Origin of the sequence: Micromonospora sp. C97, from assembly GCF_018070385.1 — a bacterium.
Lineage (GTDB): Bacteria > Actinomycetota > Actinomycetes > Mycobacteriales > Micromonosporaceae > Micromonospora > Micromonospora parva.
This window is the reverse complement of sequence record NZ_JAGPXU010000022.1, coordinates 1-55,822: the sequence shown is the minus strand read 5'-3', so window position 1 is coordinate 55,822 and position 55,822 is coordinate 1. Positions and strand designations below refer to the sequence as shown.

Below are 55,822 nucleotides of genomic sequence, written 5' to 3'. Positions count from 1 at the left end.
GGTGGCACCTGCACGACCCGGCGCAGCCGGCGAGCCCGCCGACGGCGGTGGCGTACCCCCGGGCCGGTGGGCCGAACGCGGAGGTCAGCCTGCACCTGCTGGACCTGGACGACGGCTGGGTCGACGTGCACTGGGACCGGGAGACCTACCCGTACCTGACCGGGGTCAGCTGGGGCGAGGGCAGCCCGTTGATCACCGTGCTGCGCCGCTCGCAGCAGCACGGGCTGGTGCTGGCCGTGGACCCACGAACGGGTGAGACGCAGGTGCACGCCGAACTGGCCGACCCGCGCTGGGTCGAACCGATCGCCGGCACCCCCGCCCACCTGCCCGACGGCCGGGTGCTGGTCGGTGGGGAGCTGGCCCACGACGGGTACGACGCCCGGTGCCTGTTCGCGGACGGCACCCTGCTGACCCCGCCGTCGCTGTACGTGCGGCGGGTGGTGGGTCGGCTGCCGGCCGCCGCCGGCCCGGCCGACCTGCTGGTGGAGGCGAGCGACGGCGAGCCGAGCGAACGGCACCTGTTCCGGGTCCGCACCACCATCGGCGGTGGGGTGGACGCGCGCCGGCTCACCACCGACTCCGGCTGGTACACCGCAGCGGTGGGCGGGGACGTGCTGGCCGTCGGCGTCGCGTCACTGGACCACGCCGGGGTGCGCTGGACGGTCCGCCGCGGCAACGAGGAGATCGCCGAACTGCAGTCGTTCGCCGCCACCCCGCCGTACTCCCCACTGCCGCTGCTGGAACGGGTGACTGATCGACGGCTGCCGGCGGCGGTGCTCTACCCGGACAACCACGTGACGGGCCGACGGCTGCCGGTGCTGCTGGACATCTACGGCGGCCCGGGGCACCAGGAGGTCGTGGCGGCGCGGGCCGCGTGGTTGGAACGGCAGTGGTGGGCCGACGCCGGGTTCGCGGTGGTCACCATCGACAACCGGGGTACGCCGGGCGTCGCCCCGTCGTTCGAGAAGGCGATCCACCGGCGGGTCGCCGACGTGATCCTGACCGACCAGATCGACGCGCTGACCGCGCTCGCCGGCAAGCACCCGGATCTGGACCTGGGTCGGGTGGGGGTGCGCGGTTGGTCGTTCGGCGGGTGGCTGGCCGGGTTGGCGGTGCTGCGCCACCCGGAGCTGTTCCGGTGCGGGATCGCGGGTGCGCCGGTGACCGACTGGGCGCTGTACGACACCGCGTACACCGAGCGTTATCTGGGGTTGCCGGAAGACGGCATGGACATCTACGCGCACCACTCGCTGGTCGAGTTGGCCGGCGAGCCGGTCACCGGCCCGGACCAGGCCCGCCCGTTGCTGCTGGTGCACGGCATGGCGGACGACAACGTGGTGGCAGCGCACACGCTGCGGCTCTCCGCGGCCCTGCTGAGCGCCGGCCGGCCGCACGCCGTGCTGCCGTTGACCGGGGCCACCCACATGGCCTCCAATGGCACCGCCGAGCGGCTACTCCCCCTGGAGCTGGATTTCCTCCGCACCCACCTGCTGTAAAGGGCCGCGATCACCAACGCTCCACGAGGTGTTCCCGGCCCGGCGGCGGGTCGTACGGCTCGGGCCAGTAGTCGATGATCTTGCTGATCAACCAGTGCTCGGACAGCTCCAGCCAGACGCACGCGTCCTGCTGCTCCACGCCGACGCGGACGTCGAGCCACAGGGCAGCGAGGCGGCCATCGACGATCACCCGTCGTGGCCGGAGGTGCCAGTCTCCGGGATACTCGGTGTTGAACCGCACGAACGCGTCCTTGCCGCGAATCCGCTCCCGGGTCTGCGGCATCTCGTAGACCACATCGTCGGTGAGCAGAGCCGCCAACCCAGACCAGTCGCGGCGCTCCAAGAGATCAACGTAGGCGTGGGCGGCCCGCCGGGCCGTCGAGGTGTCATCCACGGCGCGGACCCTAGCCGCCACCCACGACACGACGGCGCGCCCTCGGCGGGCGCAGGCAAGCCGGCGAGCGATACGTCAGGACGGTCCGCGGTGCCTTCAGGGGCGGGCGTCGAACTGGGTCCGGGCTTCGAAGACGCGGTCCATGTGTGTCTCCGCCCAGTTCTTGATCGCGACCATGACCGGGAACAGCTCATGGCCGAGCGGGGTGAGCGCGTAGTCGACGCGGACCGGCACCGAGAGGGTGACCGTACGGGTGACCAGGCCGTCGCGCTCCAGCGTGCGCAGGGTCTGGGTGAGCATCTTCTGGCTGACACCGGCGATGCGGCGGGCGAGTTCGCCGTGCCGCAGCGGGCCGCCGGCGAGCGCCGGAATCACCAGGGCGACCCATTTGTCGGTGAGCCTGCTCAGCAGCTCACGGGTAGGGCAACCCTCCAGGAACGCGTCGTAGTCGCGTTTGGCCTGCTCGCGGCGTTGCGCCGCGGATGTCGTCGCCATCGATTCCCCCTCGGGTGCCCTAGGCACTTTACGGTACCTACTTACTGACAGTGCCTGTGATTCGTACGGTCGTGGTGATCAGAAAAAAAGCCACGAAGGAGACGGCGATGCGCGCGGTCAGTTATGCACAGTTCGGAGGGCCGGAGGTCCTGCAGGTGGTCGACGTGCCGATGCCCGAGCCCGGGCCGGGGCAGGTGCGGGTACGGGTCGCGGCGTCGGTGATACATCCGGTCGATCTGATGATCCGCTCCGGTCGGTTCCCGGCCCCGCTGCCGACCGGCCTGCCCTACACCCCCGGCTGGGACGTCGCCGGCAGCGTCGACGCGGTCGGCCCGTCGGTCGAGGAGTTCACCATCGGCGACGAGGTCATCGGCTTCTCGCCGTGGCTACAGACCACCGTCGGCACCCACGCGGAGTACGTGGTCCTCGACGCCGCCTGGCTGACCTCCGCGCCCACCGGTGTCCCCGCCACCGAGGCGGCGACGCTGCCGACCAATGGCCTCGCCGCCGCCCAGGCCCTCGACCTGCTCGCGCTCCCCGCGGGGTCGACGGTGCTCGTCACCGGCGCCGCCGGGCAGGTTGGCGGGTTCGTGCTGGCGCTGGCCCGGGCGACCGGTCTGCACGCCACGGGACTCGCCGGGGCCGACGACAGAGAGTTCGTCGAGTCGCTGGGCGCGGCGTTCCTGTCGCGCGCCGACGACCCGACCGGGACGTACGACGCGGTCATCGACCTGGCGGTGATCGGCCCCTCGCTGCTGGACCTCGTCCGGGACGGCGGCGGCTACGTGGCCGCGTCACCCCCGCTGCGCCCGGAGCCGGTGCGGGGGATCCGGACCTCCGCGCTGGAGGTGCAACCGGACGGATCCCGGCTGGGCGAGTTGGTCAAACTCGTCGCCATCGGCGACCTCCCGCTCCGGGTCGCTCACGTGCACCACTTCGCCGACGCGGCGACCGCCCACGAGCGGGTGGCCCAGGGCGGCGTGCGCGGCGGAGTGGTGCTCGTCCCCTGATCCGCCGCGCCGCCGCCAGACGGAAGGGTCCCCTCCCGCCAAGAATGTCGAGAAGGGACCCTCCCCTGCCCGCGGTCAAGCTACCGCCTGACGTGCGCGTTCGGGATGTTCACGCGATGCTGGGCGCGGACAGCGGTCAGCCCTTGGGACTGGGGCCAAAGCGGTTCGCTCCGGGGGTGCTGTCCGATACGAAGAACACGATCAGGACGATGGCGCCCACGAGCGGCACCACGCCGATCAGCAACCACCACCCCGTCCGGTCGGTGTCGTGCAGGCGCCGCACCGCGACCGCCAGCGCCGGCAGCAGCAGCGCCAGGGAGGCGACAAGACCGATGAAGCCGGTCGACGAGCCCTCGAAGGTCAATCCCAGCGCGCTGTCCAGGATGGCGGCGGCAATGCTGACAAGGAATGTGAACAGGGTGAACCACCAGTACTCAGATCGGCGGGCCCGACCCGAGAAGCCGACGTACTGGCTGAGGACCGACTTGATCGCGGCACCGAAGGACATGACTATCTCCCGTTGTTTGAGGGGTTCTCAAGGTCATCGCGAAGGCAGCCAAGCAGATCGATATCCTGGGGTCAACGGCCGGGCAGCCGAGGAGCAGTAGCCGCAACGCCCACACTCCGAGAGGCGCAGCCAGCATCACCGGGAGCGCCCGCACCGAAGTACACAGATTCCCCTCAACAGGCCACTGCGTCGCCTCACAATCACATTGGCACGAGGACCTGATTCGTGGCTTCGATGAGCAGGCTGCGGGTGCGGGTTCGAAGCCGCTGTGGCCCGCGCCTGAAGACCGATGCCCGAACGAGCTGAGTCAGTCGCCGACTCTCGGTGCCCCCCACATCGACAGGCAGAACGGGTGCCCGGCCGGGTCTGCGTACACGAAGCAGTGGTCCGCGTTGGGCTGATGCTCGAATCGGGTGGCACCGGCTGCCAGCACACGCGCTCCGGTCGCTTCCAGGTCGTCGACGAAGAACTCGAGGTGCATCTGCATCCCCACCTCGCCATCCGGCCAGGTGGGGGGCCGGTAGTCGTCGACCTGCTGGAAGCCGATGTCACCGTTCGGCCCTTCCACCAGCGCCCAGCACTCGTCACCCTTCGCGACCCCGCCGGTGATCTCTGCGTAGAACCGCGCGAGCGCGATGGCGTCGGGAGCATTTACCGTCGTCAGGCTGAGCCTGATCAGGTTCGACATCAACCGATCCCTATCTTTTGGTATGTCGGCGTGAGTTCTTCCCAGCGCTCCGTCCAGCCGGGCGCTCGGGAATCGGAGCTCCAGCCCTCCGGATGGACCGGTCCGTCGACCTCCAGCGACCGACCGAGATCCTCGAGGTGGACCCGCCAACCAGAGGCGTGGGACGGGAGGTGCCCCGTCGGCAGGCCGCGCTCCTCGACCACCAGCCGAGTCCTGGAGCCCTCCTCGGTCAGCCACGCCTCGATCTGCCCCTCGTCGTCCGCACCCGGCTTCGTCGTCAGCAGCAGGTGGTGAGGCGCATCGCACAACTCGATGCGCGCGGGACCGGTCCAACTGCTCGTGAAGACGGCCTGGATGGTGCCGCCGACCCGCATGTCGCCGTCGACCCGGGCGATCCAGCGGGCCAGCCGCTCGGGCGTCGTACACGCCTCCCAGAGGTCGTCGATGCCCGTGTCGTAAAGGGTCTCGACCCGGACTGCTCCGCGGTTTTCATCGAGCGTCCGCATCGTCGCGATCGTGGTCATCGTCGCGCCTTCTTTCCTCGTGCGATCTCGGTCTGAAGAGCGCCGAGCCGGTTCTCCCAGAGCCGGCGGTACTCCCCCAGCCACTCGTCGACCTCGACGAGCGCCTCCGGGCGGAGGGTGTAGATCCGGCGCTGCGCGTCCTGCCGTACGTCGACCAGCCCGGCTTCCCGCAGTACGCGGAGATGCCGGGAGACGCCCGGACGAGCGATCGGGAGGGCCTCGGCCAGCTCTCCCGCACTCGCCGGGCGGTCGCGGAGAATATCGAGAACCGTGCGCCGACTCTCGTCTGCCAGCGCGTGCAACACGGCGTCCATGGCAGCTAACGTAACCGGATGGGTACGTATCCACAAGGTTACATTCAGCCCTCTCATGGCGCAGGTTGCAGCCGACTCACGCCGGTCTGGCCCTGGGTCTCACGTCACGCCGGCTCGATGGGCAGCCACAGTTCGCAGGTCGCGGTGCTGAAGTCGGCAGCGCGTTCGAGGATGGCAACCATCGATGGGCCCGGCCGCAGCCGCCACGGGTTGGACGGGAACCACTCGGTCGCGGTCGCGGCCCAGGTGTCCTGCAGGGCCTGCGGATGGGGTCCGGCGGTGCGGAAGACCGCCCACTGGCCGGCCGGCACCTCGATGGCGTCCAGGTCGTCGGGGACCGGGGTGTCCCGGGACACCGCGACCCCGTGCAGGTACGTCAGTTCGGTGCCCTCGGTGGCCTCGGCGTCGACGTCGTCGCTGACCTGCAGCAGCCCGGCGGGCTCGGTGTCGCTGAGCGCCTTGAGCCGGACATGCTCCTGCGGTGCCAGCCCGGCGATGTGCTGCTGGATGTGCGGGTTGATGCCCTGGTGGATGAGTGGTACCCGGGCGGCGTGTCCGACGAGCCGGAACGCGGGGCGGTCGGCGATGCGGGTGTCCATGGGGGTGCTCCCTTCTACGGTCAGGCGGAACCTGAGCTGCGGTTGTGTGCGAAGGGGGCCTCCATCGCGGCGTACGTCACCGGGGCTGGCACCGTGGACCGCCCGGAACGCCCGCCCGAACGCCTCGGTCGAGCCGTATCCGTGCCGGACGGCGATGCCCAGCAGATCGTCCTCGCCCCGAACGACGTCGGCGGCGGCGACGGTCATGCGGCGTCGGCGCACGTACTCGGACAGCGGCATGCCGGCCAACGAGGAGAACATCCGGCGCAGGTGGTACTCGGTGGTGCCGAGCGTCCTGGCCACCGCGTTGACGTCGAACTCCTCGGCAAGGTGCTCTTCGAGCAGGTCGACAAGCCTGTTGAGTGCCGCGATCACGAGGCCTCCTTTCGACGTCAAGCCTGACCGAAGGACCCTGCCCCGCACCCGACCGTAGCGGTCCGATCCGATCGGGGGCGCGGCTTCCCGGACGACGACAGGGGTCCCCTCCCGACGGCGTTGTCGGAAGGGGACCCCTGAACTTCTGCGCTGCGCCTTACGGCTTGACGTGCGCGTTCACGAACGACGGGTAGCCGAAGACGCTGGAGATGAAGACTCCGCCGGCCTTGGACCCGTGCACGTTGTACGCCACGTCCACGTAGAGCGGCACCACCGGCGCGTGCTCCTTCATGATCCGCTCGTCGAGCTTGGCCCACTCCGGGCCCTGGTCGGCCGGGGCGAGCGCCAGGATGCGGTCCATCTCGGCGTTGACGGCCGGGTCATTGAAGAAGGACTGGTTGCTGTTGCCCTCGGCCTTGATGGTGCGGCCGTCATAGAGCACCGGCAGGATCGACGCCCCGCTCGGCCAGTCGGCAGCCCAGTTACCGATGTACAGGTCCCAGGGGTTGTTCTTCTTCTTGATCTCGTCGAGCTTGGCGTCGTCGGAGATGTTCCGCAGCGTGATCTTGAAGCCGGCCCGCTCCAGGTTGGCCTTGAGCTGGGCGCCCTGCTGCTGCTCGGTGGAGTTGTCGGCGACGCCGAGGACCAGCTCCGGCGTCTTGCCGCCGAGCAGCTCCTTGGCCTTGTCGACGTTGCCGTTGGGCCCGGCCGGGTACGCCTCGTACGCCTTGTAGCCGATGGTCGACGACGGCATCAGCGTGGTCAGCGGTGCGGCGACGTTCTGGCCGCCGAGCACCTTGATCATGCCTTCGCGGTCGATGGCGTAGTTGAGCGCCTGCCGGACCTTGAGGTCGGTGACCCGCTGGTTGTTGATGACCAACTGGTTGGCGCTCGGGGTCGGCGAGAGGATCGTCCGGGACTTGAGCGCGGCGTCTCCGGCCACCTTGGCGACCAGCGAGGCGGGCACGGTGTTGAACGCCAGTGCGCTCTGGTCAGCGCCGTTGTCGGCGATCACCCGGTTGTTGGCGGCGTCCGCGGTCGGCCCGAAGGTCCAGACGAACCGGTCCGGGTACTGGTGGCGCACCGGGTCGGTGTTGGCGTCCCAGTTCGGGTTGCGCTCCAGGGTGAGCTGGACACCCACCTGGTTCTCGGCGACCCGGTACGGGCCGGACGAGAACGGCTGCTTGTCCACGTTGATGCCGGTGTCCTTGTCGGCGGGCAGCGGCGCGGTGGTCGGCAGCGAGGCGGCGAACGGCAGGTCGCAGCGGGGCTTGGCGAACTCGAAGCGCAGCGTCTTGGCGTCCGGCGTGGAGAGGCCGGGCGGCAGCGACGTCTTGTTCTTCTTGAAGTCCCACTTGGTGTCGAACTGCGCGGTGTCGGCCAGCCACTCCTGGATGTAGGTGGGGCCGCCGGCGAGGTCGGGGTCGAAGGACCGGGCGATGCCGTACGCGATCTCCTTGGCGGTGATCGGCCGGCCGTCCTCGAACTTCACCCCGTCCTTGATGGTGAATTCCCAGACCTTGCAGTCGTTGTTGACGTTCTTGCCCGGGGTCTCGGCCAGGTCACCCACCAGGACCAGGCCACCCTTGCCGTCGTCCTTCCAGGTGGTCAGGTAGCGGGACCAGAGCGGGTTGGCCATGAGACCGGCGAACGAGTACGTCCGCTGCGGGTCGAGGTGGGAGATCGGCGATTCCCGGATGACGGTGAAGGTGCCGCCCTTCGCGGCGCCGCTCACCTCGGCCGCCGGCCCCTGCGAGTCCTTGGGGTCGGTCGCGATGACCCCGGTCTGCTTCCGGTCGGTGTCCACCGTCGTGCCCTCGCCCGTGTTCTTCGAGCACGCACCCAGTGCCACAACCAGAGCAATCGCGCCGCCTGCGGCAACCGCCACGCGTGGTCGCATGAAGTACCTCCTTCAGCCATGTGCCGTGCGGTTTCGTCGGGGCGAGAACCGCCGACGTCCCGAGGATCGTAAGGAAGAAAACCTACGAGTTGTGTAACAGTTGTCGATAAATTTCGCCATCCGTCGGCGTGGCGGGCACCGTGGGGTCAGCGCAGCCGGACCCGGGGGTCGATCACCGCGTAGAGCAGATCCACCAACACGTTCGCCAGGACGACGAAGACGGCCGCGATCAGCACGGTGGCCATGATGGTGGGCAGATCGCCCGAGCGCACCGCGTCCACCGCCGTACGCCCCAACCCCTGGATGCCGAACGTCGTCTCGGTGATCACCGTCCCGCCCAGCGCCCCGCCCACGTCCAACCCGGCGATCGTCACCACCGGAGTGATCGCCGCGCGCAACGCGTGCCGCCCGTACACGGTGGGTTTGGCCAGGCCCTTGGCCCGCGCGGTCCGGACGAAGTCCTCCGACAGCGTCTCCAACATCTGCGCCCGGGACAGCCGGGCGTAGATGGCCGAGAACAGGAACGCCAGCGACACCCAGGCGAGCGCCAACCCACTGGCCCATTTCGCCGGGTTCTCGAACACCGACGTGTAGCTGGGCACCGGCAGCAGCCGCAGGTTGTAGACGAAGACCATCAGCAGCACCGCGCCCACGAAGTACAGCTGCAACGACGCGCCGGTCAACGAGAAGCCGATGGCGGCCCGGTCCAGCCAGGTGCCCCGACGCAGCGCGGAGATCATGCCAAGACCGACACCGAGCAGCAACCACAGGATCGCCGCCGGGATCACGATGCTCAGCGTCACCGGCAGCACCCGGGCGATGGTGTCCGAAACGGCCTCGTTGGTGACGTACGACCAGCCCAGGCAGGGCGCGTCGCATCGACCACCCTGGGCGCTGCCCAAGTCCCGGCCGGTCACGATGCCCTTCATGTAACCGGCGTACTGGCTGATCAGCGGGTCGTTGAGGCCCAGGTCGTCGCGGACCCGTTCCAACCGCTCCGGGTTGCAGTTCTTCGAGCAGATGCTGCTCACCGGGTCACGCGGCAGGGCGAAGAACATCAGGAAGGTCAACACGCTCACCGCGAACAGGGTCAGCGTGGCCGAGAAGAGCCGCTTGAGCAGAAACCGCGCCATGGGGTACCCCCTACCGGGACGACTTCGGGTCGAGCGCGTCCCGCAACGCGTCGCCGAAGAGGTTGAAGGCGAACACCAGGGCGAAGATCATGACGCCCGGGAAGAACACGTACGCCGGGTCGGTCTGGAGGTAGTCCAGACTGTCGTAGATCATTCGGCCGAAGCTCGGCGTCTCATCACTGAGCCCGACGCCGATGAACGACAGCGCCGCCTCGCTGGTGATGAACTGCGGCACCGCCAGCGAGAACGAGACCAGGATCGGCGCCCAGATGTTCGGCAGCAGCTGCCGGAAGAGCATGTGCCCCAACCCGGCGCCACTGGCCTTGGCCGCCTCCACGAACTCCCGCTCCCGCAGCGCGATGACCTGCCCACGGACCAACCGCGCGGTGCTGGTCCAGCCGAAGATGGCGAAGACGGCGATCAGCACACCCACCCCGAACGCGGACGACACCTGCCCCCGCTCGCCGTAGAAGCGCAGCGTGATGGCGGGGGTGAGGGCCAGCGCGATGATCAGGAAGGGCATCGCCAGGGTCAGGTCGGTGATCCAGTTGACCACCGCGTCGAGCCAGCCACCGAGATAGCCGGCGAGCGTGCCGAGCGTGACGCCGATCGTCGCGGTGATCAGCGCGGCGGCGAGCGCGATGAACAGCGACGTGCGCAACCCGTAGATCAGCCGGACGAAGATGTCCCGTCCCAGCCCCGGTTCCAGCCCGAACCAGTGGTCACCGGTGACACCGCCGGCGTACCCCAGCGGCATGCCGTTGCCGTCCAGCAGATTCTGGAACTGCTCCCGCGGCCCGACCCCGTAGACCATCTCGATCAGCGGCGCGGCCAACCCCAACACCATGAAGAACACCAGGAGTACGCCGCTGACCACTGCCGTCCGGTCACCGCGCAGCCGCAGCCAGGCGAGCTGCCCGGGTGAGCGGCCGACGACACCCCTGGCGGCGGTCGTGCTCGCGTCCGGGTCGGACTCGATCTCGGCCAGCGCCACACCCTCCACCGGGGAGAGACTCACGACGACACCTCCTCGTCGACCTGGGTGATCGACCCGGCTGGTTCGGGGGTGGTGCCGGCCGTTTCCCCTTCGGGGCTCGTGCCGGCTGATTCCCCTTCGGGGAAGTGACACGCGGTGGCCTGCCGGCCGCCGTCGCGCGGGACCAGCGCGGGCTCCTCGGTGGCGCAGATGTCCTGCGCCTTCCAGCACCGGGTGCGGAACCGGCAGCCCGACGGCGGGTCGAGCGGGGTGGGCACGTCACCGGTCAGCCGGATCCGGCCCGCCGGGCCGAGCTGGGTGACGTCCGGGATCGCCGAGAGCAGAGCCCGGGTGTACGGGTGCTGCGGGCGCTCGTAGATGTCCTCCCGGTCGCCGATCTCCACGATCCGGCCCAGGTACATCACCGCGACCCGCTGGCAGAAGTGCCTGATCACCGCCAGGTCGTGCGCGATGAAGACGAACGCCAGGCCGAGTTCCCGTTGCAGGTCACGCAGCAGGTTGACGACCTGCGCCTGGATCGACACGTCCAGCGCGGAGACCGGCTCGTCGGCGACGATCAGCTTGGGCCGCAGGGCCAGCGCGCGGGCGATGCCGATGCGCTGGCGCTGGCCGCCGGAGAACTCGTGCGGGTACCTGTTGTAGTGCTCCGGGTTCAACCCGACCAGCTCCAGCAACTCCTGCACCCGCGCCTTGATCCCGCCCGGCGGCTTGATCCCGTTGACCTGCAACGGCATCGCCACGATCCGGCCGACGGTGTGCCGAGGGTTCAGCGACGCGTACGGGTCCTGGAAGATGATCTGGAGTTCCTGTCGCAGCGGACGCAACTCCCGACGGCCGGCGTGCGTGATGTCCCGGCCGGCGAACTCGATGCTGCCGCTGGTCGGCTCCAGCAGCCGCACCAGCATCCGACCGGTGGTGGTCTTGCCGCAGCCCGACTCCCCCACCAGGCCGAGCGTCTCGCCCGGGCGCACGTCGAAGTCGAGCCCGTCCACCGCCCGCACCAGGCCGGTGGCGCGCAGCCCCTGCCGTACCGGGAAATGCTTGGTCAGGCCGCGGACCCGCAGCAGTGGTTCGTCGGTCATCGGGCCACCCCCACGGATGCGATGTCCTCGGCGTAGAACGTGGCACGCTCCTCTTCGCCGAGGTGGCAGGCGACCAGGTGACCGGCCGCGCCGGCCGGGCGCAGCTCCGGCACGTCGGTGCGGGAGCGGCTGCCGGCCCGGTCGGCGTACCGGCAGCGTGGGTGGAACGCGCAGCCCTGCGGCAGGTTGATCAGGCTGGGCGGGTTGCCGGGGATGGGCACCAGGTCCGCGTCCGCGTCGCCGTGCAGCGACGGCACGCTGGAGAGCAACCCCCAGGTGTACGGGTGCTGCGGCGAGCGGAGCACCTGCTCGACGCTGCCCCGCTCGACGGCCCGCCCGCCGTACATGACCAGCACGTCGTCGGCGACCTGGCCGACCACGCCGAGGTCGTGGGTGATCAGGATGATCGCGGAGTGGAACTCGGCCTGCAGGTCGGCGAGCAGGTCCAGGATCTGCGCCTGCACTGTCACGTCCAGCGCCGTGGTCGGCTCGTCGGCGATCAGCAGCGCCGGGTCGTTGACCAGGGACATCGCGATCATCGCCCGCTGTCGCATGCCGCCGGAGAACTCGTGCGGGTACTGGTCGAAGCGACGCGCCGGCTGCGGGATGCCCACCCGGTCCAACATGTCGACAGCCCGCTGGCGGGCCTCCCGCCGGTTGGCCTTCGGGTGGTGCACCCGGTACGCCTCGGCGATCTGCCGGCCCACCGTGTAGTACGGGTGCAGCGCCGACAGCGGATCCTGAAAGATCATCGCCATGTCCCGGCCGCGCAACCGGCGTACCTCCTCGTCGGCGAGACCGACCACCTGCCGGCCGCCCACCGAGATCTCCCCGGTGATGGTGGTCCGTTTCGGGTCGTGCAGGCCGAGGATGGCCAGCGAGGTGACGCTCTTGCCGGAGCCGGACTCACCAACGATGCCGAGGGTGCGACCCCGGTCGACGGAGAACGACACCCCGTCGACGGCGCGCACCACGCCGTCCGAGGTGTCGAACCGGACCCGAAGGTCATCCACCCGCAGGTAGGCGTCCTGGTCGGAGCGTTGTGCCGGCACGGCGGGACGGTCGTCCGGTTCGCCGGACGGCAACGGTTCCGAGCTGTCCACGGCCACCTCCCTCAGTGACGAAGGGAACTTACAGGAAAGTCCCGAGGGTGAAAATAAGCTACAAAGTCGGCACGTGTCAGCGGGCCCGAGCGTAACGAGTCGGCATCGGCGCCGCACCCCCGTCACCTCCCCATCCACACCCGTTCATGCCGCGATCGCACGCTGGATGCGCTGCCGCCCGCGCCCCGCGCCCCGCGCCCCGCGCCCCGCGCCCCGCGCCAAGATCCGAGCAACTTCCCCGAAGTTGCTGTCTCCGACAGGCAGGAGACAGCAACATCCCCGATACTGCGCGGATCTTGACGACGAACACCGCCCCCGACAGACCGGAAGCGGAGTTTGGCGCGCCCCCTGCCGCCAAGGTCACGCTCGAACCAGGATGTAGTGGCATCGCCGACGCGCCGATACCACTACATCCAAAATCGGGCGCGATCTTGTAACTCAGCTGAGTTATCTGCACCATCCCCCGATGCGCCTTGCCCTTCGACAGCAGGGACTGCCGCGACTCAGGGGCGATCAGGTGAGGTGCAGATGGTCGGCGGCGTGGCCCCCCTTCACCGACCGCGCGCATCGAACTCCTCGACGGCGGCCTGCTCATCGGCCCGTCTCCGTCCGTCCGACACCAGGTGATCGTCGGTGGCCTGCTAGTCGCTCTGGAACGAGGTTGCGCCAGGACGAGTCGCACCGTGCTCCCGGTGATCAACCTGCGGCTCAACGCCGTGCGGATCCTCAACCCTGACCTCGTGGTGGTCACGGAGCTGGATTTCGAGGCGTCCTGCGTACCGGCAGACGCGGTCCTCCTGGTCGGTGAGGTCGCCGCGCCACACACCGCCGTCATCGACCGGATGTTGAAGCCGCACCTGTACGCGGCGGCCGGGATCGAGTGGTATCTGCTCGTTGACCAGGAGAGCCTGATTGTGCGTCTCCACCAACGGCAGGGCGGCCACTACCTGGAGAGGGCAACGACCAAGCGCGGCGAGGTTCTGGAACTGACCGAGCCGGTGCGGGCGACCATCCGGCCGGAGGAACTGCTTCCCTGACAGGTGTGGGCGGCTGGCCTAGGGTCGGTCCATGACCGAGTTCGACGCGGCGACCGCCGCCGTACAGGCCGCCCTCGACGCGGGCGCGCGGTACGCCGACGCCCGGGTGATGCACCGCCGCTACGAGTCGATGACCGCGCGCAACGGTGACGTGGAGGAGCTGACCCAGGACGAGAGCATCGGGCTGGGAGTCCGCGCGTTGGTCGGGGCGAGCTGGGGCTTCCACGCCGTACCCGATCTGTCGGACGCCGCCGCCCGCGACGCCGGCCGGCGCGCGACCCGGATCGCGATGGCGAGCGCGCGGGTGCCGGGCCCTCCGGTCGACCTGGTGCCGGTCGAGGCGGTCACCGCGAGCTGGGCCTCCGGCTGCCAGATCGACCCGCTCGGGGTGCCCCTGTCCGACAAGGGCGATCTGCTGGTCGACGCGACCCGCACGATGGCCGAGCACGGCGCGGATCTGGCCGAGGGCCTTTACCAGATCTGGGACACCGCGAAGTGGTTCGTCTCCAGCGAGGGCCACCGGATCGACCAGCGCATCCGCGAGTGCGGTGGTGGCATCTCGGCCACCTCCATCGGCGACGGCGAGACGCAGCGCCGGTCCTGGCCCAGCTACCGCGGCCAGTACGGCACGACCGGGTGGGAGCTGGTCGAGTCGCTGGACCTGGCCGCGCACGCCGCGCAGATCGCCGAGGAGTCCCGGGCGCTGCTCACCGCGCCGCAGTGCCCGGCCGGTGAGACGGATCTGATCCTCGGCGGCGAGCAGTTGGCCCTCCAGATCCACGAGTCGGTGGGGCACGCCATCGAACTGGACCGGATCCTCGGGTGGGAGGCGGCGTTCGCCGGCACGTCCTGGCTGGACCTGGCCCAGCTCGGTTCGCTGCGCTACGGCTCGGAGCTGATGAACATCACCATCGACCCGACGATCCCGGGCGCGTTGGGCAGCTTCGGTTTCGACGACGAGGGCTCCCCGGCGGTCAAGCGGGACGCGGTCCGCGACGGTCGCTGGGTGGGGGTGCTCGCCGGCCGGGACTCCGCAGCGATGGCCAGCCTCGACTACGGCGGCAGCGTACGGGCCGACGGGTGGGCGCGGCTGCCGATGGTGCGGATGACCAACGTCGGCCTGGAACCCGGCCCGCACACCCTGGAGGAGATCATCGCGGCCACCGACGACGGGGTGCTGATGGACCTCAACCGGTCCTGGTCGATCGACGACAAGCGTCTCAACTTCCAGTTCGGCTGCGAGGTCGGCTGGGAGATCAAGAAGGGGCGGCGGGGGCGGATGCTGCGCAACCCCACGTACACCGGGATCGGCCCGCTGTTCTGGCGCTCGATGGACATGCTCTCCGGCGAGACGGTCTCCTGGGGGACGCCCAACTGCGGCAAGGGCCAGCCCGGCCAGATCGGGCACACCGGCCACCCGGCCGCGCCGGCCCGGTTCCGCAACGTCCGGGTGGGGGTTTCAGCGTGAGCGCGAGGAGTGAGCCGGGTTTGCGAGCCCCGCAGTCGCGAACGAAAGGTGGCTCAGCGTGAGCGCGAGGAGCGAGCTGGAGCTGGCGGGGCAGGTTGTGGAGTTGGTGCGGCGGCTCGGCGGGCCGGCCGCGCAGGCGGAGGCGGTGGTGACCCGGGCGGACCTGGCGTTGACCCGGTTCGCCAACTCGGGCATCCATCAGAACGTTTCCGAGTCGACAGTGGGGGTCCGACTGCGGGTGCACGTCGACGGTCGGACGGCTGCCGGCGGCGGCAGCGTGGTCACCGCCGACGGGTTGTCCGCACTGGTGGAGCGCACCCTGACGGCGGCGCGGCTGTGCCCACCTGACCAGGGCTGGCCGGGGTTGACCGCGCTCGTGCCCATGCCGCAGGCGCCGCCCGTCGACGAGGCCACCGCGCAGGCCGAGCCGGATCAGCGGGCCGACCGGGTGGGGGCGTTCGTGGCCGCCGCCGGGGGCCTGAGCACCGCCGGTTACTGCCGTACCGCGCACCGCTCGTCGGCGTTCGCCAACTCGGCCGGGCACTCGGCGTACGGCCGCTCGGTGGAGGCGGCGATGGACGGCATCGCCCGCCGCGACGGCGCGGACGGGGTGGCCCGGCGCAGCGCTGACCGGCTGTCCGACCTCGACGGCGCCGAGTTGGGCGCGCAGGCGGCGGCGAAGGCGCAGGCGGCGGCCGACCCGGTCGAGTTGCCGCCGGGGCACTACGAGGTGGTGTTCGAGCCGGCCGCCGTGGCGGACCTGCTGCAGAATTTGTCGTTCTACGGCTTCAACGGCAAGCGGTACAACGAGCGGCAGTCGTTCGCCGAGCCGGGCGCGGCCCAGTTCGACAGGGCGGTGACAGTGGTGGACGATCCGCTGGGCGGGTCCGGGTTGCCGTTCGACGCGGAGGGCACCGGCCGAGGGGCGTTGACGTTGGTCGAGGCGGGCACCACCAGGGCGGTGGCCCACGATCGCCGGACCGCCGCCGAGGCGGGCACGGAGTCCACCGGGCACGCTGTCGCGGGGGGTGCCACCTGGGGCCCGATGCCCCGCAACCTGCGGCTGAGTGGTGCGGCGGCGGGCCCGGCCAGTGCCGCGGGCCGGAGCACCACCGGCGCGGCGGCCGGCGCTGTCGTCGACGCGGACACCGCCGCGTTGGTGGCTGGGGTACGCCGGGGCCTGCTGGTCACCGACCTCTGGTACACGCGGGTGCTCGACCCGAAGAGCCTCGTCGTCACCGGGCTGACCCGCAATGGTGTCTGGCTGATCGAGGACGGCACTGTGGTCAGGGCGGTCCGTGACCTGCGGTTCACCGAGTCGTACCCGAGGGCGCTGGGGCCGGGGGCGGTGCTCGGGCTGGGTGCGCGGGCGGTGCGTCAACCGGATCGGGTGGACGGTGCCTGGTGGGCGGCGCCCTCGTTGCGGCTGGCGTCCTGGCACTTTACCGGAGGCGCCTCCGGTTGATGGTCAACCGGAGCACGGAAACCGGCTCGCTGGGGGCTTTTCCGCAGGCCAGACACACGGGACACTCCCTTGCGCGGACGGCCCGCAGAGATCGGCGTAACGTGTGTCACTTAGCTGCGTCGGTCGATCCGGCGCGGTCGTTGGTGTGCGCATGACGTGGCAGCGGGTGCGGGTTCGCCGGTCCGCGTGCCGACCGGAGAGAGATCAGCCCGCCCGTACGGGCCCGTCGAGGAGACGACTCGAATGACTTCAACGGCAACGAGGCCGAGGGGGGCGCGGGCGCGCGCCGCCATCGCGGCGAAGACGTTGCGTACCGACCGATGGTGGTTCGCCCCGCTGATCACCGTGATCGGGCTCAGCGCCTGGGTCGTGTACGCGACGGTCCGTGTCTTCATGCACGACTTCTACTGGGTCGCGGATTACCACTACCTGACCCCGTTCTACTCGCCCTGCGTCACGGAGCGGTGTATCGAGGGCGCCTCGCACTTCGGCCGTTTCCTGCCCGGCTGGTGGATCATCCCGGACGCCGCGCTGACGCTGCCGTTCCTGCTGCTGTTCCGGCTCACCTGCTACTACTACCGCAAGGCGTACTACCGGTCGTTCTGGCTGTCGCCGCCGGCCTGCGCCGTCCCGGACGGGCACAAGGAGTACAGCGGTGAGACCCGTTTCCCGCTGCTCGGGCAGAACCTGCACCGCTACTTCTTCTACGCCGCGGCGGTCATCTCGCTGATCAACACCTGGGACGCGATCCTCGCGTTCCACTCGCCGAAGGGCTTCGGCTTCGGGCTGGGCAACATCATCCTGGTGCTCAACGTGGTGATGCTCTGGGCGTACACGATTTCCTGCCACTCCTGCCGGCACATCATCGGCGGCCGGCTCAAGCATTTCTCCAAGCACCCGGTGCGCTACCGGGCCTGGACGTTCGTCTCGGCCCTGAACGTCCGGCACATGCAGCTCGCCTGGATCACCCTCGGCACCCTGGCGCTGGCCGACTTCTACATCATGGCGCTCGCTGCCGGCTGGTTCTCCGACCTGCGGTTCATCAACTAAAGGGCCCCTGACATGACCACAACCACTCGCATCGAACGACACCACTACGACGTCGTCGTCATCGGGGCCGGCGGCGCCGGTCTCCGCGCGGCGATCGAGGCCCGGCTCGCCGGCAAGAAGACCGCGATCATCTCCAAGTCGCTGTTCGGCAAGGCGCACACGGTGATGGCCGAGGGCGGCGCGGCCGCCGCGATGGGCAACGTGAACAGCCGGGACAACTGGCAGGTGCACTTCCGCGACACCATGCGCGGCGGGAAGTTCCTCAACAACTTCCGGATGGCCGAGCTGCACGCGAAGGAGTCGCCGCAGCGGATCTGGGAGCTGGAGACGTACGGTGCGCTCTTCGACCGCACCAAGGACGGCAAGATCTCGCAGCGCAACTTCGGCGGCCACGAGTACCCGCGTCTGGCGCATGTGGGCGACCGGACCGGCCTGGAGCTGATCCGCACCCTCCAGCAGAAGATCGTCTCCCTCCAGCAGGAGGACCAGCGCGAGTTCGGCTCGTACGACGCCCGCATCCGGGTGTTCTCCGAAACGACCATCACCGAGCTGCTGCTCGACGGTGACCGGGTGGCCGGCGCGTTCGGCTACTACCGGGAGTCGGGCGAGTTCATCCTCTTCGAGGCGCCGGCGGTCGTGTTGGCCACCGGCGGTGTCGGACGCTCCTACAAGGTCACCTCGAACTCGTGGGAGTACACCGGGGACGGGCACGCGCTGGCGCTGCGCGCCGGGGCGACGCTGATCAACATGGAGTTCCTCCAGTTCCACCCCACCGGCATGGTCTGGCCGCCCTCGGTGAAGGGCATCCTGGTCACCGAGTCGGTGCGCGGTGACGGCGGTGTCCTGAAGAACTCCGAAGGCAAGCGGTTCATGTTCGACTACGTCCCCGACGTCTTCCGCAAGCAGTACGCGGAGACCGAGGAGGAGGCGGACCGCTGGTACACCGACCCGGACAACAACCGGCGTCCGCCGGAGCTGCTCCCCCGCGACGAGGTGGCCCGCGCCATCAACAGCGAGGTCAAGGCCGGTCGGGGCTCCCCCGCCGGTGGTGTCTTCCTGGACATCGCGAGCCGACGCTCCGCCGACGAGATCCGCCGGCGGCTGCCGTCGATGTACCACCAGTTCAAGGAGCTGGCCGACGTCGACATCACGGCCGAGCCGATGGAGGTGGGGCCGACCTGTCACTACGTGATGGGCGGCGTCGAGGTGGACCCGGATTCGGGTGCCGCCTTCGGCCACGTACGCGGGCTGTTCGCCGCCGGTGAGGTCTCCGGCGGCATGCACGGTTCCAACCGACTCGGTGGCAACTCCCTGTCCGACCTGCTGGTCTTCGGCAAGCGGGCGGGCGGGCACGCCGCCAGCTACGCCGACGGGCTGACCACCCGGCCGAAGGTGGCGGTGCACGAGGTCGAGGCCGCCGTGGAGACCGCCCTCGCTCCGCTGCAACGGGACACCGGCGAGAGCCCGTACACCCTTCAGCAGGACCTCCAGGCGGTGATGGGCGACCTGGTGGGCATCATCCGCCGCGAGGGTGAGCTGGCCGACGCGCTGGTCCGGCTCGCCGAGCTGCGGGAGCGGGTGGCCAAGGTGAGCGCGGCCGGCGGCCGACGCTACAACCCGGGCTGGCACCTGGCCCTGGATCTGCGCAACATGCTGGTGGTCTCGGAGTGCACAGCGAAGGCGGCGCTGGAGCGGCAGGAGTCGCGCGGCGGGCACACCCGGGAGGACTACCCGGCGATGGAGCCCAAGTGGCGGCAGGTCAATCTGGTCTGCGCACTGGACGGCGACACCGTGCAGCTGACCCGCAAGCCGCTGCCGAAGATGCGGCCGGAGCTGATCGGCCTCTTCGACCGGGCCGAGCTGGCCAAGTACCTCACCGACGAGGAGCTCGCCGACTTCGACGCCCTCGTCGCCGACGCTGGAGAGGCGGACAACCGATGAGCGCGAAGCGTCAGTTCCGGATCTGGCGGGGCGACGAGAGCGGCGGTGACCTCCAGGACTACATGGTGGAGGTGAACGAGGGCGAGGTCGTCCTCGACGTCATCCACCGTCTGCAGGCCACCGACGCGCCCGACCTGGCCTGCCGGTGGAACTGCAAGGCCGGCAAGTGCGGCTCCTGCTCCATGGAGATCAACGGCAAGCCGCGGTTGGGTTGCATGACGCGGATGTCGACCTTCGGCGACGACGAGACCGTCACTGTCACCCCGCTGCGCACCTTCCCGGTGATCCGGGACCTGGTCACCGACGTCTCGTTCAACTACGAGAAGGCACGGGAGACCCCGGCGTTCGCGCCTCCGGCGGACGTCGCTCCGGGCGACTACCGGATGCAGCAGGTCGACGTCGAGCGCTCGCAGGAGTTCCGCAAGTGCATCGAGTGCTTCCTGTGCCAGACGGTCTGCCACGTGATCCGCGACCACGAGGAGAACAAGCAGGCGTTCTCCGGCCCGCGGTACTTCATCCGGGCGGCCGAGCTGGACATGCACCCGCTGGACGCGCGGACCGACCGCAAGGAGTACGCGCAGGCCGAACAGGGCCTCGGCTTCTGCAACATCACCAAGTGCTGCACCGAGGTCTGCCCCGAGCACATCAAGATCACCGACAACGGGATCATCCCCATGAAGGAACGGGTCGTCGACCGCAGGTACGATCCCCTTGTGTGGCTTGGTAGCAAGATCTTCCGTCGGGGCGAGACGCCCCAGACCAGCGTGACCACCGCCCGTCAGGGCTCGGCGACGCCGGGCTCCGCCCGGGGTGGGGTGCACTCGCACGCGGGTGGCTCCCACGACTCGCGGGCTGAGGCGCAGGCGCAGAGCGGCGTCAACTGGCACCGGGAGGTGCCCCACCCAACCGCTCCGGCGGTCGACGACCGGGGCAAGCTGCCGCTGACCGAGCTCACCTTCGACCGGGCCGCCGCGCCGTCGCCGTTCGGCGACGACGTGACCTTCCCGCTGCCTCCGGAGCACCTCAACTTTGCCCACCCGGAGCAGGACAACAAGCACTAATCACCCGGAACAGAACGGGGGCCGTGGCGATCGCCACGGCCCCCGTCCCACTTCAGGGGTTGATCATGAGGTTGACGGGCCCCGCAAGCCTCGAACGACCCGCCAACCCCATGATCAACGCGAGGTCAGGAGGAGGGGGCGGAGGGCTGCCACGATGGGGGCGTCGGCGGGGAGCCAGGTGACCGAGTCCAGTTCGTCGGCGGTGAGCCACCGCAGCGCCTCGTGCTCCAGCGCCTGCGGTTGGTCGCCGCCGAGCAGGCGGGCCGCGTACACCTTGAGCACCGAGCGGCCGTGCGCCATCCGTACGTTGCGGCCGACCCGGTCGCCGATCTCGACGCGTACGGCCAACTCCTCGGCGCACTCCCGGATCAACGCGTCGGTCTCGGCCTCCCCCGGCTCGACCTTTCCGCCCGGAAACTCCCACATGCCCGCTACCTCGGGTGGCGCGGAACGCGCACAGGCGAGCACCCGCCCATCCCGGATGATCGCCGCGCCGACGATCACCTTCAGGTCCCGTCGCTCGGCCTGCCCGCCACCATTCGCCCGTTCGGTCCGCACGGGCGTCCAGGGTGCCAGATCAATCGGCGGTTTGGGTACCGTAGCCGTCCGCTAGGCCAATAAGACACGGAAGTGTGGGCGTGGACACCCCCTCCGAGCAGCGAGAGACTAGGGGACACCGACAAGACACGGGATGGCGACGATTTGGCCACGAGCCGGCAACGGCGCTTGGGGGGTGCGGTGATGCGCGTGCTGTTCAACAGCAGGGCCAAGCACGACTACCTTTCCGACGCGTTGACCTTGCTATCTGGTTGGACACGCGAGGGCGAGCAGATCCGACGGACGCTCATGATCGACGATACCCAACACGCCGCACTAACTGAACGGGTCAAGGTCGTCGCGGACGCGCTGCATCTGCGGCCCGAGATCAGCCGCCGGGCCGACAGCACCCAGATCCGGGTCGGGCACGGCAGCGGCGAGCCCCTGACCGAGGGCGAGGTCCTGTTGGCCGCCCGCATCGAGGACGCGTACCGGGCGGTCACCGAGGGCTGACGACCGACGCCGACTCCGCGTCCTGCGGGTACCAGCGCAGTTCCACCGAGTTGCCGTCCGGGTCCCGCACGTAGATCGAGGTCGCCGAACCGCGGGCGCCGAACCGGCTGACCGGCCCGGTCAGCACCGTAAAGACTTCCGACCCGATCACCTGCGCCCAGTCCAACGGCGCCACCACCAGGCAGAAGTGGTCCACGTTCGCGCCCTGCGGTTCACCTCGAACGAGGTCGATGATGCTGTCGGGGCTGATCCGCACCGACGGAAACGGGACTGCGCCCGCCCGCCACTCGTCGACCCGTACCGGCGCCAGCCCGAGCCGGCCGCAGTAGAAGTCCAGGGACCGTTCCACGTCGGCGACGGTCAGCACCAGGTGGTCGAAACCGGTGACCCGCACCGCGCTCATGCCTGCTCCAAGTCGGCCGCCGCGCGCAACCAGCCGCTGAACAGCGCCGGGTCGACGTCGGCGAGGTCGCGCAGCTTCACCGCCGCCATCGAGCGCGCACCGGGCACCAACCGTCCTGACGGGTCGGCGATCTCCTGTCCCCGCCACAACCCGAAGGTGACAAAGGACCCGTACGCCTTGATCAGGCAGACCGGGCGCTGGCCGGGCCGGTCGCCCAGGCCCCAGACCGGGTGCCCGTGCCACATCGCGCCCGTCGCCGCCGGCAGGGCCGCCGCGATGATCGGCGTCAGCTTCTCGCCGATCTCGCGCAGTGGGCCGGCCAGGCCGGCCAGGTAGTCGTCAACGCTCACGTTCTCGCCTTTCGCTCGGTGTTCCCTGCCGCGTTCACGATCCCCTGACGAGGGACACCGACCAAGACCTGATGTCGCTACGATCGTTGCCCAGAGGTCAACGATGGGGGCGGTGTGCTGGAGCGGTACGAGGTCGAGACCTTCCTGACGCTCGCGAAGGAACTGCACTTCGGCCGCACCGCCGAGCGGTTGACAGTCAGCACCGGTCGGGTCAGCCACATCGTGAAGAAGCTGGAACGCCGGATCGGGGCACCGCTGTTCGCCCGTACCAGTCGGGTCGTCCAGCTCACCCCGATCGGCCGGCAGCTCGCCGAGGAACTGGCCCCGCTGGTTGCCGGGATGGACGAGGCCGTCCGCCGCGCGACCGACGCCGCCCGGGGTGTGACCGGGACGCTACGGGTGGCGTTCCTCGGCGAGTGGACCGCGCCGGTGCTGCTCCGGGCGGTGGCCCTGTTCGGCGAGCGGCACCCCGACTGTCGGGTGGAGGTGCACGAGGCACAGTTGTCCACCACCCGCTCCGGGCTGCTCGACGGCTCGACGGACGTGTTGATCGCCTCGTACCCGTTCGACGGGATGGCCACCGGCCCGGCGCTGCTTCGCGAGGGTCGGGTGCTGGCGGTGGCGGCGGGTCACCCGCTCACCCGGGAACGGTCGGTGTCGTTGGAGGTGCTCGCCGACCACCCGGTGGTGCAGTACCCGAGCGTGACCTCGGCGGAGTTCAAGCGGGACCGCACCCCGGAGCGCACCCCGGCCGGCCGGCCGGTGGCGAAGGGACCCGCCGGGAACACCTTCTCCGAGATGCTGTCACTGGTCGCGCTGGGCCGGGGTGTGCTGCCGGTGGGCGAGCACACACGGCGCTACTACCCGCGTCCCGACGTGGCGTACGTGCCCATCCACGACGCGCCACCGATCGAACGGGGGCCGGTCTGGTTGCCCGGCAACACCACCACCCGAGTGCGCGAGTTCGTCCGCGCCGCGACCGACGCGAACCCCCGATGAGACACGCCGAGTGGGCGCTTACCCCCGCCGAGCTGACCCGGACGCTCGGGGTCCTCGCCCGGGTGGGCCCGTTGGCATCGGTTTTCTAGCCTGAACGGCATGGCGAACATCGCGTACGACCGCAAGGAGCAGGTCCAGCAGATCGAGAGTGGCCTCCTCGAAGGCGAGCAGATCATCGCCGTCTACGACGCCGTCGGCACCGGCACCGGGTTCATCGGGCTGACCGACCGCCGGGTGATCATCCAGGACCGCTCGTTCGTCGGGAAGCGGTTCGCGATCACCAGCATCCCGTACTCGAAGATCACCAGCGTGAGCGTGGTCAGCAACAAGTCGTGGGGTGGTTCGTTCTTCTCCACCGGCGCCATCGCCATCCACGTCGGCACGCACACCTACGAGGTGGAGTTCCGTGGCGCGCAGAAGAGCCACCACGTACACAACGTGATCCTGCACCACATCTCCTGACGGCACGTCCCGGCGTGGGCCCGGCTGGCGTAATTGCCTTGCCGGGCCCGCGGTGTCTCTGGTGTCCTCGGTCGACAGCCGCGCGAAGGGAGCAGCCGCCATGCCCGACACGACGAAGTCCCCCGAACCCACCGTCATCCGATCTGACGAATCGAGACTTCGTGAGCAGCATCGTTCCCCTGGCGCTGGGCGCCACTGACGCCAACCCCGGAGGCCGCTGATGTCGGTCTTCGACGATCCCGGCCTCTTCGGCCGGCTGTGGGCCGCCGACTACGACGACGGCGACACCAACCCTGACCCGGCCCCCGCCGTGGATTTCCTGGCCGACCTGGCCGACGGCGGCCCGGTTCTCGAACTGGCGATCGGCACCGGCCGGGTCGCGCTTCCGCTGGCCGAACGGGGCCTCGACGTGCACGGCGTCGAGGCGTCCGAGGAGATGCTGGCGCTGCTGCGGGCGAAACCCGGCGGCGAGCGGATACCGGTGGTCGTCGCCGACATGGCGGACGTCCCGGTGACCGGTGAGTTCCGGCTCGCGTACCTGGTCTTCAACACCCTGTTCAACCTGGTGGACGCCGAGCGGCAGGCGGACTGCTTCCGCAACGTCGCCCGGGTGCTGTCGCCCGGCGGCGCGTTCGTCGTCGAGACGTTCGTGCCCGACCCTCGCGGCTTCGACTCGGACGAGCAGGTGCAGGTGCGGGCCGTGACCGAGGATTCCGCGACGATCCGGCTGCACAGGTACGACCGGCCGGCGCAGCGGTTCATCCGGCAGACCATCACGTTCGACGCCGACGGTGTGCACCTGAAGCCGTTCGCCATGCGGTACGCCTGGCCACACCAGATCGACGAGATGGCGCAGCAGGCAGGGCTCCGGCTCACCGAGCGGTACGCCGACTGGCACCGGCGACCGTTCCAGGCCGACAGCCCGTCGCACATCTCCGTCTACCGGGCGGAGTAGCGGTTTGATCGACTCGGGTTCCGGAAAGCCGGGGTGTCCTCGCCACGAGGACAGCCCGATTTCAAGGAACCCGAGTCGATCTCCCGCCGCCCGAAGGCGGCCATCGACTTGTCCTTCCCGGCCTCCCACGACAGCGGCCGCCCAGACCGGGGCGTGGCTGAGATCCGGCCACGTTCCGCCTTGGGCGGATTCTGCTGAGAGCAGGTTTTGCTGGTCTGCGAGGGCCGCACCGGGGTGAGCTGACGGCATGCCGTACGCCTCCCGATTCCCACGCTCCTCGCCGTACTGGCCGGTGGTCAGTCACCCTCAGCTCCGGCGCGTGCTGCCCGGGCTCGCCGTCTCCGCGTTGGGCGACGGGATGGCGGTTGTCGCGGTGTCCTGGCTCGCCATCCAACTCGTCCCGCATGATCAATGGGGCCCCTGGATCGCGGTGACCATGGCGGCGTACACACTGCCCAGCGCGGCCGGAACTGTCGTCTTCGGCCGGCTGCTGCGCGGTCGCGGCGGTGCCCAGCTCGCCGGGTGGGACGCGATCCTGCGGGCCACGGCACTCGCGGCGATCCCCGTCGCCTACCTCTTCGGTGCGCTCACCATCGGGCTGTACGTCGTGCTGCTGGCCGCGTCCGCACTGCTGCACTCGTGGGGTTCCGCCGGGCGGTTCACACTGATCGCCGAACTGCTGCCGCAGCGACACCATCTGCCGGCCAACGCGGTGCTCTCCACCATCGGCGGGTTCGCCACCATCGTCGGTCCACCACTGGCGGGCCTCCTGATCGCCTGGGTCGGGCCGGTGTGGGTGATCGCCATCGACGCCGCCACCTTCGCCGCGCTGGCCCTGACGTACCGCTTCGCGGTGTCCGCCGCGGACAGCGACCACCGGCACGAACGCGGCGCGTCGCGGACCGCCGGGTTCGCTGTCATCCGCCGCAATCCCGCCCTCCTGGGCCTGCTGGCGCTGAGCCTCGCGTTCTTCTTCCTGTTCGGGCCGGTGTACGTGGCCATGCCGATCCACATCACCGATGACCTGCACGCCTCGGCGACGCTGTTGGGCGCCTACTACACCGCGTTCGGCGTCGGCGGCCTCGTCGGAGGGCTGATCACTGGACACCTGCGCCGCTGGCCGCTGCGGGCCACCACCATCACCATCGTCGTCGCGTTCGGCGTGGCCATGTTGCCGCTGGGCCTCGGTGCGCCCGTCGGCGTGTCGCTGCCGGCGTTCGCCTTGGCGGGCCTGATCTGGGCACCGTACATGTCCACGTCGATGGCGCTGTTCCAGCGCAGCACGTCCATCGCGCAGCTACCGGCGGTGCTCGCCGCCAACGGCGCGGTCCTCGTGGTGGCGGTGCCCCTGGGCACCATGCTGGGTGGGCCACTGGTGGGTGCCATCGGTGCCCGGCCGACGATGCTGCTCTGCGCCACGGCGATCGTGACCGTCGGCCTGGTCGCCGGAGGATTCGCGATTCCCTGGCGGAAGACACGATCCTCCGGCGACCCGGCAGTCACCGAGGTCAGTGCCCGTCGCTGAGCTGGACGTCGACCACTGTCAGCTTCCCTCGTTGGTGCGGTGGCGTTCGACCGTCTCGGCGATGCGCTTGATCCGGCGGAGTCGGGCGTCCCAGGTGGAGCCCACCGCCGACAGCTGGGCCACCGCGCGGGCGAGTTGCGCCTCGTCGACCTGGTAGTGACGCTCGCGACCGGCCGGCTCGGCGTGGATCAGCCCAACGCGGTCCAGCACCGCCAGGTGTTTCGAGACGGCCTGCCGGGTGACGGGTAGCTGCCTGCTCAACGAGGTGGCGGTGCCCGGTCCGTCGGAGAGCAGAAGATCGATCATCGTACGCCGAATCGGGTCGCCGATCGCCGACCACAGCTCGTCGTCGACCACAGTGCTCACGCGGTCGCGACCAGCCGCGAAACGTACACGCCCAGCCGGGGAATGTAGTGGTCCCAACCGTTCTCGTGGTCGCGGTACTGCTCCTCCAGGACGGCGACCTCCCACCCCTGCTCACGGAACCCGGTCTCGGTCATCCGGATCTGCGTCCCCGTGCCGTTGGGGATCAGGTCGAAGGTGACGAGCAGCGCCTGCCCGCCGCGGTCCGGCTCGGTGAAGCACCACCGGAAGGAGAACCGCTTCGGCGGGTCGACCTCGACCACGGCGAACGCGACGGTCGTCGTCTCGCCGGTGTCGGCGTCGCGCCACACCAGTTCGCCGGGCGCACCGGCGACCGACTCGAACCGCGCGTCGTCTGGCCACCACTCCCGCATGTGCTCGGGCTGGCTGACCACCTCGAAGACCACCTCGGGGGACGCGTTGACGTGGATGTCGCGTTCGATCGTTCCCTGTTCCATACCCACAACCTTTCGCAACCTTTGGTTGCACTCAACCTACGACAGCCGGACGCCGTCCCGCAACCTTTCGTTGCATGTCGCGGAATCCGTCGTACCCGGGATGCACAATGCCGGGCATGTCTGAGCCGTCGCCGCACCGCCACCACGCCATCGACTACATCGAGCTCACGGTGACCGACCTCGCCGTGGCCAAGCGCTTCTACGCCGACGCGTTCGGCTGGCGGTTCACCGACTACGGGCCGGAGTACGCCGGCATCCGCAGTCCACACGGCGACGACGCACCAGAGGTGGGCGGTCTCCGGCTGGACGCGGAAGTGCGGGCGGGCGGCCCACTCGTGCTGCTCTATTCCACCGACCTGGACCGGTCGGTGCAGGCCGTCAAGGAAGCCGGCGGCCGGGTGGTGAACGGGCCGTACGAGTTCCCCGGTGGCCGGCGGTTCCACTTCACCGACCCCAGCGGCAACGAGCTGGGTGCCTGGGCCGAGCAGTAGGACGCGTTCCTGACGAGTAGGCCGTCAGTCCCTGACCTGTCAGAGGTCCTCGCCGCTCAGGACGAGGCAGCCGAACATGTCCGTGAGGACGGCCCGCTGGTGGTCGGTCAACGGGTTCACGAAGACCGCAACGCCAACCCCGTGCTGCTGGCACGCATCGGCTACGTCGCGGGCCCTACCAGGGCTGAGCAACGTCCGCCGCGAGAACGGGTCGCCCATCTTGTCCGCGCCGCCGGATGAGACACCCCGCCGCTGCACGTACCGGCTCACGACCCGGCCACCACGGGCTTCCACCAAGCCGGCCAGCAGGTCGAGCTTGCTTTCGAACTCCTTGTCCTTCGCCGAGAACAGGCCCACCAGCGCCACGTCGGTGCCTGCCAGCACAGCTTTCAACGCCCCCGTCCCGATGTCTGCTCGCCGGTTCGCCGGCTGTCAGCGTCGCCGGGCGCGCAGCACGCCGGTCAGCATGGGCACTGTGAACTCGCCGTTGGCGGTCTCCGGTCGACTCCCGAGGAAGGCGCGGACCCGGTCGAGTGTGGCCGCTCGTTCCGCGTCCGGCATGACCAGCATCCCGGCCCGCGTCGCGAGCGTCGCGACGAGCGAGTCGGCGGTACGCCGCTGACCGTGCGGGAACTCGACCTGCTCCGCCGACCCGAACCGGGCGATCAGGCCGGTGCGCGCAACGACCATGTCCGCCGTCGCCGCGCGCCAACTACTCAACGTGTCACGCGGGCCGATGGCGGCACTCCCGCTGACGCGTTCGAGCCCGGCAACCCAGTCGATCCGGTCGTCCATGATGTTCCACAGACCGGCCAGGACACCGCCCGGTGCGAGGACTCTGGCGATTTCCGCCCCGGCGACGGTCATGTCGAACCAGTGCAGGGCGTTGCCGGCCAGCACGGCGTCGACGGACGCGTCCGGCAACGGGATCGCCTCCGCGCTACCCGGCAGGGCACGGACGGCCGGCAGCGCACGGCGTAGCTCGGCAAGCATCGCCGGGTCGGGCTCGACCGCCACGACGTCCGCGCCCACCGCGACCAGCGTCGCGGACAGCTTGCCGGTGCCGGCGCCCAGGTCGAGCACACGTAGGCCGGGCGCGGGCTCCAGCGCCCACCGCACCGCGGCCTGCGCGTAGTCCGGGCGGTGCTCGGCGTACGCGGCAGCGGCCGCGCCGAACGACGATCGCAGCAGCTGTTCGGCCATGCGGTCAACCTACCGCCGCTCGTGGGCATCGACTGCCCCGTGGCCGGCGTGCAGACCCTGCGGAGCCGGTGGGGCGTCCGCCCAGCCCGTCTACGTGCTCGGCATCCCGGTCAGGCTGGTCATGATCCACTCGCCTTCCTGAATACCGTGCTATCGAGGTCGGAGGGACACCGCGACATCAATGAAGCCGAGTCGATCATGCATGTCAGACGTTGAAGCGGAACTCCACCACGTCGCCGTCCTGCATGACGTACTCCTTGCCCTCGATGCGGACCTTGCCCGCCGCCTTGGCCGCCGCCATCGAACCGTGCTCGACCAGGTCCTGGTACGAGACCACCTCGGCCTTGATGAAGCCGCGCTGGAAGTCGCTGTGGATGACGCCCGCGGCCTCCGGCGCGGTGGCGCCGATCGGGACGGTCCAGGCGCGCGCTTCCTTCGGGCCGGCCGTGAGGTACGTCTGGAGGCCGAGGGTGCGGAAGCCCACCCGGACCAGCTGGTTGAGGCCGGGCTCGTTCTGCCCGATCGACTCCAGCAGTTCGCGGGCCTCCTCCTCGGGCAGGTCCACCAGCTCGGACTCGATCTTGGCGTCCATGAAGATGGCCTCGGCGGGGGCGACGAGGGCGCGCAGCTCGTCGAGGAACGTCTCGTTGGCCAACTCGGCCTCGTCGACGTTGAAGACGTACAGGAAGGGCTTGGTGGTGAGCAGGTGCAGCTCGCGCAGGTGCTCCAGCTCGATCTTGGCGGCGGCGGCCCCGGAGTACAGGGTGGTGCCACCGTCGAGCACCTCGATCGCGGCCTTCGCGGCGGCGACGGCGGCGGCCCGGTCCTTGCGGAGCTTGGCTTCCTTCTCCAACCGGGGCAGCGCCTTGTCCAGGGTCTGCAGGTCGGCGAGGATCAGCTCGGTGTTGATCGTCTCGATGTCGTCGGCCGGGGAGACCTTGCCGTCGACGTGCACCACGTTCGGGTCGGAGAAGGCCCGGACGACCTGGCAGATCGCCGAGGCGTCCCGGATGTTGGCCAGGAAGGCGTTGCCCCGGCCCTGCCCCTTCGACGCGCCACGGACCAGGCCGGCGATGTCGACGAACGACACCGGCGCCGGCAGCACCTTCTGCGAGGAGAAGATCTCGGCCAGCTTGCCCAGCCGCTCGTCGGGGAGCCCGACCACGCCGACGTTGGGCTCGATGGTGGCGAACGGGTAGTTCGCCGCCAGCACGTCGTTCTTGGTCAACGCGTTGAAAAGCGTGCTCTTGCCGACGTTGGGCAGGCCGACGATGCCGATGGTGAGACTCACGACGGGCCAGCTTACGCCGGTCCCGGCCGGGCCGGTCCAGGCGGCTCCGATTCGGCGGTCGGCAGGTGGTCGATCGTCGGGCCTGCCGGGCCCCGGTTGGCGTTGCTACCCTGCCGGTTCGATCTTCCCCTGTTGGAGGTGAGATGACCTCGACGTTGCCCGAGCTGTACATCGCCGTCGATGTGGAGGCCGACGGGCCGATCCCCGGGCCGTACAGCATGATCTCGCTGGGCATGGCCGTGGCCGGCCGCCCGGACCTGACCTTCTACACCGAGCTGCGTCCCATCTCCGACGAGTTCGTCCCGGCGGCGCTGGCCGTCTCCGGCCTGGACCGGGACCGTCTGCTGCGGGAAGCGCCCACCGCGCAGGAGGCGATGTCCGCCGCCGCGGCCTGGGTCAACGGGCTGCGGCGGGTCGGCCGTCCGGTCTTTCTGGCCGCCCCGGCCGTCTGGGACGGCATGTTCGTGCACTGGTACTTCGTCCGCTTCGTCGGGCACAGCCCGTTCGGCGCGACCGGCTCCGGCGTCGATCTGCGCAGCTACTGGATGGGGTTGACCGGCAGCGAATGGGTCCAGACCCGCAAAGGCACGATCAAGCACGAGCTGGGCCTGCACGACGTGCCGCACACGCACCACGCCGGTGAGGACGCCGCCGAGCTGGCCCAGGTCTTCGACGCGGTGCTCCGCCGCCGACAGCCCGCCGAAGAGGCGTCACCCCCGGCCGAGCAGGCGTGACGCCCTGACCGACCGAGCAGGCGTAACGCCCGGCCGAGCAGGCGTGACGCTCAGCCGAGCAGGCGAGGGGCGATGACCGCCTCCCGAACGCTGCCGTCCACGCCCCGGCTGACCTCGTACGCCGAGACGCCCTCGCGGTCCGCGATTGCCTCGACCAGCCGGGTGCCCCGGTAGACCAGGCCGACGCCGTCGTCGGTGCAGTGACTGGTGGGGAGCGTGCCGTCGCCGACCAGCTCGTGCATGAGCGGGCGGCGCTGGCCCTCACTGTCGTAGTGCACCCCGTTGCCGTACGGCAGCCAGGCCAGGCCGTCGGTGAAGCCGCGCAGCCGCGGCCCGAAACTGTCGGTGGCACCGCCGACGTGCCAGCAGATCGAGCCGGCGGAGACACCGGCCAGCACCACACCGGCCTGCCAGCACTCGTGCAGGATCTCGTCGAGCCCGTGCACCCGCCACACCGCGACCAGGTTGGCGACGCTGCCGCCACCGACCCAGATCACGTCCTGGGCGAGCAGGTGGGCGCGGACGTCCTCGACGTTCGGCATCGGGAACAGCGCGAGGTGTGACGGCTCGAACCGGGTGCCGGCGAACGCGCCGTAGACCCCGGTCAGCGAGGTGGGCTGGTCACCGACGGCTTGCCCGAGGTAGCAGATTCGCGGCCGCGAACCGGCCTCAGCCAGCTCGGCCGCCAGCTCGAAGACCGGGCCGGGGCGCAGGTCGTAGGGCCCACGGTCGCCCCGGAGGAAGCCCATGCTGGTGGCGATGATGGTCGGTTCGCTGGCGGGCATCGGGGCGTCCTTCCGTTGCGGGCGGTGCGGCGTCCATCCTGCCGCAGCCGGCCTCCCGCCCGTTGCGTTCCGGCGCGGGGCCCGACCTCCACCCGTGGCGATCATGGTGGTGGCGGGGTGTCCGACAGTCGCAGCCCCCGCCAACTTCCATGATCAACCAGGCTGGTCGGGACGCCGTTGCCGGGGCACCTCGACGTCGGGCCACAGCCCCAGGGCGGGACGGTCGGCCGGCGGCAGTTGCCCGGCGGCGGCCCGGGGCAGGGTGAACCGGTCGGCGGCGGCCGGTCCGGCCGAAGCCGACTCGCGCAGCATCCACCGCACCTCGTCGGCCGTCCAGCCCAGCCCCGGCCGGGCGGCGAGCTCACGGATCAACCGCCGACCAACGGTCGTGTCGTCGTCGTAGAAACGCATGCACCAGTGGTGCGTCCACATCCCGAGCGCCCGCAGGCCGGCGTCGTCCAGCGAGCCCACCAACCGGCCGCAGGCGGTGTCGGGGAAGCGCTGCTCGGGATCGCCCGTCCGGTCCCGTTCGATGGCGCCGACGGCGGCCGGCGCGACGGCCCGCATCCGGCGGTAGAAGGACTGCGCCACCGCGCGGGGCAGCGGGGGGAACGCACCCGGTGTCGACGCCGTCGTCCAACCCGCCACGCTCGTCATTCGCCGCACCCCTTCTTCAGTTGGTGGCCGGACGTTACCCGGCGCGCCCGACACTTTCGGGCCGAAAAACCCCACCGATCGTGGATAGCGACGATGACCTGGGACGTCTGTATCTGTGACAACGAAACGGGGTGGTGGGTGGACGAGGACGAGCGCGCGCGGCTGGCCGAGTTCGTCGGCAGCCGTACTCCGGCGCTGATGCGGGTCGCGTACCTGTTGACGGGGGACCGCAACGCCGCCGAGGACCTGTTCCAGTCGGCGTTGGCGCGGGCCATCCCCAAGTGGGACAGCATTCGACACGCCGATCCGGAGGGCTATCTGCGGGTGGTGATGTACCGCGAGCAGATCAGCTGGTGGCGGCGGTTTCGACGGCGGCGGGAGACCCCGCTCAACCCGGCGGACGAACCGGTCGGCGGTGACCCCAGCGGCGGCTCCGACGTGCGGTTGGCGATGCGTGCCGCGCTGCGTCACCTGCCACCGACACAGCGGGCGGTGGTGGTCCTGCGCTACTACGAGGACCTGCCCGAAGCCCGGGTGGCCGAGTTGCTCGGCTGCTCGGTGGGCACCGTGCGCAGCCGTACCCATCGAGCGGTGCAGCGACTGCGGGAACTACTGCCCGACGTCGACATGCTGGAGGTACGGCGATGACGGACCCCTTCGAGCACCTCATCCGCTCCACCCTCACCGACCTGGCCGAGGAGGCACCGATCGTGCATGACCAGTTGAGCCGAGCGGAACGGCGGGTGCGCAACCGACGCCGCGCCACGGTGACGGTGGGGGCGGTGAGCACCCTGGCGGCGATCCTGATCGCCACTCCGCTCGCAGTGGCCGCCACCGGCTCGGACGAACCGCCCCCGGCCGTGCCCAGCCCGGCCGGACCGGCGGCCGTACCCAGCCCGTCGGCACCCACCCCGTCCGCGCCCACCGCGGTGCCCACGGTCGAGCCCAGCCCCGGTGGCGGGCTGGCCAGCCCGGTGGGTCCGCCCGGCGTCCCCGGCCGGCCGACTGTGTCGCCGACCCCGTTGACTCCGCCGGGCGTGCCGGGCAAGCCGACCGCTCCCCCGAGCCCGTCGATTTCGCTGGACCCGCCCGGTGTGCCGGGCCGGCCGACGGCTTCGCCGAGCCCGTTGTCCTGAGCACCACCGGTCCGGTCGGCGGTCACCGCACGCCGGCCGGGTCGGCCGTCTCACCGTCACCGCCGGAGGCGGGAGCCGGTCGGAGATTCCGGTCACCTTCGCGCGCCACTCCCCCGCACCGGCGAGCGTCGTGCGGCGCGGCGACCAGCGGGCACCGGCGCACCAGATTTGTCGACGCCGACGTGCCCGCTCATCCTTGGGCCATGACCGATCCCGGACACCCGAGGCGCGCGCCGCGGGGGCACCGATGAGCACCGCCATGGCCCGGGTGCCCGTCTCCCTCCGAGGGCAGATCGTCACGCCCGGCGACCGCCGGTACGCCAACCTGCGCTCGACGTACACCAGGTCGGCGTCGCCGGCCGCCGTCCTGCTGCCGAGGACCACCGCCCAGGTGGTCGACGCGCTCCGCTACGCCCGCGAGCAGCGGCTGCCCATCGCGGTCCGCAGCGGCGGGCACGGCCTGTCCGGGGCCTCGTCGAACAACGGTGGGATGGTCATCGACCTGTCCATGCTCAACCGGGTTCAGGTGATCGACGAGCGGGCCGGGCTGGTCCGGGTCGAGGCCGGTGCCCGCTGGGCGAACGTCGCGAAGGCGTTGGCCCCGTACGGCCTGGTGATCAGTTCGGGTGACTACGGCGGCGTCGGGGTCGGCGGCCTGGCCACCGGCGGTGGTGTCGGCTGGCTGGTCCGCGCGCACGGCCTGACCGTCGACCGGGTCCGCGCCGTCGAGGTGGTGCTGGCGGACGGGACGCTGGTGCGCGCGGACGCCGACCACGAGCCGGAGCTGTTCTGGCTGGTCCGCGGGGCCGGAGCCGGCGCGGGGATCGTCGTGGCCTTCGAGATCGAGGCGGCCGAGCAGCGCAACGTCGGTGTCGCGCAGCTGGTCGTCGAGGCGCATCCGGACGGTCGCACGGTCCGGGAGTGGACGAGCTATCTCGCGCAGGCGCCCCGGGAGTTGTCCGCCGCCGCTGTGGTGTTCGCGGAGGGCCGATCGGTGCTCATGTCCATCACCGCCGTGGTCGCCGCCGAGAGCCTGCGTCGGGCCCGACCGGCGGTGGAGCCGCTGCTCGCCATCGGCAAGGTGCTCGAACACCGGACCGACCTGTTGCCCTACCCGACGCTGGTGCCGACCGCGCACCTCAACCCCAACGTCGGGCAGCAGCGTGGCACCACCACCAACGGGCTGTTTGCCGCGCTGGACGACGCCGGGGCGCGGGCCGTGACGCGAGCGGTGACCGGGCCGGGCCGGGCCGTGGTCCAACTCCGCTCGTTGGCCGGGGCGGTCAACGACGTCGCCCCCGACGCGACCGCGTACCCGCATCGCCACCAGGACACCCTGATCGTGGCGTCGGTGTTTCCGCCGCAGGCCGACGCCGCGTTGAACGCCGCCTGGCGGGCGGTCGGAGCGCGGGCCGACGGTGCGTACGTCAATTTCGAGAGCCGGCCGGACCCGGCCGCGTTCGCCCGGATCTACCCGGGCGAGACCGGGGCCCGGGTCCGGCGGCTGTGGAAGCGGTACGACCCGGACGGCGTGTTCCGACCGGCCCTGCTGACCGGCCAGCCCAACCGCACCGCCCAGCCCAACCGCACCGCCCAGCCCAGCGGGTCTGGTCAACCACACCGGCGTCGTCGACGCCCCCGTTGACCGGGTCGCTTCGCACCGGCACGCCCAGGTCCGATTCCCGCCAGCCGATGACCGGTCGAGCGGGGCATCATCGGTGACATGGAGCTGGACTTCGAGCGGTGTTACCGGGCCGTGGACAGCCGTGACCAGCGGTTCGACGGCTGGTTCTACACCGGTGTGACGTCCACCGGCATCTACTGCCGGCCGTCCTGCCCGGCGATCACGCCCAAGCGGAAGAACGTCCGGTTCTTCCCGTCCGCCGCGGCGGCGCAGGGCGCCGGGCTGCGCGCCTGCCGCCGCTGCCGGCCGGACGCCGCGCCCGGCTCTCCGCAGTGGGACGTCCGCGCCGACGTGGTCGGCCGGGCGATGCGGTTGATCGCGGACGGGGTGATCGACCGGGACGGCGTGCCAGGGCTGGCCTCCCGGCTGGGGTACACCGAGCGGCACCTGCACCGGATGCTCAGCGCCGAGATGGGCGCCGGGCCGCTCGCGCTGGCCCGGGCGCAGCGGGCCCAGACCGCCCGGATCCTCATCGAGACGACCGACCTCGGGATGGCCGAGATCGCGTTCGCCGCGGGCTTCGGCAGCGTGCGGCAGTTCAACGACACGCTCCGCGAGGTGTACGCGAGCGCCCCGTCCGACCTGCGCACGGCCCGTGGTCGCCAGCGGACGGCGGTCGGGGCTGGGACGATCACGCTCCGGCTGGCGTACCGCCCGCCGCTGCACGCCCGGGCGCTGCTGGACTTCCTCGCGGTGCGGGCGTTGCCCGGTGTGGAGGAGGTCCGCGACGGGACGTACCACCGGGGTCTGCGGTTGCCACACGGCACCGGCCAGGTGGCGCTGACCCCGGCGGACGGGCACGTGGCGGCGACGTTGCGGCTCACCGACCTGCGCGACCTGGCGCCCGCTGTGGCCCGCTGCCGCCGGCTGCTCGACCTGGATGCGGACCCGGTGGCCATCGACGCCACGCTGGCCGCCGACCCGGCGCTGGCCCCGGCGGTCGCCGCTGAACCCGGCATCCGCGTTCCCCGGTCGGTCGACGGCTTCGAGGTGGCCGTCCGCGCCATCATCAACCAGCAGGTCTCGATCGCCTCGGCAAGAACCACCCTCACCCGCCTCCTCTCCCACCGCGTTGATCATGAGGTTGACGAGGTCGATGAAGATCAAATCCCAGGTCAACCTCATGATCAACGGGGTGGGCTGCGGGGGTTCTTGGGGGCGGAGGAGCTCTTGTCGCTGCCGGATTCGGCGTTCGGAATGCCGGTGGGGCGGCGGGAGTCCTTGCGGGGGTTGGCCCGGGCCGTGGTGGACGGGTCTGTCGACCTCGCCCCCGGGGTGGATCGGGGGGAGGCCGTCCGGGGGCTGCTCGCGCTCCCGGGCATCGGCCCGTGGACCGCCAACTACCTGGCCATGCGCGCCTTCGGCGACCCGGACATCCTGCTCAGCTCCGACCTCGCGGTCCGGCGCGGTGCCGCCGCGCTCGGCCTGCCCGACACCCCGACAACCCTCGACCGGCACGCCCAGCGATGGCGTCCCTGGCGGTCCTACGCCACGATCAGACTCTGGAGAACGGCATGACCATCGACAGCACCGTACTGCGCACACCGGCCGGTCCACTGAGCATCCTCGCCGGCCCCGACGGTGCCGTACGGGCGGCCGGCTTCACCCCGGACCCGGCGGCACTGCTGCCCCTGGTCCACCCGACCCTGCGGGCACCGCTGCGGGAGCGCACCGACCTCGGGCCGGTCAGCGCGGCGGTCACCTCCTACCTGGACGGTGACCTCGCCGCCATCGACGCGGTGCCGGTCCAGCAACGCACCGGCGGCGAGTTCATGGCGCACGCCTGGCAGGTGCTGCGCGAGGTGCCGCCCGGCACCCCGGTCACCTACACCGGGTACGCCGCGCTGGCCGGTCGGCCACCGGCGGTGCGGGCCGCCGCGGCGGCCTGCGCCCGGAACGCGGCAGCCCTCTTCGTGCCGTGCCACCGGGTTCTTCGCACCGACGGCACGCTCGGCGGTTACCGCTGGGGGCTGGAGGTGAAGAAGTGGCTTCTCGGTCATGAGCGCCGCTTGACGGCAAGCTGACAGAAGCATCGACACCTGTTAGACGCTACCGTCTGGTAGTGCCTGTGGAGAGCGACGGCGACCCGGCCACCCGGGCCGCCGCGGGAACCCGCCCCGCGCACAACCTCTGGCGGCTACGCCGCTACCTGCGCCCGTACGCCGCCGAGTTCGCCTGGCTGCTCGTCGCGGGGCTCGCCGGCACCGCCGCCGGGATCGCCGTACCGCTGGTCGTGCAGCGGGTCGTGGACGGGCCGGTGGCCCGACACGAACCGGCCGGGCTGCTCCAGCTCGGCGGCCTGGCGCTGCTGCTGGGTGTCGTCGAGGCGGTGCTCATCTTCATCCGCCGGTGGGTGCAGTCATCCTCGGCGGTGGGCATGGAGGCGGCGCTGCGCGCCGACGTCTACGCCCACCTGCAACGGCTGCCGACGAGCTTCCACGACCGCTGGCAGTCCGGCCAGCTGCTCTCCCGGATCACCAGCGACCTGTCGGTGATCCGCCGGTTCCTCTCCTTCGGCGTGTTCTTCCTGGTGCTCAACCTGACCACGTACGTGGTCGTGGTGCTGCTGCTGATCAACCTGCATCCGGTGCTCGGGGTGCTGGTAGCGGCCAGCGCGGTGCCGCTGCTGCTGATCAGTCGCCGGTTCGGGCGGCACTACCACGCCGCGTCCCGCCGGATGCAGGACCTGCAGGGCGACGTGGCGACCCTGGTCGAGGAGACCGCACAGGGTCTGCGCACCATGAAGGCGTACGGGCGGGGGCCCGAACTGGCCGGCCGCTTCGCCGGCGCGGCCCGGCGGCTGCACGACACCGGGGTCGGCAAGGGGCGGCTGCTGGCCAACACCTCGGCGCTGCTCGACCTGGTGCCCAACGTGACACTGGGCGTGGTGCTGGCGGCGGGGGCGGCCGCCGCCGCGCACGGGGCGCTCACCATCGGCGAGCTGGTCGCGTTCGTCAGCCTGCAACTGATGCTCATCTGGCCGGTGCAGTCACTGGGTTGGATCATCGCCAACGGTCAGGAGGCGGCCACCGCCGCCGACCGGATCCAGGAGGTGCTGGACACCCCACCGGAGATCGTGGATTCTCCCGGCGCTGTCGCTCTGCCCCGCGACGCGGTGCGCGGCCGGCTGCGCTTCGAGCGCGTCGCGTTCAGCTATCCGGGTGCCAGCACGCCGGTGCTGCGTGAGATCGATCTGAGCATCGAGCCGGGCGAGACACTGGCCCTGGTCGGCGCCACCGGCAGCGGCAAGAGCACACTGCTCTCCCTGGTGCCCCGGCTACACGAGGTGACCGCCGGGCGGATCACAGTGGACGGCCACGACCTGCGCGACCTGCGGCTGGCCTCGCTGCGCCGGCTGGTCGGGGTGGCGTTCGAGGAACCCACGCTCTTCTCCATGTCGGTGCGCGAGAACCTCACCCTGGGTCGCCCGGACGCCGGCGACGACGAGGTCCGCGCGGCCCTCGCGCTGGCCCAGGCCGACTTCGCGTACGACCTGCCCTGGGGGTTGGCCACCCGGGTGGGCGAGCAGGGGTTGTCCCTCTCCGGCGGGCAACGGCAACGGCTCGCGTTGGCGCGGGCCGTGCTCGGCCGACCGGCGGTGCTGGTGCTGGACGACCCGCTCTCCGCCCTCGACGTGCACACGGAAGCCCTGGTCGAGGCGGCGCTTCGCCGGGTCCTGCGCGACAGCACCGCGCTGCTGGTGGTGCACCGGCCGTCGACGATCGCGCTGGCCGACCGGGTCGCCCTGTTGGAGGACGGGCGGATCACCGCGACCGGCACACACTCCGACCTGCTGGCCACCGTCCCGGCGTACCGGGCGCTGCTCGCCGCCGAGCCGCCCGCCGGGCATCCCCCACCGGCCGGGGCCGGCGGGCCCAGCCCGTCCCCTTCGGACGGGTGGGGACTGGTGCGTTCGTGAGCGTGCCCAGGCAGGCCGACCCACCTCCGGAGGAGGAGCCCGAGCTCACCCGCTGGCGCGGAACCGCCACCGACCCGGAGGCCGACCGCAGTCGAGCGGAGGACACCAGCCCCGAGGCGGTGGCCCGGCTGCGCCGGCTCAGCCGCAGCCTGCTGGGCGACCTGCTGCGCGGGCACCGGAAGCGGCTCGCCGCGGCGGTCGCCCTGCTGCTGGTCCAGAACGCCGCCGCGATGGCCGGCCCGTACCTGGTCATGATCGGCATCGACCGGGCCATCCCACCGTTGCGCGCCGGCGACCCCGGGCTGCTGATCGCCGTCGCCGGGGCATTCGCGGTGGCCTCGGTGACCGAGTACGCGGCCCGCCGCGGCTTCCTCGCCCTGTCCGCCCGGATCGGCCAGGCCGTCCTGCTCGACCTGCGCAAACAGGTGTTCGGGCACTTCCTGCGGCTGTCGGTGGACTTCCACGAGCGGTACACGTCCGGCCGGATGGTGTCCCGGCTCACCAGCGACCTGGACTCGATCGCCGAGCTGGTCGACGGTGGGATCGACAGCCTGGTGCTGGCCGGGCTCTCGATCCTGTCGGTGGCCGCCATCCTGCTCTGGCTGGACCTGCCGCTGGCGGGCGTGACGCTGTTCGCGTTTCCGTTCCTGTTCTCGCTCTCCCGCTGGTTCGCCCGGTCGTCGGCCAGCGCGTACCGACGGACCCGGGACGCTGTCGCGCTGGTCATCGTGCACTTCGTCGAGTCGATGCGGGGCATCCGGGCGGTGCAGGCGTTCCGCCGGGAACCCCGCAACCAACGGATCTTCGTGGCGCTCGGCGACGACTACCGACGGACCAGCCTGCACGCGTTCCGGCTGATCGCCACGTACTCGCCGGCGATCAAGCTGATCGGCAACGTCACGGTGGCCGTGGTGCTCTGCTACGGCGGGTGGCGGGTGCTCGGCGGGCAGACCGAGATCGGTGTGCTCGCCGCGTTCCTGCTCTACCTGCGCCGCTTCTTCGAGCCGATGCAGGAGCTGAGCCAGTTCTACAACTCGTTGCAGTCGGCCACCGCCGCCCTGGAGAAGCTGGCCGGGGTGCTCGACGAACGACCGGCCGTCGCCGAACCGGCCCGGCCCACACCACTGCCGACCGGGCCCGGCCGTGGCGAGCTGACCTTCCGGGCGGTCAGCTTCGGCTACCGGACCGACACCCCGATCCTCCGCCGGCTGGAGTTGACGGTGCCGGCCGGGCAGACCGTCGCGCTGATCGGGCCCACCGGGGCGGGCAAGTCGACAATCGCCAAGCTGGTCGCCCGGTTCCACGACCCGGACACCGGCACCGTCACGTTGGACGGGGTCGACCTGCGCGACGTACGCGACGCCGACCTGCGCCGGGCGGTGGTGCTGGTGACGCAGGAGAACCACCTGTTCAGCGGCACCGTCGCGGAGAACATCCGGTTCGGTCGCCCGGGGGCCGACGACGCCGCCGTGCAGGCCGCCGCGCGGGCGATCGGGGCGCACGACTTCATCGCCGCGCTACCCGACGGGTACGCCACCCAGGTGCACCGACGAGGCGGGCGGCTCTCCGCCGGGCAGCGGCAGCTCGTCGCGTTCGCCCGCGCGTTCCTGGCCGACCCGAGCGTGCTCATCCTGGACGAGGCGACGTCGTCGCTGGACGTGCCGACGGAACGTCTGGTGCAGCGGGCACTCGGCACCATCCTGCGCGACCGGACCGCACTGGTGATCGCCCACCGACTCTCCACGGTGGAGACCGCCGACCGGGTGCTCGTCATCGACGGCGGGAAGGTCGTCGAGGACGGCCCACCCGCCGTGCTGGCCCAGGCCGGCGGCCGGTACGCCGCCCTGCACCGCCAGTGGCGCGACTCGCTGATCTAGCCGGGCCGCCCCGGTGGTGGCCGTTCCCCACCGGCCGGTGTGTTCGGCCGCAACTACGTCGCCCCGCACCCGGCGGATGCCTACGATCGCAGGATGACCGACACGGCGAGGACGGCCCGCGCCGGCGTTCCCGAGCGTCCGACCCTGGACGGGCTCGAGGAGAGCTGGGCGCGCCGCTGGCAGGAGGAAGGCACGTACGCGTTCGACCGCTCGAAGGAGCGCAAGGACGTGTACGCGATCGACACCCCGCCGCCGACCGTATCGGGCGAGCTGCACATGGGGCACGTGTTCTCGTACACGCACACCGACACCTCGGCGCGCTACCAGCGGATGCGCGGCAAGGCCGTCTTCTACCCGATGGGCTGGGACGACAACGGCCTGCCCACCGAGCGTCGGGCGCAGAACGTGTACGGGGTGCGACCCGACCCGGCGCTGCCGTACGACCCGGTGTGGCGGCCACCGGCGGCCCCGGTCGACGACGCGGCCCGCCGCGACCCCACCCCGATCTCCCGGCGCAACTTCATCGAGCTGTGCGAACGGCTGACGGTCACCGACGAGCAGGCCTTCGAGGCGCTGTGGCGGCGGCTGGGGCTCTCGGTGGACTGGTCCCTGACGTACACGACGATCGGCCGGATCGCCCGGACCACCAGCCAACGGGCGTTCCTGCGCAACCTGCGCCGCGGCGAGGCGTACCAGTCGGAGGCGCCGACGCTCTGGGACGTCGGCTTCGCCACCGCTGTCGCCCAGGCGGAGCTGGAGGACCGGGAGCGCCCCGGCGCCTACCACCGGCTGCGGTTCGCCACTGCCGACGGGCGTGCGGTGCTCATCGACACCACCCGGCCCGAGCTGTTGCCGGCCTGCGTGGCGCTGGTCTGCCACCCCGACGACGAGCGGTACGCCGACCTGGTGGGCGGCACGGTGCGCAGCCCGCTGTTCGACGTCGAGGTGCCGGTGTACGCCCATCCCCTCGCCGAACCCGGCAAGGGCACCGGCATCGCGATGGTCTGCACCTTCGGTGACCTGACCGACGTGACCTGGTGGCGTGAGCTGGGGCTGGCCACCCGGGTGGTGATCGGCCGGGACGGTCGACTGCTCCCCGAGCCGCCGGACGGGGTGCCCCCGCAGCCGTACGCGGCGCTGGCCGGGCAGACCGTCAACGGTGCCCGCCGGGAGATCGTCGGGATGCTGGCCGACGCCGGTGACCTGATCGGCGAGCCGCGCCCGGTCACGCACCCGGTCAAGTTCTACGAACGCGGTGACCGGCCACTGGAGATCGTCTCGACCCGACAGTGGTATCTGCGCAACGGCGGCCGGGACGAGGCGCTGCGCGCCACCCTGTTGGGTCGCGGCGAGGAGCTGCACTGGGTGCCGGCGCACATGAAACACCGCTACGACAACTGGGTGGGCGGCCTCAACGGGGACTGGCTGGTCAGCCGTCAACGCTTCTTCGGGGTGCCGGTGCCGGTGTGGTACCGGCTCGACGACGCTGGCGAGCCGGACTGGTCCCACCCTCTCACGCCGGACGAGTCCGCGCTGCCGGTCGATCCATCCAGCGATCCGGCGCCGGGGTACGACGAGTCTCAGCGCGGCCAGCCGGGCGGTTTCATCGGCGACCCGGACGTGCTGGACACCTGGGCCACGTCGTCGCTGACCCCGCAGATCGTCGGTGGCTGGGAGACCGACCCGGACCTGTTCGCCAGGGTCTTCCCGATGGACCTCCGCCCGCAGGGGCAGGAGATCATCCGGACCTGGCTCTTCGACAGCGTGGTCCGTTCCCACTTCGAACACGGGGTGCTGCCCTGGCGGGACACTGTGCTCTCGGGCTGGATCCTCGACCCCGACCGCAAGAAGATGGCGAAGTCCAAGGGAAACGTGGTGACCCCGCTGGCCCTGTTGGAGCAGCACGGCTCGGACGCGGTGCGCTACTGGGCGGCCAGCGGCAAGCCCGGCATGGACCTGGCGTTCGACCCGGCGCAGATCAAGGTGGGCCGGCGACTGGCCACCAAGCTGCTCAACGCGTCCAAGTTCGCGCTCGGGCTGGGCGCGGCGGACGCCCTGCGCGCCCCGACGACCACACCACTGGACCGGGCCATGCTCGCCGAGCTGGCCACCGTGGTCACCGCCGCGGGCGCCGCCTTCGACTCGTACGACCACACGGCGGCGTTGCAGGTGACCGAGGCGTTCTTCTGGCGGTTCTGCGACGACTACATCGAGCTGGTCAAGGAGCGCGCCTACGGCACCGGCGCGGCGGCCGACTCGGCACGGGCCGCGTTGGCCTCGGCGCTGTCGGTGCAGCTGCGGTTGTTCGCCCCGGTGCTGCCGTACGTGACCGAGGAGGTCTGGTCGTGGTGGCGTTACGGCTCGGTGCACCGGGCACCCTGGCCCACCACCCACGAGGTGGCCCGGACGATCGAGGGGTCGGGGGACCCGGCGCTGCTGCGGCTCGCCGGTGACGCGTTGAGCCAGGTGCGCCGGGCCAAGTCGGAGCGGAAGCTGTCGATGAAGGCGGAGGTGCCGTTGGCCGAGGCGCTCGGCCCGGCGGCGCTGCTGGAGCAGCTCACACTGGTCGCCGACGACCTACGGGCGGCGGGCCGGATCGGCAAGCTCGACCTGCTCCCGGACCGCGCCCCGGAGCTGGTCATCGCCTGCGCCTTCTGACCCGGGTCCGCCGCCGCCCGTCCGGGCGGCGGCGGACCGTCGGGTCACCAGCCGCGCAGGAACCGCAGCCCGAGCAGGAACGCGACCACGGAGGGCCCCACCAGCAGGGTGATCGCCTGGAGTCGGTACGGCATCCGGTGCCGGGTCAGCTCCCCCGCGTTGCCCAGCACGATCGCCCCGGCCAACATCAGGAAGGCGCCCCACCAGCCGGTCTTGAGGTGGATCAGATCCACCCGGATCAGTTGCAGGGTCAGGCCGAGCAGCGCGCCGGTCAGCGCGAGCAGGGCGACCGCCCGGTGCAGGCCGCGGGCCAGCGGGTGAGCCGCCCGCCAGCCGTAGGTGCCGGCGACGGCCAGGCAGGGCAGCACCACCAGCAGCGGCCAGCCCCGCCCCATCACGCCGAACATCAGCAGCGCGCCGACCGCGAAGACGATCGTGCCGACGCAGGCCAGCACGTACCCGGCGAAGGACCGGCCACCCCCGCGGGCCAGCAACGGCCCACCGCTGGCCGCGATCAACGCGGCCGGAATCAGGATGAACACGGCCCACCAGTGGAACTGGCCGCTGCCCTGGGCCGCCGTGGCGACCGTGGCACAGGCCAGCCCGGCGACGGCCAGGCTGGTCAGCCACGGCCGGCTGCTCCGGGAGTACGGCTCAGCCAACGACGTCCGCTCCGCTTCGACGCTCACGCCCGTCAGCCTGACCCGAGCGGGCCCGACCGGTCCATCCGGCCAGCCCTACCGCCGGGCGGGGGCTGGCCGGAACAGCAGCTCGCACCGCTGTCAACTCGTCTCGCCGGCCACGCTGAACGAGCGCAGGCGGTCGATGGCGAGCACTGTGAAGCCGACGCTGACCAGCGCGGTCATCACCGACGCCACCGACACCGACACGCTCGCCTCCAACAGCCCGGTGGGGGCGATCCGGTCGGCGAGGGCGATCACGTACTGCTGGATGGAGAGCACCTTGGTGCCGCTGACGAAGTTGCCCAGCAGACCCTCCCAGATCAGCACGTAGACCAGGCCGAGGAGCACCGGCCGCCTGGTGACCAGGCTGAGCGCGAGGAAGAACGCCGAGTACGCCAGCGCGCCGAGCGCCGCCGCGGCGGCCAGCGCCAGACCGAGGCGTACCGAACTGGCGAGCACGCCCGCGACGTAGAGCGGCACCGCCACGGTGACCGCGGTGACCCCGGCGGCCACCGCGAGCTTCGGCAGCACGATCTGCCAGCGCGGCAGCGGCTTGGTCAGGATGTGCACCACGGTGCCGTCGTCGATCTCGGCGCCCAGCACGCCCGTGCCGATGATCAGCGCGACCACCGGTAGCACCACGGCGAGCCCGAGACCGACGAGCACCGGCGGCCCCCACTCGCGCGGGTCCACCCCCAGCGACCGACAGAGCACGGCCAGGCCGAGCAGCACCAACGGCAGCGGCAACAGCAGCAGGAACCGACGTCGGCCGAACAACCCGCGCGCGGTGATCCAGGTAACCGTGGACATCTATGCCTCCACCAGGTAGGAGAAGACGCTCTCCAGGGATTCGTCGGACGGCACCAGTTGCCGCACCCGGATGCCCTTGCTCAGGGCGATCCGGGGTAGCGCCCGGGTGAACGCGCCGTAGTCACCGGCCCGCACGGTCAGGCCGGTCGGTTCCAACTCGACCCCGCTCACCGACGCCTCGGCGATCAGCGCGACGGCCAACGCCCGGTCGTCGGTGGAGCGCACCGCGAAGACGTGCGGGCGGTTGGTCATCAACCGGCGGATGGTCCGGAAGTCGCCGGAGGCTGCCAACCGGCCGGCCACCATCACCTGCACCGTTCCGGAGACCTGCTCGACCTCCTCCAGGATGTGCGAGCTGAACAGGATCGTCCGGCCGGCGTCGCCCAGGGTGTGCAGCAGCTGCATCATGTGCAGCCGCTGGCGGGGGTCCATGCCGTTGAACGGCTCGTCGAGCAGCAGCACCTGCGGGTCGTGCACCAGTGCGGCGGCCACTCGGGCGCGCTGGCGCATGCCCTTGGAGTACGTGCCGATCCGGCGGTCCTGCGCCGATTCCAGCTCCACCAGATCGATCGCCCGTCGGGCCGCGGCCGCGGGGTCGGGCAGCCGGTGCAGCTTCGCGCTGGCCAGCACGAACTCGTACGCGGTCAGGAAGCCCTGCACCGCTTCCCGTTCGCTGACCAGCCCCAACCGCCGGTAGACGTCGGGGTTGCGCCAGGTCGGCTCGTCGTCGAGGGTGACAGTGCCGCGCGACGGGGCGAGGAACCCGGCCATCATGTGCAGCAGCGTGGTCTTGCCGGCGCCGTTCGGGCCGAGCAGCCCGGTCACGCCCGGCCCCAGGGCCATGCTGATGTCGTTGACGGCGACCACGTTGCCGTACCACCGGGACACCCCGGTCAGGCTCAGCGTGCTCATCAGGAGGCGACCTTCCGGTAGCGGGCCAGCAGCAGAGCGGTCGCGCCGGCGACCAGCAGCACCGCGGCCAGGGCGTAGACCGGGCCGAACCCGCCGATGGACGGGCCGCCCTGGTCACCTTCGACGAGCAGGTCACCGAGCGACCAGATGCCCACCCCCTGCACCAGCGTGGACGGGGAGGCGAGCCCGGCCAGTTCGTTGGCGGCGCGCGACGGCAGGATGCTCAGCACGCCCACGATCGGGGTGGTCATCAGAAAGACCGCGACCACACCGCCGGCGGCGAAGGCACGCTTGCCGGTCAGCGACGCGACGAGCAGGCCGACCGAGGCGAAGACCACCGCCCACAGGCCGGCGTAGAGCAGCCCGGGCAGCAGGTCGAGCAACTCGTTCCACACCCCGCGCATGCCCTGCTTGGTGGTGAACGCGGCGCCCAGGAACATCAGCAGCTGCGGTCCGCCGAGCAGCAGCCAGAGCGCGGTGGCCAGCGCCAGCAGCTTGGCCAACGCGTAGTCGCTGCGCGGCAGCGGCCGGGAGAAGTACAGCGGCAGTACACCGCTGCGCAGATCGCGGGAGACCAGCTCCGGGGCGACGACCGCGACGAAGAAGATGACCAGCCAGCTCATCGAGTCGGCGAACTGGGCGTACGTGGCGACCGGCTCGCCGATCTGGCTACGGATGGCGGCCAGGGCCACCGCGACCAGGGTGACGATGCCGACCACCAGCCACGGGAAGATCTTGGCCTTGGCGCTGCGCCCGAACCCGAACGCGGTGCGCAGACCGTGCAGGTAGAGCGCGCCGAAGACCTGCCGACGGCCCAGCCTCGGGCCCTCGTAGCGCTGGTAGCCGATGTCGTGGATGACTCCGGTCGGCGTCTGCCGGGCGGTGGTGGTGGACGGCTCAGGCATGAGTGAGCTCCCTCGTGGCGAAGAGTTCGGCCACCCGGTGCCGGCGCTGGTCGAGTCGGTGCAGTGGCAGGTCGAGGTCGGCGACCGCGCCGAGGATCAGGTCGTAGGTGCCGTCGTCGGCGAGCGGCACGAGGAGCAGCCGCCCGTCCCGGGCGACCGGCAGCTTCAGCTCGGCGAGTCGGGCGGCGAGCTCCTCGGTGCCCTCACTGACCTCAACGGCGAGCACGTCGGTGGCCGTGGTCATCGCGGAGATGTTGTCGGCGCGCAGCAACCGGCCACCGTCGATGGCGATCAGCGTGTCGCAGATCCGCTCGACCTCGCCGAGGAGGTGTGAGCAGACCAGGACGGAGATGCCGAACTCGGTGCCGATCCGGTGCACCAGGGCCAGCATGGCGTCGCGGCCGGCCGGGTCCAGACCGTTCGTCGGCTCGTCGAGCAACAGCAGGTCGGGGTCGTGCACGAGCGCCTGGGCCAGCTTGACGCGCTGCTTCATGCCGGTCGAGTAGCCACCGACCGGCCGGTAGCGCTCCTCATAGAGCCCCACGTGCCGCAGCGCCTCCGAGGCCCGCTCGCGGGCCGCGGTGCGGGGCAGGCCGCTCATCCGGCCGAGGTGGGTGACCAGCTCGGCGGCGGACAGGTCCGGTGGGAGGCAGTCGTGCTCCGGCATGTAACCGACCCGGTTGCGGACGGCCGCCGGGTCCGCGGTCGGGTCGATGCCCAGCACCGAGACCTGGCCGCTGGTTGGTGCGATCAGGCCGAGCAGGATCTTGATCAAGGTGGATTTGCCGGCGCCGTTCGCGCCCACCAGGCCGATGATCCCGGGCTCGACGGCGACGGTGAGGTCGGCCAACGCGGTGACCCGACCTCCGTACGTCTTGGTGAGCGACTGGGTCGCGATCAGTGTCACGCGCCCAGCGTAGGGAGTCGATGCCCAGCATGGACACCGGCACGCCCCCGGCGCTCCCCTGATCCTTTCCCGGCCGGCCCCCTAAGGTCCGCGGCGGGCTCTCGCGGCGTTTTCGCCGGTCCCGCGTTCGGTCGGACCCCGCTTCCGGAAAGACCCATCCGAGGTGACACCATTCACCTCTCGTTCACCGGGCATCGATCCGCCTGGCGATCGACCGACGACGCGGGAGGGATCCTGATGGCCGAGGTGGGCGTCCCGAAGGTGAGCGTCGTGGTGCCGGCGTACAACTGCGGCCCGCACATCGAGAAGCTCGTCGCCTCACTGCTGCGCCAGTCACTGCCCGCCGACGAGTTCGAGATGATCTTCGTCGACGACGGCTCGACCGACGAGACGGCCGAGCGGCTGGATCGGCTGGCCGCTGAGCACCGACACGTCACTGTGCTGCACATCGAGAACTCCGGCTGGCCGTCGCGTCCGCGCAACCTCGGCATCGAGCAGGCCCGCGGCGAGTACGTCTTCTTCGCCGACGACGACGACTGGTTCGCCGACGAGGCGTTGGAGCGGCTGTACGCCTGCGCGAAGGCGAACGACGCCGACATCGTGATCGGGAAGATGGCCGGGTACGGCCGGCCCGTGCCGCGGGAGCTGTTCCGGAAGAACCGCTTCGACGCGACGCTCGGCAACTCACCTCTGATCGACAGTCTGACCTGCCACAAGCTGTTCCGGCGGTCGTTCCTCAACGAGCACGGTCTGCGGTTCCCGGAGGGCGGCAAGCGTCGGCTGGAGGATCATTCGCTGGTGGTCCGGGCCTACTTCCTGTCCCGGCGGACCTCCGTGTTGTCCGACTACATCTGCTACCACCACGTTCAACGGGGCGACGCACGCAACGTCACCGCGGCCCCGCTGGACCCGTCGAGCTACTACGCCAGCGTGCGGGAGGCGCTGGACGTGGTGGACGCCCACACCGAGCCGGGTGCGCTGCGGGACCGGCTGCACCGGCGCTGGCTGCGCAACGAGATGCTCAGCCGGCTGCGCGGCAAGCGGCTGCTGAACGCCCCTGAGGCATGGGTGGAGCAGGTCGCGCTGGAGGTCCAGAAGATCATGCAGGACCGCTTCGCCCCTGGCGTCGCCGGTGGGCTGCCGCCGATGCTCCGGGCGATGGCGTACCTGGCGGAGCGGGGCCGGGTCGCGGACCTGCGCAGGCTTGCCCACTGGGAGGCGGGCATCGGCGCCCACGGCACCGTCGGTGAGCTTCGGCGCGCCGACCACGCCGTCACGGTGACCGTCGCCGCCGAGCTGCGCTCCGCGGACCAGCCGGTCAGCTTTCGTGCCGACGGTGACCGCGACGTGCTGATGCTGCCGATGGAGGAGATCGAGCCCGAGGTGCTCGACGCGACCGCGCAGGTGCGCAAGGCCCGCCTGGACCTGGTGGCCCGCCACCGGGAGACCGGCGCCGAGATCTTCCTGCCGAACACCTTCGAGACCGAACGGATCACCGGTACGACAGCGGCGGACACGGTCCACCTGGTGCACCGGGCCACCGCCACCATCGACTTCGCCGCCCTCAACGGTGGCCGGACGCGGGGTAGCTGGCTGCTCAAGGCCCGGATCACCAACGTGGGCTGGACCGAGGACGCGCGACTGCCGCTGGTGTTCATCTGCCGGGCCGACGGCTCGCGACCGCGCATCCGCGACGAGCGGAAGGTGTGGAACCGGCTGCGGTCGGCGGTGGGCCGGCGGATCAAACGCTGACCCGGCGGCGGGGGTCTTGGAGTGGCACCCTCGACCGATCGGCGGTCGGCTGCGAAACTGTGTGCCGGTCAGCGAGTGGGGAGCGTGAATGAGCAACGGCTGGGTGCTGCCCGACGACGTGCTACGGGACGCGCCGGCGTACACGCCACGTCCCGGTGAGCTCGCGGATCTGGAGCTGCTGCTGACCGGCGCGTACGCCCCGCTGACCGGCTTCATGACCCGCGCCGACCTGGTCTCGGTGAGCCGGCGCGGCCGGCTGGCCGACGGCACCCCGTGGCAGGTGGCGGTGGTTCTCCAGGTGCCGACCGCGCTGGCGCAGAGCTTCGATCCGCGCGACCCGGCCCGCCGGGCGCTCGTGCTGACCGACGGGGAGGGTGCCCCGGCTGCGGCCCTGGACGTGGCCGACGTCTGGCCGATCCGCGAGGGTGTGGCGGGGGTGGGCGGCCAGGTCCGACGACTGGGCGACGGTGGGCACGGCCCGTTCCAGCGGCTGCGTCGTGACCCGGAGGAGGTCCGCGCGCTGCTGCCCCCGGGCCGGGTGCTCGGGGTGATCGCCGATCGGCCGTTGCATCGTCCGCAGCTCGCCCAGATCGCCCATGCCGCCCGCACCCTGGCCGCTCATCTGCTCGTGATGATCCCGGTCGGTGAGGGCGGCGTCGGTGGGCTCCCACCGGAGGCGCTGGTCCGTACGATCTTCGCCGCCCGCGACCGGATGCCGCCCGCCACGCTGGTCGCGGTGCCGCTGTCGCACCGCAACGAGGAGATCAGCGACGCGTTGCTGCGCGCCCGGGTCTCCGCCGCGTACGGGGTCACCCACCTGCTCTCCACCGGGGAGATGCTCTCGGGCGCCGGGCTGCGGGTGCTGGTGCCCCGCGAACTCGCCTACGACAACCGGGACGGGCAGTGGCGGTGGCGGGAGGACATCCCACCGCGCAACCGCCGGCTCGCGCTGACCCAGGCGGAGATCGACGACCTGCTCGACAGGGGTTTCCCGCTGCCGGAGTGGCACACGCCGCCCGCTGTGGCGCGGGAGTTGGCCCGGGCCCGGCCGCCGCGCCGGCAGCGAGGGCTGGTGGTCTTCCTGACCGGCCTCTCCGGCTCCGGCAAGTCGACTGTCGCCCGGGGGCTGGCGGACGCGTTGCGGGAGAGCGGCGACCGGACGGTGACCCTGCTCGACGGGGACGTGGTGCGCCGGGAGCTCTCGGCCGGGTTGAGTTTCAGCAAGGCCGACCGGGACCTCAACGTCCGGCGGATCGGCTGGGTGGCCGCCGAGATCGCCCGGCACCGTGGGGTGAGCATCTGCTGCCCGATCGCCCCGTACGCGGCGGCCCGCGCCACCGCCCGGGAGATGGCTCTCGCCGCCGGGGCGGGTTTCGTGCTGGTGCACGTGGCCACTCCGCTGGAGGTGTGCGAGCGCAGGGACCGCAAGGGCCTGTACGCGCGGACGCGGGCCGGCCTGCTCACCGGGATGACCGGCATCGACGACCCGTACGAGGAGCCGACCGACGCGGATCTGGTTCTCGACACCAGTGACGTGAGCGTGGCGGACGCGGTTCAGGCGGTGCTGCACCATCTGACCGAGACCGGTTGGGTGGAGCTGACCATCCCGTCCACCTGAGGCGTCGCCGTACCCCGTTTCTTCCGCCGCTGACCGGCACGCGCTAGTGTTCATCTTTGTTGGAACACGTTTGACCGCGTGAGGGTACGTGGACCCCGGGGAGGCACGGCGGATGCTCGCTCAGCAGCGGCAGGCGGCCATCCTGGAGCGGGTCCGCTCGACCGGCGGCGTCCGGGTCAGCGAGCTGGCCGGCGAGTTCGGCGTGTCCGACATGACCATCCGGCGTGACCTGGACGCGCTGCACGAGCGCGGCCTGCTGGCCAAGGTGCACGGCGGTGCCACCACGACCGGGCCGAGCGCGACCGACGAGCCGGGCTTCCGCGCCAAGTCGGTCCGCCAACTGCCGGAGAAGGCGGCCATCGCCGATCGGGCCGCCCAACTGGTCCGGCCCGGCGCGGCGGTCGCGCTCTCCGCCGGCACCACCACCGCCGAGCTGGCCCGCCGGCTGGTGGACGTCCCCGAGCTGACCGTCGTGACGAACTCGCTGCCGGTGGCCGAGATCATGCACGCGGGCGGTCGTCCGGACCAGACGGTGGTGCTCACCGGCGGGGTACGCACACCGTCGGACGCGCTGGTCGGCCCACTCGCGGTGCGGGCCGTCCGGTCACTGCACCTGGATCTGCTCTTCCTGGGCGTGCACGGCATCACCGAGCGGGCCGGCTTCACCACCCCGAACCTGATGGAGGCGGAGACCGACCGGGCGCTGGTGGCCGCGGCGGACCAACTGGTGGTGCTCGCCGACCACACCAAGTGGGGCACCGTGGGCATCTCCTCGATCGTCGAGTTGGCGGCGGCCCACGTACTGGTCAGCGACGACCGGTTGCCCCCAGCCGCACGGCGGGTACTCGACGAACGGGTGGGCGAACTGATCATGGTGAAGGCGACAGGGGGCGGGCCGCGTGACGCGCACGCCGACAACTGAGGGGACGGCGCCGTGAAGCGCACCGCGATCGACCTGGCCGACGGCCGGGAGCTGATCTACTTCGACGAGCGCGACGACGCGGTCCGCGACCAGCCGGACCGCCGGGACCTGCCACCGCCTCCCCCCGCGTCGCAACTGCGCTACGACCCGCTGACCGACGAGTGGGTGGCGGTCGCCGTGCACCGGCAGACCCGCACCTTCCTCCCACCGGCGAACGAGTGCCCGCTCGACCCGTCGGTGGGCGACCGGCTGACCGAGATCCCCGCACCCGACTACGACGTGGTGGTCTTCGAGAACCGGTTTCCGTCGCTGAGCGGTCGGGTGGCCGAGGAGCCCGGGGAGATCACCCCGTTCACACCGGTCCGGCCGGGCGTCGGCCGGTGCGAGGTGGTCTGCTTCACCTCCGACCACAACGCGTCCTTCGCCAGCCTGCCGCCGCGCCGGGTCCGCACCGTGTTGGACGCGCTCGCCGACCGCACCGAGGCGCTCGGCGCGCTGCCCGGCGTCGAGCAGGTCTTCTGCTTCGAGAACCGGGGCGTCGAGATCGGTGTCACGCTGCACCACCCGCACGGGCAGATCTACGCGTACCCCTTCGTGACGCCGCGCACCCGCGCGATGCTGGCCGCGGCCCGCCGGCACGCCGAGCGGACCGGCGGGGGCAACCTGTACGCGGACGTGCTGGCCGCCGAGCGGGCCACCGGTGACCGGGTGGTCGCCGAGAACGAACACTGGACGGCGTACGTCCCGGCGGCCGCCCGCTGGCCGTTCGAGGTGCACGTCGCGCCGCACCGGGTGCTGCCGGACATCCCGGCGCTCAGCGACAGCGAGCGGGAGTCGTTCGGTCCGCTCTACCTGGATCTGCTGCGCCGCTTCGACGGCCTGTTCGACATGCCGATGCCGTACATCTCGGCCTGGCACCAGGCCCCGGTACGGATCGATCGCGAGTTGGGTTACCTGCACCTGCAGCTGTTCAGCATCCGGCGGGCCACCGACAAGCTGAAGTTCCTGGCGGGCTCCGAGTCCGGGATGGGCGTCTTCATCAACGACATCGCCCCGGAACGCGCCGCCGACCTGCTGCGTGCCGCCTGAGCGGGCCCGCTGTGGCCGTTGGCTGAGCACGGCCGGGCCGACGTTGCGGGAAACAGGGCGCGGGGGGCCCGGGACAGGGCCCCCCGCAGGGAAGGGACGGCTGGCTGTGCACGGCACAGCCGGGAAGGCTGGCTGATCGGCGCACGGTGCCGCGGGTCGACCGTGGTCAACCTTCCTGGACGCGACTGGCATCTCGTCCATCCTGGTCAACGAGGCGCGCCGGCAGCAGTGACGCCGGCCGGCGTGGCGGCCCCGGACACACCGGAGCCCGCCGGCAGGGTGCCGGCGGGCTCCGATGACGCGGTACGCCCGGATCAGGCGGCGAGCTTGCGGGCCAGGTTCTCGTCGAGAGCGTTCATGAACTCGTCGGTGGTCAGCCACGGGGCGTCGCGCGAGATGAGCAGCGCGAGGTCCTTGGTCATCTGGCCACCCTCGACGGTGTCGACGATGACCTGCTCCAGCGTGTTGGCGAACTCGGTGACCGCCGGCGTGCCGTCCAGCTTGCCCCGGTGGGCCAGGCCCCGGGTCCAGGCGTAGATCGACGCGATCGGGTTGGTCGAGGTCTTCTCGCCCTTCTGGTACTGCCGGTAGTGCCGGGTGACAGTGCCGTGCGCGGCCTCGGCCTCGACGGTACGGCCGTCCGGGGAGAGCAGGACGGAGGTCATCAGACCCAGCGAGCCGAAGCCCTGCGCCACGGTGTCGGACTGCACGTCACCGTCGTAGTTCTTGCAGGCCCAGACATAGCCGCCCTCCCACTTGAGCGCGGCGGCGACCATGTCGTCGATGAGCCGGTGCTCGTAGGTGAGGCCGGCGGCGTCGAACTCGGCCTTGAACTCCGCCTCGAACACCTCGGCGAAGATGTCCTTGAAGCGGCCGTCGTACGCCTTGAGGATGGTGTTCTTGGTCGACATGTAGACCGGGTAGTTGCGGTCCAGGCCGTACCGGAACGAGGCGCGGGCGAAGTCCCGGATCGACTCGTCGTAGTTGTACATGCCCATGGCGATGCCGCCGCCGGGGAAGTTGGCGACCTCCATCTCCATCGGCGTGCCGCCGTCGGCCGGGGTGTAGGTGATGGTCACCGTGCCCGGGCCGGGGACGACGAAGTCGGTGGCCTTGTACTGGTCACCGTGGGCGTGCCGGCCGATGATGATCGGCTTGGTCCAGCCGGGGACCAGCCGCGGCACGTTGGACATGATGATCGGCTCACGGAAGACGACGCCGCCGAGGATGTTGCGGATGGTGCCGTTGGGCGACCGCCACATCTTCTTCAGGCCGAACTCCTCGACCCGGGCCTCGTCCGGGGTGATGGTCGCGCACTTGACGCCGACGCCGTGCTCCTTGATGGCGTTGGCGGCGTCGATCGTGACCTGGTCGTCGGTCTCGTCGCGGTGCTGGATCGACAGGTCGTAGTAGTGCAGGTCGACGTCGAGGTAGGGCAGGATCAGCTGCTCCCGGATCTGCTTCCAGATGATCCGGGTCATCTCGTCGCCGTCGAGTTCTACGACCGGGTTGTTTACCTTGATCTTCGCCATCGGCCGGCGCTCCTCTCGGGGGACACGTGCTCAAGCAGTACGAGCGTACTGCAATTGGACCGGCAGCCCCCAGCCGGCCTCGACCGGCCGGCGGAACCGGACTGCGCGGAACAGGAATGCCCTGGAATCATCGTCCGATGCCACTGAACCGCACCCTCGGGTCTATCACGGTCACTGCGCTCACCGACGGTGAGGGTCAGTTCTTCCAGCCTCGCGCGGACGCGTTTCCGCAGGCCACGGCCGCTCACTGGGCGGAGGCCGACCGACGCGACCCCGGCTCGGTGACCGCCGACGGGCAGTGGTGGCTGCCGTTCCGCAGCTTCGCGATCCGGGTCGACGACGGGCCGGTGACGCTCGTCGACGCCGGCATCGGGCCGTCGGACTCCCTCGCCGCGAGCTGGGCGCCGGTGCCCGGCCGGATGCCCGCCGAGCTGGCCGCCGCCGGCATCGACCCGGCCGACGTCGACACGGTAGTGCTGACCCATCTGCACAGCGACCACATCGGCTGGGCGGTCACCGGCACGCCGGGGCGGCCGTACTTCCCGAACGCGAGCTACCTGGTGCAACGGGCCGAAGTCGACGCGGCGGAGACGCTGAACCCGGGGCTGCCGGCCGGCGTGATCGGGCCGTTGCGCGCCGCCGGCCAGCTCCGGGTGGTCGACGGCGAGACCACCCTCACCCCGGCGGTACGTCTGCTGCCCACCCCCGGCCACACCCCTGGCCACCAGTCGGTGCTGCTGACCGCAGCCGACGAGCGGATGCTGTTCACCGGCGACCTGCTGGTGCACATGGTGCAGCTGGTCGATCCCGACCTGGCGTACGCCCACGAGGTGGACCAGGAACAAGCCCGCCGCTCCCGCCAGACCGCCCTGGCCACGGCGAACCCCACCCTCCTGGCCACCCCCCACCTGGCCACCCCCTTCACCCTTCACCCCCTGCCCACCGCCGACCCCACCCTCTGATCGGTTGATCATGAGGTTGGCGGGGTTTTCGATCTCCACGCCTGCCGCTAACCCCATGATCGACCGGAGGGGGTGGGGTGGGGTGGGGTG

General features: G+C 71.0%; 55 protein-coding genes and 2 pseudogenes (1 of these 57 cut by a window edge). 29 read left to right on the top strand and 28 right to left on the bottom strand.

The features are described from left to right. Positions 1 to 1,496 carry the 3' portion of a prolyl oligopeptidase family serine peptidase gene (locus KBX26_RS24045; RefSeq protein WP_030337539.1) on the top strand. The gene continues 649 nt to the left of window position 1, outside the view, so only the last 1,496 of its 2,145 coding nucleotides appear in the window; its start codon lies off the left edge, out of view; it ends in the stop codon at positions 1,494 to 1,496. 10 nt (positions 1,497 to 1,506) lie between these two features. Here the strand turns inward: KBX26_RS24045 and KBX26_RS24040 are convergent, their stop codons facing one another. Together KBX26_RS24040 and KBX26_RS24035 are read right to left on the bottom strand one after the other, a co-directional pair. Beyond that, the gene (locus tag KBX26_RS24040) at positions 1,507 to 1,890 is read right to left on the bottom strand and encodes a nuclear transport factor 2 family protein (RefSeq protein WP_245233763.1); all 384 of its coding nucleotides are present in this window, start codon (positions 1,888 to 1,890) and stop codon (positions 1,507 to 1,509) included. Between the two features lie 96 nt (positions 1,891 to 1,986). Then, positions 1,987 to 2,385 (bottom strand): helix-turn-helix domain-containing protein, encoded by a 399-nt coding sequence (locus tag KBX26_RS24035; RefSeq protein ID WP_210866487.1) that lies wholly within the window; start codon positions 2,383 to 2,385, stop codon positions 1,987 to 1,989. Between the two features lie 107 nt (positions 2,386 to 2,492). Between KBX26_RS24035 and KBX26_RS24030 the strand changes: the two genes are divergently transcribed. After that, entirely contained in the window at positions 2,493 to 3,395 is a 903-nt protein-coding gene (locus KBX26_RS24030; protein WP_210866486.1) for an NADP-dependent oxidoreductase, read from the top strand. A gap of 136 nt (positions 3,396 to 3,531) precedes the next feature. Here the strand turns inward: KBX26_RS24030 and KBX26_RS24025 are convergent, their stop codons facing one another. From KBX26_RS24025 to KBX26_RS23980, 10 genes are all read right to left on the bottom strand, one after another. Then, positions 3,532 to 3,903 (bottom strand): DUF805 domain-containing protein, encoded by a 372-nt coding sequence (locus KBX26_RS24025; RefSeq protein WP_030337534.1) that lies wholly within the window; start codon positions 3,901 to 3,903, stop codon positions 3,532 to 3,534. A gap of 307 nt (positions 3,904 to 4,210) precedes the next feature. Next, complete coding sequence (locus tag KBX26_RS24020) at positions 4,211 to 4,591, bottom strand: VOC family protein (RefSeq protein ID WP_030337533.1); 381 nt, start codon at positions 4,589 to 4,591, stop codon at positions 4,211 to 4,213. Then, the gene (locus KBX26_RS24015; protein ID WP_210858863.1) at positions 4,591 to 5,115 is read right to left on the bottom strand and encodes an SRPBCC domain-containing protein; all 525 of its coding nucleotides are present in this window, start codon (positions 5,113 to 5,115) and stop codon (positions 4,591 to 4,593) included. Before KBX26_RS24015 ends, KBX26_RS24020 begins: the two co-directional genes overlap by 1 nt. Then, positions 5,112 to 5,429: a helix-turn-helix transcriptional regulator gene (locus KBX26_RS24010; RefSeq protein WP_030337527.1), complete on the bottom strand. Its 318-nt coding sequence runs from the start codon at positions 5,427 to 5,429 to the stop codon at positions 5,112 to 5,114. The genes KBX26_RS24015 and KBX26_RS24010 overlap by 4 nt, the downstream gene beginning before the upstream one ends. Before the next feature lie 104 nt (positions 5,430 to 5,533). Next, positions 5,534 to 6,403, bottom strand: a complete 870-nt coding sequence (locus KBX26_RS24005; protein WP_030337525.1) for an AraC family transcriptional regulator — start codon at positions 6,401 to 6,403, stop codon at positions 5,534 to 5,536. Between the two features lie 157 nt (positions 6,404 to 6,560). Beyond that, the gene (locus KBX26_RS24000) at positions 6,561 to 8,303 is read right to left on the bottom strand and encodes an ABC transporter substrate-binding protein (protein WP_030337523.1); all 1,743 of its coding nucleotides are present in this window, start codon (positions 8,301 to 8,303) and stop codon (positions 6,561 to 6,563) included. A 146-nt stretch (positions 8,304 to 8,449) separates the two neighbouring features. Then, entirely contained in the window at positions 8,450 to 9,436 is a 987-nt protein-coding gene (locus KBX26_RS23995) for an ABC transporter permease (protein WP_030337522.1), read from the bottom strand. A gap of 10 nt (positions 9,437 to 9,446) precedes the next feature. After that, a complete protein-coding gene (locus KBX26_RS23990) occupies positions 9,447 to 10,454 on the bottom strand; it encodes an ABC transporter permease (RefSeq protein ID WP_210866485.1) in 1,008 nt (335 codons plus the stop codon). Then, the gene (locus tag KBX26_RS23985; RefSeq protein ID WP_210866484.1) at positions 10,451 to 11,515 is read right to left on the bottom strand and encodes an ABC transporter ATP-binding protein; all 1,065 of its coding nucleotides are present in this window, start codon (positions 11,513 to 11,515) and stop codon (positions 10,451 to 10,453) included. Before KBX26_RS23985 ends, KBX26_RS23990 begins: the two co-directional genes overlap by 4 nt. After that, a complete protein-coding gene (locus KBX26_RS23980) occupies positions 11,512 to 12,567 on the bottom strand; it encodes an ABC transporter ATP-binding protein (RefSeq protein ID WP_210862071.1) in 1,056 nt (351 codons plus the stop codon). The genes KBX26_RS23985 and KBX26_RS23980 overlap by 4 nt, the downstream gene beginning before the upstream one ends. A 617-nt stretch (positions 12,568 to 13,184) precedes the next feature. On the opposite strand from KBX26_RS23980, the gene KBX26_RS23975 reads away from it, so the two are divergent. The 6 genes from KBX26_RS23975 to KBX26_RS23950 all read left to right on the top strand — a co-directional run bounded on the left by KBX26_RS23975 (position 13,185) and on the right by KBX26_RS23950 (position 20,640). Then, positions 13,185 to 13,655, top strand: a complete 471-nt coding sequence (locus tag KBX26_RS23975; RefSeq protein ID WP_210866501.1) for a Uma2 family endonuclease — start codon at positions 13,185 to 13,187, stop codon at positions 13,653 to 13,655. 31 nt (positions 13,656 to 13,686) lie between these two features. Further along, on the top strand, positions 13,687 to 15,123 hold the full coding sequence (locus KBX26_RS23970) for a TldD/PmbA family protein (RefSeq protein WP_210866483.1): 1,437 nt from the start codon (positions 13,687 to 13,689) through the stop codon (positions 15,121 to 15,123). Between the two features lie 58 nt (positions 15,124 to 15,181). Then, positions 15,182 to 16,588 carry a TldD/PmbA family protein gene (locus KBX26_RS23965; RefSeq protein WP_374224326.1) on the top strand — a complete coding sequence of 469 codons (1,407 nt, stop codon included), beginning with the start codon at positions 15,182 to 15,184 and terminating at the stop codon, positions 16,586 to 16,588. Between the two features lie 243 nt (positions 16,589 to 16,831). Continuing rightward, positions 16,832 to 17,638 carry a hypothetical protein gene (locus KBX26_RS23960; protein ID WP_030337513.1) on the top strand — a complete coding sequence of 269 codons (807 nt, stop codon included), beginning with the start codon at positions 16,832 to 16,834 and terminating at the stop codon, positions 17,636 to 17,638. 12 nt (positions 17,639 to 17,650) lie between these two features. Continuing rightward, on the top strand, positions 17,651 to 19,579 hold the full coding sequence (locus KBX26_RS23955) for a fumarate reductase/succinate dehydrogenase flavoprotein subunit (protein WP_030337511.1): 1,929 nt from the start codon (positions 17,651 to 17,653) through the stop codon (positions 19,577 to 19,579). Further along, a complete protein-coding gene (locus KBX26_RS23950; protein ID WP_030337510.1) occupies positions 19,576 to 20,640 on the top strand; it encodes a succinate dehydrogenase/fumarate reductase iron-sulfur subunit in 1,065 nt (354 codons plus the stop codon). The genes KBX26_RS23955 and KBX26_RS23950 overlap by 4 nt, the downstream gene beginning before the upstream one ends. Positions 20,641 to 20,754: 114 nt before the next feature. On the opposite strand, the gene KBX26_RS23945 is transcribed toward KBX26_RS23950, so the two are convergent. Then, positions 20,755 to 21,198, bottom strand: coding sequence for a (deoxy)nucleoside triphosphate pyrophosphohydrolase (locus tag KBX26_RS23945; protein WP_210866482.1), 444 nt, complete (start codon positions 21,196 to 21,198; stop codon positions 20,755 to 20,757). 183 nt (positions 21,199 to 21,381) lie between these two features. On the opposite strand from KBX26_RS23945, the gene KBX26_RS23940 reads away from it, so the two are divergent. Further along, positions 21,382 to 21,690, top strand: coding sequence for a 4a-hydroxytetrahydrobiopterin dehydratase (locus KBX26_RS23940; RefSeq protein ID WP_030337506.1), 309 nt, complete (start codon positions 21,382 to 21,384; stop codon positions 21,688 to 21,690). On the opposite strand, the gene KBX26_RS23935 is transcribed toward KBX26_RS23940, so the two are convergent. Both KBX26_RS23935 and KBX26_RS23930 read right to left on the bottom strand, forming a co-directional pair. Beyond that, on the bottom strand, positions 21,677 to 22,093 hold the full coding sequence (locus tag KBX26_RS23935) for a VOC family protein (protein ID WP_030337505.1): 417 nt from the start codon (positions 22,091 to 22,093) through the stop codon (positions 21,677 to 21,679). The genes KBX26_RS23940 and KBX26_RS23935 overlap by 14 nt on opposite strands. After that, a complete protein-coding gene (locus KBX26_RS23930; RefSeq protein ID WP_210859787.1) occupies positions 22,090 to 22,443 on the bottom strand; it encodes a DUF1801 domain-containing protein in 354 nt (117 codons plus the stop codon). The genes KBX26_RS23935 and KBX26_RS23930 overlap by 4 nt, the downstream gene beginning before the upstream one ends. A 114-nt stretch (positions 22,444 to 22,557) precedes the next feature. Between KBX26_RS23930 and KBX26_RS23925 the strand changes: the two genes are divergently transcribed. The 4 genes from KBX26_RS23925 (at position 22,558) to KBX26_RS23910 (ending at position 26,384) form a co-directional block, all read left to right on the top strand. Beyond that, the gene (locus KBX26_RS23925; protein ID WP_210866481.1) at positions 22,558 to 23,442 is read left to right on the top strand and encodes a LysR family transcriptional regulator; all 885 of its coding nucleotides are present in this window, start codon (positions 22,558 to 22,560) and stop codon (positions 23,440 to 23,442) included. Between the two features lie 99 nt (positions 23,443 to 23,541). Next, positions 23,542 to 23,904, top strand: coding sequence for a PH domain-containing protein (locus tag KBX26_RS23920; protein ID WP_030337500.1), 363 nt, complete (start codon positions 23,542 to 23,544; stop codon positions 23,902 to 23,904). A gap of 220 nt (positions 23,905 to 24,124) precedes the next feature. Then, the gene (locus tag KBX26_RS23915; RefSeq protein ID WP_210866480.1) at positions 24,125 to 24,859 is read left to right on the top strand and encodes a class I SAM-dependent methyltransferase; all 735 of its coding nucleotides are present in this window, start codon (positions 24,125 to 24,127) and stop codon (positions 24,857 to 24,859) included. Between the two features lie 247 nt (positions 24,860 to 25,106). Further along, positions 25,107 to 26,384, top strand: a complete 1,278-nt coding sequence (locus KBX26_RS23910) for an MFS transporter (protein ID WP_210866479.1) — start codon at positions 25,107 to 25,109, stop codon at positions 26,382 to 26,384. 18 nt (positions 26,385 to 26,402) lie between these two features. Here the strand turns inward: KBX26_RS23910 and KBX26_RS23905 are convergent, their stop codons facing one another. Both KBX26_RS23905 and KBX26_RS23900 read right to left on the bottom strand, forming a co-directional pair. Then, positions 26,403 to 26,750 carry a metalloregulator ArsR/SmtB family transcription factor gene (locus tag KBX26_RS23905; protein WP_030337495.1) on the bottom strand — a complete coding sequence of 116 codons (348 nt, stop codon included), beginning with the start codon at positions 26,748 to 26,750 and terminating at the stop codon, positions 26,403 to 26,405. After that, positions 26,747 to 27,205 (bottom strand): SRPBCC domain-containing protein, encoded by a 459-nt coding sequence (locus KBX26_RS23900; RefSeq protein WP_030337494.1) that lies wholly within the window; start codon positions 27,203 to 27,205, stop codon positions 26,747 to 26,749. Before KBX26_RS23900 ends, KBX26_RS23905 begins: the two co-directional genes overlap by 4 nt. 116 nt (positions 27,206 to 27,321) lie before the next feature. Between KBX26_RS23900 and KBX26_RS23895 the strand changes: the two genes are divergently transcribed. After that, positions 27,322 to 27,696 carry a VOC family protein gene (locus tag KBX26_RS23895; protein ID WP_210866478.1) on the top strand — a complete coding sequence of 125 codons (375 nt, stop codon included), beginning with the start codon at positions 27,322 to 27,324 and terminating at the stop codon, positions 27,694 to 27,696. Positions 27,697 to 27,735: 39 nt separating this feature from the next. Here the strand turns inward: KBX26_RS23895 and KBX26_RS23890 are convergent, their stop codons facing one another. The 3 genes from KBX26_RS23890 to ychF form a co-directional block, all read right to left on the bottom strand. Next, a complete protein-coding gene (locus tag KBX26_RS23890) occupies positions 27,736 to 28,080 on the bottom strand; it encodes a hypothetical protein (protein WP_210866477.1) in 345 nt (114 codons plus the stop codon). Between the two features lie 48 nt (positions 28,081 to 28,128). Next, positions 28,129 to 28,899 (bottom strand): class I SAM-dependent methyltransferase, encoded by a 771-nt coding sequence (locus tag KBX26_RS23885; RefSeq protein WP_210860962.1) that lies wholly within the window; start codon positions 28,897 to 28,899, stop codon positions 28,129 to 28,131. Between the two features lie 205 nt (positions 28,900 to 29,104). After that, a complete protein-coding gene (gene ychF / locus KBX26_RS23880) occupies positions 29,105 to 30,190 on the bottom strand; it encodes a redox-regulated ATPase YchF (protein WP_030337488.1) in 1,086 nt (361 codons plus the stop codon). Between the two features lie 143 nt (positions 30,191 to 30,333). Here ychF and KBX26_RS23875 point away from each other — a divergent pair, with 143 nt between their 5' ends. Further along, positions 30,334 to 30,924: an exonuclease gene (locus KBX26_RS23875; RefSeq protein WP_210866476.1), complete on the top strand. Its 591-nt coding sequence runs from the start codon at positions 30,334 to 30,336 to the stop codon at positions 30,922 to 30,924. 50 nt (positions 30,925 to 30,974) lie between these two features. On the opposite strand, the gene KBX26_RS23870 is transcribed toward KBX26_RS23875, so the two are convergent. Further along, complete coding sequence (locus KBX26_RS23870) at positions 30,975 to 31,709, bottom strand: peptidase E (RefSeq protein ID WP_030337486.1); 735 nt, start codon at positions 31,707 to 31,709, stop codon at positions 30,975 to 30,977. Positions 31,710 to 31,862: 153 nt separating this feature from the next. Then, complete coding sequence (locus KBX26_RS23865; RefSeq protein ID WP_210866475.1) at positions 31,863 to 32,366, bottom strand: hypothetical protein; 504 nt, start codon at positions 32,364 to 32,366, stop codon at positions 31,863 to 31,865. Positions 32,367 to 32,504: 138 nt separating this feature from the next. Between KBX26_RS23865 and KBX26_RS23860 the strand changes: the two genes are divergently transcribed. The 9 genes and pseudogenes from KBX26_RS23860 to valS all read left to right on the top strand — a co-directional run bounded on the left by KBX26_RS23860 (position 32,505) and on the right by valS (position 43,640). Beyond that, positions 32,505 to 33,014, top strand: coding sequence for a SigE family RNA polymerase sigma factor (locus tag KBX26_RS23860; RefSeq protein ID WP_030337483.1), 510 nt, complete (start codon positions 32,505 to 32,507; stop codon positions 33,012 to 33,014). Continuing rightward, positions 33,011 to 33,502, top strand: coding sequence for a hypothetical protein (locus KBX26_RS23855; RefSeq protein WP_210866474.1), 492 nt, complete (start codon positions 33,011 to 33,013; stop codon positions 33,500 to 33,502). The genes KBX26_RS23860 and KBX26_RS23855 overlap by 4 nt, the downstream gene beginning before the upstream one ends. Before the next feature lie 247 nt (positions 33,503 to 33,749). Next, entirely contained in the window at positions 33,750 to 35,147 is a 1,398-nt protein-coding gene (locus tag KBX26_RS23850) for an FAD-binding oxidoreductase (protein ID WP_210866473.1), read from the top strand. Between the two features lie 78 nt (positions 35,148 to 35,225). Further along, a pseudogene (locus KBX26_RS23845) lies at positions 35,226 to 36,249 on the top strand (bifunctional transcriptional activator/DNA repair enzyme AdaA); the annotation flags it as partial. Positions 36,250 to 36,320: 71 nt separating this feature from the next. Beyond that, positions 36,321 to 36,704: pseudogene (locus tag KBX26_RS33260) on the top strand (DNA-3-methyladenine glycosylase); the annotation flags it as partial. After that, entirely contained in the window at positions 36,701 to 37,210 is a 510-nt protein-coding gene (locus tag KBX26_RS23840; protein ID WP_210861158.1) for a methylated-DNA--[protein]-cysteine S-methyltransferase, read from the top strand. The pseudogene KBX26_RS33260 and the gene KBX26_RS23840, both read left to right, overlap by 4 nt. Positions 37,211 to 37,248: 38 nt before the next feature. Then, positions 37,249 to 39,105, top strand: coding sequence for an ABC transporter ATP-binding protein (locus KBX26_RS23835; RefSeq protein ID WP_374224325.1), 1,857 nt, complete (start codon positions 37,249 to 37,251; stop codon positions 39,103 to 39,105). Then, complete coding sequence (locus KBX26_RS23830; RefSeq protein WP_051708852.1) at positions 39,102 to 40,982, top strand: ABC transporter ATP-binding protein; 1,881 nt, start codon at positions 39,102 to 39,104, stop codon at positions 40,980 to 40,982. The genes KBX26_RS23835 and KBX26_RS23830 overlap by 4 nt, the downstream gene beginning before the upstream one ends. 93 nt (positions 40,983 to 41,075) lie before the next feature. Continuing rightward, a complete protein-coding gene (gene valS / locus KBX26_RS23825) occupies positions 41,076 to 43,640 on the top strand; it encodes a valine--tRNA ligase (RefSeq protein ID WP_210866471.1) in 2,565 nt (854 codons plus the stop codon). A 44-nt stretch (positions 43,641 to 43,684) separates the two neighbouring features. Here valS and KBX26_RS23820 read toward each other — a convergent pair whose 3' ends face one another. The 5 genes from KBX26_RS23820 to KBX26_RS23800 all read right to left on the bottom strand — a co-directional run bounded on the left by KBX26_RS23820 (position 43,685) and on the right by KBX26_RS23800 (position 47,857). Then, positions 43,685 to 44,329 carry a hypothetical protein gene (locus KBX26_RS23820; RefSeq protein WP_210861554.1) on the bottom strand — a complete coding sequence of 215 codons (645 nt, stop codon included), beginning with the start codon at positions 44,327 to 44,329 and terminating at the stop codon, positions 43,685 to 43,687. A 93-nt stretch (positions 44,330 to 44,422) separates the two neighbouring features. After that, positions 44,423 to 45,133: an ABC transporter permease subunit gene (locus KBX26_RS23815; RefSeq protein WP_030337472.1), complete on the bottom strand. Its 711-nt coding sequence runs from the start codon at positions 45,131 to 45,133 to the stop codon at positions 44,423 to 44,425. After that, the gene (locus KBX26_RS23810; RefSeq protein ID WP_210866470.1) at positions 45,134 to 46,045 is read right to left on the bottom strand and encodes an ABC transporter ATP-binding protein; all 912 of its coding nucleotides are present in this window, start codon (positions 46,043 to 46,045) and stop codon (positions 45,134 to 45,136) included. Beyond that, positions 46,045 to 46,950: an ABC transporter permease gene (locus KBX26_RS23805; RefSeq protein ID WP_051708851.1), complete on the bottom strand. Its 906-nt coding sequence runs from the start codon at positions 46,948 to 46,950 to the stop codon at positions 46,045 to 46,047. The genes KBX26_RS23810 and KBX26_RS23805 overlap by 1 nt, the downstream gene beginning before the upstream one ends. Continuing rightward, positions 46,943 to 47,857 carry an ABC transporter ATP-binding protein gene (locus KBX26_RS23800; RefSeq protein ID WP_030337468.1) on the bottom strand — a complete coding sequence of 305 codons (915 nt, stop codon included), beginning with the start codon at positions 47,855 to 47,857 and terminating at the stop codon, positions 46,943 to 46,945. Before KBX26_RS23800 ends, KBX26_RS23805 begins: the two co-directional genes overlap by 8 nt. Before the next feature lie 237 nt (positions 47,858 to 48,094). On the opposite strand from KBX26_RS23800, the gene KBX26_RS23795 reads away from it, so the two are divergent. The 4 genes from KBX26_RS23795 (at position 48,095) to galT (ending at position 53,238) form a co-directional block, all read left to right on the top strand. After that, positions 48,095 to 49,609, top strand: coding sequence for a glycosyltransferase family 2 protein (locus KBX26_RS23795; protein WP_210858959.1), 1,515 nt, complete (start codon positions 48,095 to 48,097; stop codon positions 49,607 to 49,609). A gap of 88 nt (positions 49,610 to 49,697) precedes the next feature. Next, the gene (gene cysC, locus KBX26_RS23790; RefSeq protein ID WP_210866469.1) at positions 49,698 to 51,227 is read left to right on the top strand and encodes an adenylyl-sulfate kinase; all 1,530 of its coding nucleotides are present in this window, start codon (positions 49,698 to 49,700) and stop codon (positions 51,225 to 51,227) included. Positions 51,228 to 51,339: 112 nt separating this feature from the next. Beyond that, a complete protein-coding gene (locus KBX26_RS23785; RefSeq protein WP_210858957.1) occupies positions 51,340 to 52,149 on the top strand; it encodes a DeoR/GlpR family DNA-binding transcription regulator in 810 nt (269 codons plus the stop codon). Positions 52,150 to 52,161: 12 nt separating this feature from the next. Next, a complete protein-coding gene (galT, locus tag KBX26_RS23780) occupies positions 52,162 to 53,238 on the top strand; it encodes a galactose-1-phosphate uridylyltransferase (RefSeq protein ID WP_210858955.1) in 1,077 nt (358 codons plus the stop codon). Positions 53,239 to 53,552: 314 nt separating this feature from the next. On the opposite strand, the gene KBX26_RS23775 is transcribed toward galT, so the two are convergent. Next, a complete protein-coding gene (locus KBX26_RS23775; RefSeq protein WP_030337461.1) occupies positions 53,553 to 54,770 on the bottom strand; it encodes an NADP-dependent isocitrate dehydrogenase in 1,218 nt (405 codons plus the stop codon). A 137-nt stretch (positions 54,771 to 54,907) separates the two neighbouring features. Between KBX26_RS23775 and KBX26_RS23770 the strand changes: the two genes are divergently transcribed. Next, a complete protein-coding gene (locus KBX26_RS23770; RefSeq protein ID WP_210858953.1) occupies positions 54,908 to 55,732 on the top strand; it encodes an MBL fold metallo-hydrolase in 825 nt (274 codons plus the stop codon). The last annotated feature ends 90 nt before the right edge of the window (positions 55,733 to 55,822 follow it).

Coding starts and splice junctions, on each gene's coding strand:
- KBX26_RS24025 (WP_030337534.1), bottom strand. CDS start 3,903: ATGTCCTTCGGTGCCGCGATCAAGTCGGTCCTCAGCCAGTACGTCGGC.
- KBX26_RS23920 (WP_030337500.1), top strand. CDS start 23,542: ATGGCGAACATCGCGTACGACCGCAAGGAGCAGGTCCAGCAGATCGAG.
- valS (WP_210866471.1), top strand. CDS start 41,076: ATGACCGACACGGCGAGGACGGCCCGCGCCGGCGTTCCCGAGCGTCCG.
- cysC (WP_210866469.1), top strand. CDS start 49,698: ATGAGCAACGGCTGGGTGCTGCCCGACGACGTGCTACGGGACGCGCCG.
- KBX26_RS24000 (WP_030337523.1), bottom strand. CDS start 8,303: ATGCGACCACGCGTGGCGGTTGCCGCAGGCGGCGCGATTGCTCTGGTT.
- KBX26_RS24035 (WP_210866487.1), bottom strand. CDS start 2,385: ATGGCGACGACATCCGCGGCGCAACGCCGCGAGCAGGCCAAACGCGAC.
- KBX26_RS23950 (WP_030337510.1), top strand. CDS start 19,576: ATGAGCGCGAAGCGTCAGTTCCGGATCTGGCGGGGCGACGAGAGCGGC.
- KBX26_RS23850 (WP_210866473.1), top strand. CDS start 33,750: ATGAGCACCGCCATGGCCCGGGTGCCCGTCTCCCTCCGAGGGCAGATC.
- KBX26_RS23865 (WP_210866475.1), bottom strand. CDS start 32,366: ATGACGAGCGTGGCGGGTTGGACGACGGCGTCGACACCGGGTGCGTTC.
- KBX26_RS23795 (WP_210858959.1), top strand. CDS start 48,095: ATGGCCGAGGTGGGCGTCCCGAAGGTGAGCGTCGTGGTGCCGGCGTAC.
- KBX26_RS23985 (WP_210866484.1), bottom strand. CDS start 11,515: ATGACCGACGAACCACTGCTGCGGGTCCGCGGCCTGACCAAGCATTTC.
- KBX26_RS23870 (WP_030337486.1), bottom strand. CDS start 31,709: ATGCCCGCCAGCGAACCGACCATCATCGCCACCAGCATGGGCTTCCTC.
- KBX26_RS23960 (WP_030337513.1), top strand. CDS start 16,832: ATGACTTCAACGGCAACGAGGCCGAGGGGGGCGCGGGCGCGCGCCGCC.
- KBX26_RS23995 (WP_030337522.1), bottom strand. CDS start 9,436: ATGGCGCGGTTTCTGCTCAAGCGGCTCTTCTCGGCCACGCTGACCCTG.
- KBX26_RS24010 (WP_030337527.1), bottom strand. CDS start 5,429: ATGGACGCCGTGTTGCACGCGCTGGCAGACGAGAGTCGGCGCACGGTT.
- KBX26_RS23875 (WP_210866476.1), top strand. CDS start 30,334: ATGACCTCGACGTTGCCCGAGCTGTACATCGCCGTCGATGTGGAGGCC.
- KBX26_RS23810 (WP_210866470.1), bottom strand. CDS start 46,045: ATGAGCACGCTGAGCCTGACCGGGGTGTCCCGGTGGTACGGCAACGTG.
- KBX26_RS23970 (WP_210866483.1), top strand. CDS start 13,687: ATGACCGAGTTCGACGCGGCGACCGCCGCCGTACAGGCCGCCCTCGAC.
- KBX26_RS23840 (WP_210861158.1), top strand. CDS start 36,701: ATGACCATCGACAGCACCGTACTGCGCACACCGGCCGGTCCACTGAGC.
- KBX26_RS23910 (WP_210866479.1), top strand. CDS start 25,107: ATGCCGTACGCCTCCCGATTCCCACGCTCCTCGCCGTACTGGCCGGTG.
- KBX26_RS23815 (WP_030337472.1), bottom strand. CDS start 45,133: ATGTCCACGGTTACCTGGATCACCGCGCGCGGGTTGTTCGGCCGACGT.
- KBX26_RS23775 (WP_030337461.1), bottom strand. CDS start 54,770: ATGGCGAAGATCAAGGTAAACAACCCGGTCGTAGAACTCGACGGCGAC.
- KBX26_RS23900 (WP_030337494.1), bottom strand. CDS start 27,205: ATGGAACAGGGAACGATCGAACGCGACATCCACGTCAACGCGTCCCCC.
- KBX26_RS23785 (WP_210858957.1), top strand. CDS start 51,340: ATGCTCGCTCAGCAGCGGCAGGCGGCCATCCTGGAGCGGGTCCGCTCG.
- KBX26_RS23940 (WP_030337506.1), top strand. CDS start 21,382: ATGCGCGTGCTGTTCAACAGCAGGGCCAAGCACGACTACCTTTCCGAC.
- KBX26_RS23935 (WP_030337505.1), bottom strand. CDS start 22,093: ATGAGCGCGGTGCGGGTCACCGGTTTCGACCACCTGGTGCTGACCGTC.
- KBX26_RS23770 (WP_210858953.1), top strand. CDS start 54,908: ATGCCACTGAACCGCACCCTCGGGTCTATCACGGTCACTGCGCTCACC.
- KBX26_RS23885 (WP_210860962.1), bottom strand. CDS start 28,899: ATGGCCGAACAGCTGCTGCGATCGTCGTTCGGCGCGGCCGCTGCCGCG.
- KBX26_RS24030 (WP_210866486.1), top strand. CDS start 2,493: ATGCGCGCGGTCAGTTATGCACAGTTCGGAGGGCCGGAGGTCCTGCAG.
- KBX26_RS23915 (WP_210866480.1), top strand. CDS start 24,125: ATGTCGGTCTTCGACGATCCCGGCCTCTTCGGCCGGCTGTGGGCCGCC.
- KBX26_RS23955 (WP_030337511.1), top strand. CDS start 17,651: ATGACCACAACCACTCGCATCGAACGACACCACTACGACGTCGTCGTC.
- KBX26_RS23805 (WP_051708851.1), bottom strand. CDS start 46,950: ATGCCTGAGCCGTCCACCACCACCGCCCGGCAGACGCCGACCGGAGTC.
- KBX26_RS24020 (WP_030337533.1), bottom strand. CDS start 4,591: ATGTCGAACCTGATCAGGCTCAGCCTGACGACGGTAAATGCTCCCGAC.
- KBX26_RS23895 (WP_210866478.1), top strand. CDS start 27,322: ATGTCTGAGCCGTCGCCGCACCGCCACCACGCCATCGACTACATCGAG.
- KBX26_RS24015 (WP_210858863.1), bottom strand. CDS start 5,115: ATGACCACGATCGCGACGATGCGGACGCTCGATGAAAACCGCGGAGCA.
- KBX26_RS23855 (WP_210866474.1), top strand. CDS start 33,011: ATGACGGACCCCTTCGAGCACCTCATCCGCTCCACCCTCACCGACCTG.